Genomic DNA, 57671 nt, shown 5'->3' on the forward strand with positions numbered 1-57671 from the left:
TCGGCGGCGGTGTGCTCAAGGCGCACGCCACGGCCGAGCTGAAGGTCCTCGCAGAACTCACCGGAGCGCCCGTCACCACCACCCTGATGGCGCTCGGCGCATTCCCCGACAGCCACCCGCTGCACGTGGGAATGCCGGGCATGCACGGTGCGGTCACCGCCGTCACCGCGCTGCAGAAGGCCGACCTGATCGTCGCCCTCGGAACCCGCTTCGACGACCGCGTCACCGGCAAGCTGGACAGCTTCGCCCCGTTCGCGAAGATCGTCCACGCCGATATCGACCCGGCCGAGATCGGCAAGAACCGCGCCGCCGACGTGCCGATCGTCGGTGACGCCCGCGAGGTCATCGCCGACCTGGTCCAGGCCGTGCAGAAGGAGCACAGCGAGGGCCACAAGGGCGACTACAGCGCCTGGTGGAAGGACCTCAGCCGCTGGCGCGACACCTACCCGCTGGGCTACGACCAGCCCGAGGACGGCTCGCTCTCGCCGCAGAACGTCATCGAGCGGATCGGCCAGCTCGCGCCCGAGGGCACGATCTTCACCGCGGGCGTCGGCCAGCACCAGATGTGGGCCGCGCACTTCATCCAGTACGAGAAGCCCGCCACCTGGCTCAACTCCGGCGGCGCCGGAACGATGGGCTATTCGGTGCCCGCCGCGATGGGCGCGAAGGCCGGCATGCCGGACCACGCCGTCTGGGCGATCGACGGCGACGGCTGCTTCCAGATGACCAATCAGGAACTGACCACCTGCGCGCTCAACAACATCCCGATCAAGGTCGCCATCATCAACAACGGCGCCCTCGGCATGGTCCGCCAGTGGCAGACGCTGTTCTACAACCAGCGCTACTCCAACACCGTGCTCCACAGCGGCCCGGACGACGTCAAGGACAACAAGGGCACCCGCGTCCCCGACTTCGTCAAGCTGTCGGAGGCCATGGGCTGCTACGCCATCCGGTGTGAGCGCCCCGAGGATCTGGACAAGGTCATCGAAGAGGCCAACTCCATCAACGACCGCCCCGTCGTCGTCGACTTCATCGTCCACGAGGACGCCATGGTGTGGCCGATGGTCGCCGCCGGCACCTCCAACGACGAAGTCATGGCCGCCCGCGGGGTCCGCCCCGACTTCGGCGACAACGAAGACGACTGAGACCGAGAGCGAAAGAGAGACCAAGAGCCATGTCCAAGCACACGCTCTCCGTCCTGGTCGAGAACAAGCCAGGTGTCCTCGCCCGGATCACCGCACTGTTCTCCCGCCGCGGGTTCAACATCGACTCCCTGGCGGTCGGCGTCACCGAGCACCCCGACATCTCCCGCATCACCATCGTGGTGAACGTGATCGAGGCGCTGCCGCTCGAACAGGTCACGAAGCAGCTCAACAAGCTGGTCAACGTCCTGAAGATCGTCGAACTGGAGCAGGGCCACGCCGTCCAGCGCGAGCTCGTCCTCGCCAAGGTCCGCGCCGACAACGAGACGCGCTCGCAGATCGTCGAGATCGTCCAGCTGTTCCGCGCCAAGACCGTGGACGTCTCCCCCGAGGCCGTCACCATCGAGGCCACCGGCTCCAGCGACAAGCTGGAAGCGATGCTCAAGATGCTGGAACCCTTCGGCATCAAGGAGCTCGTCCAGTCGGGCACCATCGCGGTCGGCCGCGGCTCGCGCTCCATCACCGACCGGAGCCTGCGGGCGCTCGACCGCACGGCCTGAGCCCCCCAGGTGCTTTCGAGCGCCCTCTCGTATACCGAGACCCGAAAACTTCCCTCCGCAATCCCGCCGTACGGTGGGACGCACCACCTGCACACCAAGGAGAAAATCCAGTGGCCGAGCTGTTCTACGACGACGATGCCGACCTGTCCATCATCCAGGGCCGCAAGGTCGCGGTGATCGGTTACGGCAGCCAGGGCCACGCCCACGCGCTGTCGCTGCGTGACTCGGGTGTCGACGTCCGCGTCGGTCTGCACGAAGGCTCCAAGTCCAAGGCCAAGGCCGAGGAGCAGGGCCTGCGTGTGGTGACCGTGTCCGAGGCCGCCGCCGAGGCCGACGTCATCATGATCCTCGTCCCGGACCCGCTCCAGGCCCAGGTCTACGAGGAGTCCATCAAGGACAACCTCAAGGACGGCGACGCGCTGTTCTTCGGCCACGGCCTGAACATCCGCTACGGCTTCATCAAGCCCCCGGCCAACGTGGACGTGGCGATGGTCGCGCCCAAGGGCCCGGGTCACCTGGTGCGCCGCCAGTACGAAGAGGGCCGCGGCGTTCCGTGCATCGCGGCCGTCGAGCAGGACGCCACGGGCAAGGGCTTCGAGCTGGCCCTCTCCTACGCGAAGGGCATCGGCGGCACCCGCGCCGGCGTCATCAAGACGACCTTCACCGAGGAGACCGAGACCGACCTGTTCGGTGAGCAGGCCGTCCTGTGCGGTGGCACCGCCGCGCTGGTCAAGGCGGGCTTCGAGACGCTGACCGAGGCCGGCTACCAGCCGGAGATCGCGTACTTCGAGTGCCTCCACGAGCTGAAGCTCATCGTCGACCTCATGTACGAGGGCGGCCTGGAGAAGATGCGCTGGTCGATCTCCGAGACCGCCGAGTGGGGCGACTACGTCACCGGCCCGCGCATCATCACGGACGCCACCAAGGCCGAGATGAAGAAGGTCCTCGCCGAGATCCAGGACGGCACGTTCGCCAAGAACTGGATGGACGAGTACCACTCGGGCCTGAAGAAGTACAACGAGTACAAGACCCAGGACGAGAACCACCTCCTGGAGACCACCGGCAAGGAGCTCCGCAAGCTCATGAGCTGGGTGGACAACGACGAGGCGTAAGCCTTGCGACGAGGGGGCCGGGGCGAACGCCCCGGCCCCCTCGTCGAGGTGGACGGCCCGCGGCGCTCTCGTGTCAACGTGGTTGTCCACCCCGTCCAGCCACGGACGGGTGATCCTTCCACGGAGGCGCAAGACCACCTCCGAAGCGCCACTAGACTGCAGAACACATTCGCGTCGGGCCCACAGCGTCGTGCGTCTACCACGCGGCACAGCGACACCGAAGAAGTGCAAGCACGTCCCCACGCCGCCCGGCACGCACTCTCGCCGGACCGGCCAAAGGCACAAGTAGCCCTGCTACGAGAGCCTTCGTCCGGCACACCGAGAGCACGCACCGAACGACGCGGGAACGCACCCGCACTTCCCCGGTGCCGATGACACCCCTCCACCGCCTGCGGCCGTCGGGACGGCCGTCCGCAATGGGACTTGTGAGGACTCACGTGAGCACTGCTGCAACCGGCAAACCTGTCGTACTCATCGCGGAAGAGCTGTCTCCCGCGACCGTCGACGCTCTTGGCCCTGACTTCGAGATCCGCCAGTGCAACGGCGCCGACCGGGCCGAGCTGCTCCCGGCCATCGCCGACGTCGACGCGATCCTGATCCGTTCGGCCACCAAGGTCGACGCCGAGGCGATCGCCGCCGCGAAGAAGCTGAAGGTCGTCGCACGAGCCGGTGTCGGCCTCGACAACGTCGACGTCTCCGCCGCCACCAAGGCCGGCGTGATGGTCGTCAATGCCCCGACCTCCAACATCGTGACCGCCGCCGAGCTCGCCTGCGGCCTGCTCATCGCCACCGCGCGCAACATCCCGCAGGGCAGCCAGGCCCTCAAGGCCGGCGAGTGGAAGCGCTCCAAGTACACGGGCGTCGAGCTGGCCGAGAAGACCCTCGGCGTCGTCGGCCTCGGCCGCATCGGCGCGCTCGTCGCGCAGCGCATGTCGGCCTTCGGCATGAAGGTCGTCGCGTACGACCCGTACGTGCAGCCCGCGCGCGCCGCCCAGATGGGTGTCAAGGTCCTCACCCTCGACGAGCTGCTCGAGGTCTCCGACTTCATCACCGTGCACCTCCCCAAGACCCCCGAGACGGTCGGCCTCATCGGCGACGACGCGCTGCGCAAGGTCAAGCCGACCGTCCGCATCGTCAACGCCGCGCGCGGCGGGATCGTCGACGAGGCGGCGCTGTACTCGGCGCTCAAGGAGGGCCGCGTCGCCGGCGCCGGCCTCGACGTGTACGCGAAGGAGCCCTGCACGGACTCCCCGCTGTTCGAGTTCGACCAGGTCGTGGCCACCCCGCACCTCGGTGCCTCCACGGACGAGGCGCAGGAGAAGGCCGGTATCGCCGTCGCCCGCTCCGTGCGGCTCGCGCTCGCCGGTGAGCTCGTACCGGACGCGGTGAACGTCCAGGGCGGCGTCATCGCCGAGGACGTCAAGCCGGGCCTGCCGCTCGCCGAGAAGCTCGGCCGGATCTTCACCGCGCTCGCGGGCGAGGTCGCGGCCCGCCTCGACGTCGAGGTCTACGGCGAGATCACCCAGCACGACGTGAAGGTGCTCGAACTCTCCGCTCTGAAGGGCGTGTTCGAGGACGTCGTCGACGAGACGGTGTCGTACGTGAACGCTCCGCTGTTCGCGCAGGAGCGCGGCGTCGAGGTCCGCCTCACCACGAGCTCCGAGTCCCCGGACCACCGGAACGTCGTCACCGTGCGCGGCACGCTGACCGGCGGCGAGGAGATCTCGGTCTCCGGCACGCTCGCCGGCCCCAAGCACCTCCAGAAGATCGTCGCCGTCGGCGAGTACGACGTGGACCTCGCCCTGGCCGACCACATGGTCGTCCTGCGCTACGAGGACCGTCCCGGTGTCGTCGGCACCGTGGGCCGCGTGCTCGGCGAGGCGGGCATCAACATCGCCGGCATGCAGGTCGCCCGTGCGGACGTGGGCGGCGAGGCGCTGGCCGTCCTGACCGTCGACGACACGGTTCCCGCCGGGGTGCTCGGCGAGCTGGGTGATGAGATCGGCGCGACGTCGGCGCGCTCCGTGAACCTGACGGACTAGTTCTTGGTACGTGGTTGGGCCCGGGTCACCCTTTTGGTGGCCCGGGCCCTTCTTTTTTCTCCCCCTGACCCAAATGCCGGGCGGGCTGATATTCAGCCCGTCCGGCATTTGAGGACATTCGGGAAGGGGCGGGTCGGGGGAGAGGTCAGGCCGTCGCCCGCTCCGGCTCCCGCTGCTCTTCCCGCTGCGGCGCAGCCACCCCGCGCAGGCCCCGCAGAGCCAGTACCGCCGCCCCCAGCAGGACCGCCCCGCCGGCCAGCGCAGCGATGTGCATGCCGCTCGTGAACGCCTCCCGGGCTGACAGGAGGAGAGCGTCGCCCGCCCGGCCCGGCAGGTGCTGCGCCACCGCGAGCGCTCCGCCCAGCGTCTCCTTCGCCTCGGCCGGCGCGTCGCCGATCTCGTGGCGGTAGACCGCCGTACCGATCGAGCCCAGGACGGCCATGCCGAGGGCGCCGCCGAACTCCTGGCCCGTCTCGAGCAGGGACGACGCCGCGCCCGCCTTCTCCGCGGGGGCCGCGCCGAGCGCCAGGTCGGTCAGCTGCGAGCCCACGATCACCGCGCCGGAGGCGAGTACACCCGCTCCGGCCAGGACGGTCCACAGGGAGTCCGTACCGGTCAGTGTCAGGAGGCCGTAGCCGCAGGCGCTGGTCAGGAAGCCGGCCGTGACGACGGAGCCCCGGTGCACGCCCCGCTGCACGAGGACCGTCGCGATGGGGGCCGCGAGACCGATGAACACGGTCGGCGCGAGCGCCCACAGCGCCGCTTCGAGTGCGCTCTTGCCGAGGACGGCCTGGAGGTACTGCGTCGTGAAGTAGGCCGACCCCATCATCGCGAAGGCCGAGATGAGGTTGAGGGTGACGGCGGGGCCGAAGCCGCGGCCGCGGAAGAGGGCCGGCGAGATCATCGGTGACTCGACGGTGCGCTGACGGCGTACGAACAGGGCGCCGAAGACGAGGCCGACGACGATCGAGGCGACGTAGAGCGGCTCGAAGCCCTCGGAGGGGATCTCCTTGATGCCGTAGACGAGGGGGAGCACCGCGGCCATCGACAGCGGAACGCTCAGGAAGTCGAAGCGGCCCGGCTGCGGGTCCTTGAACTCGGGGAGCAGGACCGGGGCGAGCAGCAGGAGCAGGGCCATCGCGGGCAGGTTGACGAGGAAGACCGAGCCCCACCAGAAGTGCTCGACGAGGATGCCGCTCATCACCGAGCCGAGCGCGATGCCGCCGGTCATGACGCCGGACCAGATACCGATGGCCGTCGCGCGCTGCTTGTCGTCGCGGAACATGTTGCGCACCAGTGCCATCGTCGTGGGCATCAGGGTGGCGCCGCCGATGCCGAGGATCGCACGGGCCGCGATCAGCATTTCCGCGCTGTTCGCGTAGGCCGCGCAGACGGAGGCGGCGCCGAAGGCGGTGGCGCCGATCATCAGGAGCTTGCGACGGCCGATGCGGTCGCCGAGGGAGCCCATCGTCATCAGCAGGCCGGCGAGCACGAACGCGTAGATGTCGAAGATCCACAGCTGCTGGGTGCCGGTGGGCTCGAGGTCCGCGCTGATCGAGGGGATCGCGAAGTAGAGGACGGAGACGTCCATCGAGACGAGGAGCAGCGGAAGCATCAGGACCGCGAGAGCCGTCCATTCACGGTGCCCCGCACGGGAGTTGGTGCTCGGTGAGTTCGTCATGAGGAGGACTGTACGAGCGTCTTAAACGTTTGTCTAGTACGGCTGTATGGATCGGCTGTGTAAGACGTTGGTATGGGACGTATGTATGGGACGCCCGTATGGAACGGGGGTACGGTGGCCGCATGGGACATCGCGAGGATCTGCTCGAAGGCGCCAAGCGCTGCCTTCTGGAGAAGGGGTTCGTGCGCACGACGGCGCGCGACATCGTCAAGGAGTCGGGGACCAACCTGGCGTCGATCGGCTACCACTACGGCTCGAAGGACGCGCTGCTCGCGCAGGCGTACGTGGCACTGGCCGAGGGAGCCTCGGACGACTGGAGCGCGGTGGGCGAACTGCCTGGTGCGCCCGGCTCGTTGGAGCGGTTCCGTGCCGTGATGGCCGGGATCACCGGCAGCCTCGGAAAGCCCGGGTCCATCTGGCACCTGAGCATCGAGCTCGTGACGATGGGCGACAAGATGCCGGTCGTGCGCGAGCAGCTGGCGCAAGCTCAGCACGAGGCGGGGCGCGGCTTCATCGGCATGGTCATGGGGGAGGAGCCGCCGGCCGACGATCCGAGCGTGCACACGCTCGGGAAGCTCTTCTCGGTGCTGGTCCTCGGGCTCGTCGCCCAGCACACCTTCGACGCGGACTACTCGCCCAGCGCCGACGAACTCACCGAGGGCTTGCGGCTGTTGCTGGACGCGATGCGCGCGTCACAGGCGTGACGCCTTGAGCCCCATGTGCAGCAGCAGCCGGTCCTCGCCGTCGTCCAGGTCGAGCCCGGTGAGCTGCTCCACGCGGGACAGGCGGTAGTAGAGGGTCTGGCGGTGGATGCCCAGCTCCGCCGCCGTGCGGCCCGCCTGGCCCGCGCAGTCGAGGAACACCTCGGTGGTGCGGGCCAGTTGACGGTTGGCCGGCAGCAGGAGCGGGGCCAGGACCGGGTCGTGCGCCGTGTCCGGGGGCAGCGCGGTGAGCAGGCGGTACGGGCCGATCGCCGCCCAGTGCGCGTCCGGGCCGAGACGCGGCTCGGCGAGCGCCGCGCGCGCCGCGGCCGTCGCCTCCTGCCAGGCGGCCCCGAGGTCACCCAGTTCGCGCCGAGCGCCCCCGAACCCAGCCGCGACGACCGCCGTACCGGCGCGCTCCCGCAGCTTCGCCGTCGCCGCCATGGCCGGCCCGAGCGCGTCCGCCGCACGCAGCCGCACCAGGAGGGCCAGGGCCTGCCCGGCCGCGCCCCACGGCACCGTGCACAGCGCGTCGGCCGCGGGGATCGTACGGAAGGACGGCGCGTCGTCGGGGTCCGCCGAAGGCCACGGGGCGACGCACACCACTGCGTGTAGCCCGTCCGCGCGCGAGCCGAGCGCCGTGCGCAGGGCCGCCACCGCCATGTCCCGCTGCCAGCCGCGCTCGGCCGTGAGCACCTCTCGGAACTCGCGGGTCAGGTCGGCGCCCGCCTGCGCCTCGTCCGCGAGCAGCGCGCCGATGCGGCCCGCCACCTCCATCGCGGCGGTCAGCTGCTGCTCGGTCGGCCCCGGATCGTCGTCGAGCAGCCACACGTAGCCGAGGACGACACTCCGATGGCGTACGGGAAGGCAGATGCGGCCCCGGTAGACCCCGGCCTCCGGCGTCGGCGGGATGCGGACGGGCCCGGTGGCGCGGGCGATGCCGAAGCCCTCGAACCAGGTGCGCACCGCCGCGGTGGAGCGGCGGGTCAGGATCGAGCGGGTGCGGACGGGGTCCAGCGTCGATTCGTCGAAATCGCTGTCGCTGTCGTGCGCGCCGAACGCGATCAGCCCGAAATCCCGGTTCTCCAGCGTCGCGGGGGCGCTGAGCAGCGCCGAGATCTCGTCGACCAGTTCCTGGTAGTCGCCCTTCACCCCGCCATTCTCGCGCAACCCACCGAACTCTTCAGACAAATGTCTGAGGTGGCGGCCGCAGATGCGTGACAGCTGTCGATGGCACTGGATCGGAGGGATCCTTAGATTTCACGGTGGTTCTCCGTGCCGTACCGGTCTGTTGCGATTCAGTTCGTTTACGCCGATACCGCCACTCGTTTCGTACTCTCCGTGGAGGTGCCCCGTGCTGGGTCCCGTGATTCTCGCCGCGTCGCGCAGCGACAGGATGCGCCGTTTCATCTCGGCAGCCCCCGGCACGAAGCAGGTCGTCGACCGGTTCATCGCCGGTGAGGGCGTCGACGACGTCGTGCCGATCGTCGTGGACGCCTGCGACAAGGGCCTCGAAGTCACCCTCGACGTGGTCGGCGAGGACATCACCACCCCCGAGCAGGCCGCCGCCGCGCGCGACGCCTACCTCGAGCTGATCGTGCGCCTCAAGGACCTGGGCCTCGGCACCAAGGCCGAGATGTCCGTCAAGCTGTCGATGTTCGGCCAGGCGCTGGAGGGCGGCCACGAGCTGGCCCTCGCCAACGTCCGCCCGGTCGTCGAGGCCGCCGCCGCGATCGGCACCACGGTCACCCTCGACGCCGAGGACCACACCACCCTCGACTCGATGTTCGCCATCCACGAGGAGCTGCGGAAGGACTTCCCGCAGACCGGATGCGTCATCCAGGCCTACCTCTTCCGCACCGAGGACGATGCCCGCCGCCTGGCCGCCGCCGGCAGCCGCGTGCGCATCGTGAAGGGCGCATACAAGGAGCCCGCCTCCGTCGCGTACCAGGACAAGGGCGAGATCGACAAGGCGTACGTCCGCATCCTGAAGGTTCTGATGGAGGGCGACGGGTACCCGATGATCGGGTCCCACGACCCGCGCCTCATCTCCATCAGCCAGGAGCTCGCCCGCCGCGCCGGGCGCAAGCTGGACGAGTACGAGTTCCAGATGCTGTACGGGATCCGCAGCGACGAGCACGTCCGTCTCGCCGCCGAGGGCCACCGGATGCGCGTCTACACCGCGTACGGCACCGACTGGTACGGCTACTTCATGCGCCGCCTCGCGGAGAAGCCCGCCAACCTGCTGTTCTTCGCCCGCTCCATCCTCACCAAGGGCTGAGCCCCACCCCTCTCGAAGGAGTTCCGAGACTCGTGACTCCGCCCCTGGGGGCTTCTCACCGGACCGACGCCGCGGTCTCGTGAAGGTCAAGCCCTGACCACCAGACAACGTACGCGGTTTCAGATCCTCCCTGCTGAAGCCCGAGATTCACTCGGAAGAGGTAAGTCATGGACGCTGTAACCCAGGTCCCCGCTCCCGTCAACGAGCCGGTGCACGGCTACGCCCCCGGCTCCCCGGAGCGGGCGCGCCTCGAGGTCAAGCTCAAGGAGCTTGCCGAGAACCCGATCGAGCTGTCGATGACCATCGGCGGCGTCAAGCGCCTCGGTGGCGGTGACGAGTTCTCCGTCGTCCAGCCGCACAACCACAAGGCCGTCATCGGTACGGGCCGCGGCGCCACGCAGCAGGACGCGCAGGACGCGATCGACGCCGCGCTCGCCGCCGCCCCGGCCTGGCGCGCGATGTCCTTCGACGACCGCGCCGCGATCATCCTGCGCGCCGCCGAGCTGCTGTCCACGACGTGGCGCGAGACGCTCGCCGCGTCCACGATGCTCGGCCAGTCGAAGACCGCGCAGCAGGCCGAGATCGACACCCCCTGTGAGCTCGTCGACTTCTGGCGCTTCAACGTGCACTACGCGCGCCAGATCCTCGCCGAGCAGCCCCCGGCGAACTCCACCGGCGTGTGGAACCGCATGGACCACCGCCCGCTCGAGGGCTTCGTCTACGCGATCACGCCCTTCAACTTCACCGCCATCGCGGGCAACCTCCCCACCGCCCCCGCCCTCATGGGCAACGTGGTGGTCTGGAAGCCGTCCCCGACGCAGACCCACGCCGCCGTGCTGCTCATGCAGCTCCTCGAAGAGGCCGGTCTGCCCAAGGGCGTCATCAACCTCGTCACCGGTGACGGCATCGCGGTCTCCGAGGTCGCCCTCAACCACCGCGACCTGGCCGGCATCCACTTCACCGGCTCGACCCCGACCTTCCAGCACCTGTGGAAGACGGTCGGCGAGAACATCGCGAAGTACCGCACCTACCCGCGTCTCGTCGGCGAGACCGGCGGCAAGGACTTCGTCGTCGCCCACCCGAGCGCCGACCGCGCCGTCCTCAAGACGGCCCTGACCCGCGGCTCCTTCGAGTTCCAGGGCCAGAAGTGCTCCGCGAGCTCGCGCGCCTACGTCCCGGCCTCCATCTGGAACTCCGGCTTCAAGGAGGAGTTCGCGGCCGAGGTCGACGGCATCAAGATGGGTGACGTCACCGACCTGTCGAACTTCATCGGCGCCGTCATCGACGACCGCGCGTTCGCCAAGAACAAGGCGGCCATCGACCGCGCCAAGGCCGACGACTCCTGCACCATCGTCGCGGGCGGCACCTACGACGACTCGGTCGGCTACTTCGTGCGCCCGACCGTCGTCGAGTGCGCGGACCCGGAGAACGAGGTCTTCAAGACCGAGTACTTCGGCCCGTTCCTCGCCGTCCACGTCTACGAGGACGACAAGTACGACGACATGCTGACCCAGATGGAGTCGGCGTCGGACTACGCCCTGACGGGCTCGGTCATCTCCAACGACCGCGCCGCGGCCGCCTACACGATGGAGAAGCTCCGCTACGCCGCGGGCAACTTCTACATCAACGACAAGTCGACCGGCGCCGTCGTCGGCCAGCAGCCCTTCGGCGGCGGCCGCGCCTCCGGCACCAACGACAAGGCCGGCGCCCCGCAGAACCTCCAGCGCTGGACCCTGACCCGCGCCATCAAGGAGACGCTGGTCCCGCCGACCGAGTACGGCTACCCGCACATGGGCTGACGCCCACCCCGGGCGGCCCGCACGGGCCGCCCCCACCCGCCCCCGCCTCCGACCAGGGCCCCACCCCGGTCGGAGGCGGTGTCGTGTCCGGGGTCAGAGCAGTGCGTCCACGGCGACGCGCGTGATGTCGGCGGCGATCCGGTCCTGGCCCGGGGTGTCCGGGTCGAGCCGGGTCGTGTACACGGAGACGACCAGGGGAGCCCCGCCGCCCGGCGGCCAGGCCACGGCCACGTCGTTGACCCCGCCGTAGGCAGGCGACCCGGTCTTGTCGCCGACCCGCCAGCCCGGCGGGAGCCCCGCGCGGATCCGCTTGTCGCCGGTGGTGTTCTCCACCAGCCACCGGGTCAGCTGGCCCCGGTCGAGCGGGTGGAGGGCGTCGCCGAGGACCAGCGCGCGCAGGTCCTCGGTCATGGCGGCGGGCGTCGTGGTGTCCCGCCGGTCGCCGGGGAGGTTCGTGTTGAGGTCGGTCTCCCACCGGTCGAGCCGGGTCACGGAGTCGCCGAGCGAGCGGGCGAACGTGGTGACGCCGGCGGGGCCGCCGATCCGGCGCATCAGCAGATTGGCCGCGGTGTTGTCGCTGTACGTGATGGCGGCGTCGCACAACTCCCGCACCGTCATGCCGGTTTCGAGGTGCAGCTCGGTGCGGGGCGAGGCGGCCACGAGGTCGTCGCGTCCGTAGCGGATCAGTACGTCGAGCAGTCCCGGCTCCTGCTCGCGCGCCCTGTGCAGGACCGCCGAGGCGGCGAGCACCTTGAACGTCGAAGCGATCGCGAAGCGCTCGTGCGCGCGGTAGGCGAGAAAGGCGCCGGTTCCGGTGTGCAGGGCGTGCACCCCGATGCGGCCGGGGTAGCCCGCCTCCAGCTCGCGCAGCCGGTGCCGGGCGTCGCCGCCGGCCTCGGGGGCGGGCGCCGCGCTCGCGGTGCCGGGCACGGAGAGGAGGACGGGCGCCAGGGCCGCTGCGCCGAGGAGGGTCCTGCGGGAGGGAGGTAAATTCATGATCTCGAAGGTACGTGAGCGGGGTCGGGGATGCCGGTGTCATCGCCTGGTTCGTGGCGCCGCGCGGCCCGCTGTGACCGGCCGCGTCAGCTCCAGCCCGCCACGACGAGGGAGAGACCGGCCGCGAAGCCGCCGCACAGCAGGCCCAGGTAGAGCCCGTAGAGCCTGCGCAGCCGGTGCACCAGGAAGCCGAACGCGCCGAACGCGAGCCCCACGGTGAGCGTGCGCGAACCGCGGGCGCGCGCCGACTCGGACAGCCAGTCCGTGACGGGGACGTCCGCGTGGCCCGCCTCCTTCACGTAGACCTTGAAGGGGATGCCGTTCCAGGGCTGGTGGCGTACCGCCGACGCGCCCTCGACGGACAGTTCGTGAGGGACCTCCGCCCGCATCCGGTCCGTCGTCAGGGGTGCGGGCAACGACACGCCCACGGAGGCCAGTTGGAGCCCGAGCAGGCAGCCCGCGAGGCTGCCCGCGAGCGCGGTGACGGACAACTTCAGGGCCCGGCGCGGCACCGCCACGCACGCCACCGCGAGGAACAGCTCCGGCATCAGTGGCCAGCTCAGCGCCTCCGCGCACGCCCACGCGAAGGCCAGGAGCAGCCCGAGCCGTGCGTTGATCACGCGGGCGAGGACCTTGCGGACGCGGGAGTCCCGCAGCGGCTCCGCGACCGTACGGTCATGCAGCGCCGCGACCGCCTTACGGGCCTCCTCCGGAGTCGCCGTGTGCGGGAGCGGCTCGCCGATCCGCACCCGGACCAGGGACGGACGCAGCCTGCCGTGCTTGGGCAGCAGCCGGTCCGTGCCCGCGATCCCGACCGGCACGACCGGCACGCGCGCGTGCTCCGCCAGGACCAGCGCGCCCCGGTGGAACGACCCCAGCTCACCCGCACGCGCGCGTGTGCCCTCGGGGAAGAGAACCACTGCGCGGCCCGCGCGCAGCGTGTCCGCCATGCCGAGCAGATCGTCCATGCCCCCGCCGGAGCGACGCACCGGGAACCCGGCGGCGAGGCGGCTGCAGAGCCGGCTGCGCCAGGGCGAGGCGAACCAGTAGTCGGCCGCCGCACCGATCGCCGGCGCGTGCGACGCGTCGAGCGCGGCGAGCAGCGCCGCGGTGTCGGCGTGCGAGCTGTGGTTGGCGACCACGACACAGCCGCCGTGCGGGAGCCGGCCCCGGCGCTCCACACCGCCGGTGAGAGTGAGGACGAGCCACCACAGGGCGTGGCGGAGCCGGGCGGCCGCACGGGACGGGCGCACACGGGCCGCAGCGGTCACGGTCGTCGTCACAGGGTCACCACCATCACGAGGAGCAGGGCCGCGAGGAGTGAGTCGATACGGTCGAGGAGCCCGCCGAAGCCCGGCAGCCAGCTGCCCGCGTCCTTCACTCCCGCCTCGCGCTTCACCATCGACTCGACGAGATCGCCGAGGACGCAGCCGGCCAGGACGGCCGCCCACAGGACCGGCGTGAACGCGCCGACTGCCGCGAGCGCGGCGGCAGTTGCCGCAGCGGCGCCGCCCACACCCGCCCACGTCTTGTTGGGGGACAGCGGCGAGAGGCGCCGCGCGAGCGGCCCCCGCCGGCCGAGCGCCGTACCGCCGCACCACGCGCCCACGTCACCGAGGGCCACCGCGACCCCCACCGCGAGCGCCGTGTCTCCGAGCAGCACCAGGCCGCTGAGCGACACCGGGATCCATAGGAGACCGAAGAGCGTGCGCGACGCGCGCGTGAAGCCCTGCTCGGTGTCGCCCGCGCAGACCGCCGCGAGGACGGCGAGTACGAGAAGTGCTCCCGTCGTGCGGGGGTCGGGCCCCGCAAGTGCCGCTCCAGGTACGGCGATTGCCGCGGAGACCAGTACGGCCCGCTCGGCGCGGGGCAGGACCGCCATCCGTGCGTACTCGCCCACGGCGACCACGCCGAGCCCGGCCGCGAGCGCGAACGCGCCCGCGCGGCCCACGAAGAAGGCCCCGATGAACAGCGGCGCGGACAGCGCCCAGGTCCGCCACCGCCTGCGCAGCTCGGCGCGCATCCGTACCCGGGACGGCAGCGAGGCGACGGCGACACCGCCGGCTCCGAGGAGCCCGGCCACGACCGGCACGGCCCGCCCGGCCACCTCGCCGGCGACGAACACGGCGCTCATCGGGTGCCCCGCGGCTGCGTGCCGCGGTCCGCGGGGGACCGCGGGCGGGTGTGCGTGATGCCGCCGGACACCTCGCCGGGGTCGAGAGGGAGGCTCCGAGCGTGCTCAGAGGGAAGGGAGCTGAGCGTGGGGGAGGAGGACGGGGACGGGCGGCGACGGCTGGTCGGGGACGCGGGCTCCGCCACCCGCACCACAGGCTTCTCGCTCGCCACAGCCCTCTCTGTAGCCACAGTCCTCTCCGTAAGCACAGCCCGTTCTGTAGCCGCAGCAGCCCCAGCCGTCTCAGGCTTCCCCAGCGCCCTCCATACCCACACCGCCCGCACCACCGCTGTCAGTGCGGATCCCGCCGCGACGACCGCGAGCACCGGTACCGCCCAGCCCGAGGCCGCGGCCACGACCGCCAGGAGGCAGCGCTCCGTCTTGCCGACCGGGCCGCCGTTGCGCCGGGGCGCACCCGCCGCCGCGCCCGCCAGCGAGACCCACGAAGGGAGCGTCGCCGCGAAGGCCGCCGCGGCCACCAGCCACAGCGGGGCCAGCGGCAGGAAACCCGTGATGACGAGCAGGTCGGCCGCGCGGTCACCCAGCTCGTTCAGGAGCGCGCCGCGCCGCGTCGTGCGGCCGGTGTCTCGGGCGAGCGCGCCGTCCAGGTTCGCGAAGGCGAGCCGCCCCGCGAGCAGCACCGCCACCGGAAGCGCGGCCAGTGGCGCCGGCAGCCACGCGAGCGCCGCCGCCGCGCCCGCGGCGCACACGACACCGGCCGCCGTCAGGGTGTCGGGCGAGACCTGCCGGTCGGCGAGCGCGCGGCGCAGGCCGGAGAGCCGGTCCGCGTACCAGGGCTTGAGAGCGTAGAGGCCGTTCATGAGGACGACTGTGCCGCCGCGGACGCGGCGTGAAATCGGCACGCGTACTCAAATAGCGCGTGAGTACGGTGTCCCGGTGACCACGCTGAGCACCGCACACACCGCCGACCTCACCCGAGCCGAACTCCTGGCCGTGCGAGCCCTGTTGGACGACGCCTTCAAGGGTGGCTTCAGCGACGACGACTGGGACCACACCGTCGGCGGCGTGCACGCTCTCGTGCGCGACAGCGCCGGTGACCTCGTCGCGCACGGCTCCGTGGTGCAGCGCAGGGTCGCGCATGCGGGCCGTTCGCTGCGCACCGGCTACGTCGAGGGCGTCGCCGTCCGCGCCGACGCGCGCAGGAGCGGTCTGGGCGGGGTCGTCATGGCGGCCCTGGAGCGGGTGATCGACGCCGCCTACGAACTGGGCGCGCTGTCGGCGTCGCCCGACGGGGCCGGGCTCTACCGGGCGCGCGGCTGGGAACAGTGGCAGGGCGCTTTCGCCGCGTACGGCCCCGACGGGCCGGTGCCGCTGCCGGACGACGAGAGCGCGCCGTACCTGCGCCGCGTCACCGCCGCACTCGACCCGGCCCACGCGCTCCTCTTCGAGTGGCGGGGCGGCGACATTCTCTGAGCGCGGAGCGCCGGCTGACCCCGACGCGGAGTCACCCGTCGCCGTGACTGCCGTCTCAGATAGTAGGAAGTCCGAGTAATTGTGGAGACAGAAGCAGGCTCCTCGCTTAGCTTTGTAGGAGCCGAACGTCTCGCTCGATCCAGCGAATGGCGGTCGTGAGCTGAGCAGAAAGCAGGCAACCCCTGCGGCTCCAGGCTCCCCGCCTCTTCCGGCGCCTCGAAATCCCAAGTGATCTCAAGGAGTCGATCTCTCATGGCCACAGCGACGCCCGTCCGCCGCCGAGTCCGTCACACATCGCCGTCCGATTCAGACCGTAAGAACGCTGCCGCTGCCCTGCAGCGAGCCCTCGACCGCAGGGACAACGGCGGCGAGACGGGGCACGAAACCCGTTAGGGCCCCCGCCCCTACGGCTGTGTGCCGCGCCTGATCTCGAAGTAGTCGATGCGCTCGCCGCTCTCGGCCAGTGCGGAGACCTTCAGTGTCGGTGCCACGCCCGCCCCGCCGGTCTCCGCCTCCACCGCGAGGAACGAGAAGCCGGTGTACCGCACCCGGGACCACTCCACGGCGTCCGGGTCCGGCAGGCGTGACTTCGTCCAGTGGAACGTCACGATCGACTCGCGGTCGTGGACATGGCCCTCGTAGCTGTCCCCGACCCCGATGCCGAACCCGTAGAGGTCCTTGCCGGCGCCGCCCGCGGTGACGTACACGATGCCGTCGCGCGTCGGATCGGTCGACGCGCCGACCGGCACCGGCTTGCCCACCTCTCCGTCCTTGATGGCGTCCGTGCGCTCGTACACGTGGTTGTGCCCGTTGATCACCAGGTCCACCTGGTGCTCGGCGAACAGCGGCAGCCACGCGGCGCGCACCCCGCCGTCGGAGGCGTGCGTCGACGTCGAGTACGCGCAGTGGTGGAAGAAGACCACCACGAAGTCGATGTCCTTGCGCGCGCGCAGCTCACCGAGCCGCTCGGCCAGCCACGCGGTCTGCTTCCCGTCCGTGTACCCCTTGTTGGCGGGGATCTCGTACGAGACGTCGTTCGCGTCGAGCGCGACGACGCCCACGTTCCCGTACACGAAGGAGTAGACGCCCGGCGCGTTCCGCGGGTCCGGGCCGTTGTCCGGCAGGGTCCAGCGGGCCGACTGCCCGCCGTACCCGTTGGGGGAGTACCAGGCCTCCATGTCGTGGTTGCCGGTCGTCACCATCCACGGCACCGACTTCGCGACCGACTCCGTCTGCGCGAGGAACTGGTCCCACACCCGCGCGTCGTACGTGTCCGACTCCTTGCCGTGCCCGCTGCTGTCGGCGTAGCAGATGTCGCCCGCATGCAGATGGAACGACGGGTTCTGGCCCAGGATCAACTGGTCGTTGGCGAGCGCGTCATAGCTGACGCCCTGGTCGCCGAAGGCCGTGAAGACGAACTTCTCCGCCTTCGCCGGAGCCGTGCGGAACGAGCCGATCGTCGCGATGCGCTCCGCGGACGCCGGGTCGAAACCGTCGTGGCCCACTCCGTAGTAGTACGTCGTCCCGGGCGTCAGGCGGTCCAGGGCCGCGTGCAGATAGTGCTGCTCGACCGCCGGGAGCTTCTTCGACAGGCTCGGCGTGTGCAGCGCGCGCACCTCCGCCTCGATCTTCCGGCTGAGGTCCCAGGGCTTGAGGCCCACCCGTACGAACGGCTTGCGCACCGCGAACGGCACCTGCCAGGAGATCCGCATCTGCGTCTTCGGGTCGGCGCCGAAGGCGAGATGGCGGGCGAAGGGTGCGACGAAGGAGCCGTCGACCTGCACGGCTGCCGAGCGGACGGGCGCGGCGGGCGAGGTGGCAGCGGAAGGCGCCGCGGAGGCCGAGCCGCCCAGGAGAGTCAGGCCGCCCACGCTCGCCGCGGTCCCGGTCAGCGCGCGCCGCCTGCTGAACCGGGCCCGCAGGTACTCGTGCTGCTCCGGCATGCTCAGGCGGCGGGCCAGCTGCTCGGGAATACCGACGTTCGGTGTGTCCATGAGAAGAAAACTTCCCAGTAACAACCGACAAGGGCCATACCTGCGGGTGAACAGAAATCGACCGCACGGCGGCCCGTACGGCGGACCCGGCGAACGGCCCGCACGAGATCTGTCCGAATGGTGGACTGCGAGTGTCATCCCATGGGACGCCGAAGTAGGGTGCCCGTATGTCGGCTAGCTCTCGCATCCTCAATCTCGCAGTGATCCCCGGTGACGGCATCGGCCAGGAGGTCGTGGCCCAGGGGCTCAAGGTCCTCGGCGCCGTCCTCCCGCAGGATGTGAAGCTGGAGACCAAGGAATACGACTTCGGCGCCAGGCGCTACCACGCGACCGGTGAGACCCTCACCGACGCCGATGTCGAGGCGCTCAAGCAGCACGACGCCATCCTGCTCGGCGCGATCGGTGACCCCTCGGTCCCGTCCGGCGTCCTCGAGCGCGGCTTCCTGCTCAAGCTCCGCTTCCTCTTCGACCACCACGTCAACCTCCGCCCGAGCAAGCTGCTCCCGGGTGTGGCGACGCCCCTCAAGGGCCAGCCGGAGATCGACTTCATCGTGGTCCGTGAGGGCACCGAGGGCCCGTACACGGGCAACGGCGGCTCGATCCGCACCGGCACCCCGCACGAGGTCGCCACCGAGGTCTCCGTCAACACGGCGTTCGGTGTCGAGCGCGTGGTCCGTGACGCCTTCGCCCGCGCCCAGGCCCGCCCCCGTAAGAAGCTCACGCTGGTCCACAAGAACAACGTGCTGTCCTTCGCGGGCCACCTCTGGACGAACATCTTCAACAAGGTGGCCGCGGAGTTCCCCGAGGTCACCACGGACTACCTGCACGTGGACGCGGCGACGATCTTCCTCGTCACCGACCCCGAGCGGTTCGACGTGATCGTCACCGACAACCTCTTCGGCGACATCATCACCGACCTCGCCGCCGCCGTCTCCGGCGGTATCGGCGTCGCGGCCTCCGGGAACATCAACCCGTCCCGCGAGTTCCCGTCGATGTTCGAGCCGGTCCACGGCTCGGCCCCCGACATCGCCGGCCAGGCCAAGGCCGACCCCACGGCCACGGTCCTGTCCGTGGCGCTCCTGCTGCGTCACCTCGGTTACGAGGCCGAGGCCGCCCGCATCGAGGACGCCGTCTCCGCCGACCTGGCCGAGCGCGGCACCAGCGCCCGGTCGACCGACGAGATCGGCGACGCGCTCGCCGGACGAGTAGCCGGCTGACCCGCCGCTCTTAATGCACTTAAGCAGCCGCCGGGTCGCATCCGCACCCGGCGGCTTCACCTTTGCGGTCCCCGGGTGCCACCATCAACCCCAGGGCCGCACCTCACGCAGGACCCGTACGGGCTGTTTTCGTCCATCGGACCCCACGAGCGATAATCGGACGTGGGGCCGCGGTGAACGCAAAAGCTCGGACGACCGAGTAGTTGGGGAGTTCATGCTTCCAGCTGCGAGCGAGAAGAGCGGTCCGTCACACACAACCGGTGAAGGACACGCAACCATGACGACGCCCACGATCGAGCTCAAGCCCTCCTCGACCCCGCTGTCCGGCGCGGAGCGCGAGGCGATCCTGGCCAACCCGGGATTCGGCCGCCACTTCACCGACCACATGGTGACGATCCGGTGGACCGAGGGCCGCGGCTGGCACGACGGGCAGCTCGTGCCCTACGGACCGCTCTCCCTCGACCCGGCGACGAACGTCCTGCACTACGCGCAGGAGATCTTCGAGGGCCTCAAGGCCTACCGCCAGCCCGACGGCACCGTCGCCACCTTCCGCCCCGAGATGAACGCCAAGCGCTTCCAGGCCTCGGCGCGCCGCCTGGCCATGCCCGAGCTGCCGGTCGAGACGTTCATCGAGGCGTGCGACGCGCTGGTCCGGCAGGACATCGCGTGGGTCCCGGCGCACGGCGGCGAGGAGTCCCTCTACCTGCGCCCCTTCATGATCGCGACCGAGGTCGGCCTGGGCGTGAAGCCCGCCAACGAGTACCTCTTCATCGTGATCGCCTCGCCCGCCGGCGCCTACTTCGCCGGTGGCGTCAAGCCGGTGTCGATCTGGCTGTCCGAGGACCGCGTGCGCGCCGTCCCCGGCGGCATGGGCGACGCCAAGACCGGCGGCAACTACGCGGCGTCCCTCCTCGCCCAGGCCGAGGCCGCCGCCGAGGGCTGCGACCAGGTCGCCTACCTCGACGCCGTCGAGCACAAGTGGGTCGAGGAACTGGGCGGCATGAACCTGTACTTCGTGTACGGGGACAAGATCGTCACCCCCGAGCTGACCGGCTCGCTCCTCGCGGGTGTCACCCGTGACTCGCTCCTGTCGGTCGCCCGCGACCTGGGCTACGAGTCCGTCGAGGGCCGTGTCTCCATCGACCAGTGGCAGGCCGACTCCGAGAACGGCACGCTCACCGAGGTCTTCGCCTGCGGCACCGCGGCGGTCATCACGCCCGTCGGCACCGTCAAGCGCGCCGGCGCTCAGTGGGCCCAGTCGGGCGGCGAGCCCGGCGAGGTCACGGTGAAGCTGCGCGAGGCGCTGCTCGACATCCAGCGCGGCACGACCGCGGACAAGCACGGCTGGATGCACCAGCTCGGCTAGGGCCTCTCGTTCGGATCATGCCGGGCTCGCGGGGTCTGGTGCCGCACCTCGCGGCGTTGTCGTCGGTCGCCGACTCCCCCGAGCTCTCGGCTGCGCTCGAGTAGGGGGGACCCCCATCGCGTCGACTCCCTCCTCCGCCTTGCGATGCACAGCACCAGACCCTCGCTCCCTGATCCGGCCTGACCCAGACGAAAGACCCTAGAACCGGCTCGCGCTCAGCCTTCACCGCTCGTGACCAGGGCCGCCTCGGACTTCTTGTCCGCGGCGGCCCTGACGCGTACCGAGCGCACCTCACGTGCCGTCAGCGCCAGGTACGCAGCGCCGCCGACCAGGCCCGACAGCAGGAAGCTGCAGTCCACGCCGCCCGTCAGGGAGAGCAGCGGGCCCTCGTACGACGGCAGGGACACCGAGAGCAGGCCGACGAACGCGCCCAGGGCCCAGGAGGCGGTGGCGCGCGGGTTCCAGCCGTTGCGGTACCAGTAGACGCCGCCGCGCGAGCGCCGGTTGAAGACCTGGAGCGCGTCCGCGTCGTAGACGCCGCGGCAGCGCACGAAGCCGATCAGGGTGATCACGGCCCAGGGGGTGCCGATCGCGGTGAGGAGCAGGACGAACGACGTCATGGCGTCCTGCGCGGCCCACGCGAAGTGGCCGACGAAGACGCAGACCGTGGCGACGCCGGCGACCGTGTAGGTCGCGGCCGTGCGGGAGGCGCGGGGCAGGATCGCGTCCAGGTCGAGGCCCATGGAGTAGAGCATCAGGCCCGCGTTGCCGACCGAGCCCGCGGAGGCGGCGAGCAGCAGCGGGATCAGGTACCAGGTGGGTGAGGCGGAGACGAGCGAGCCCGCGTAGTCGACGGCGGCTCGGGCCGCGTACGCGGTGAATGTGCCGAACAGCTGGGGCGTGAGCAGGCCGACGATCAGGCCGAGCCAGGTGGCGCGCAGGACGCTGCGATGGGAGTGGCGGGCCGGGGACACGTAGCGCGTGTAGTCGCCGAGGAGCGTGATGAAGGCGATGGGGCCCGACAGGCCGGCCGCGACGAGGGCGAGCAGCCAGGTCGGCCAGAACGAGCCGAGGAGGTAGCCGCCCGCGCCCGGCAGCGGCGCCGTCGTGAAGTGCGGGGCGTACGCGGCGACGCCGAGCGCCAGGAGCGCGGTCATGCCCACGGCCAGGACGCGCGAGAGGCGCAGCAGGACGCGGTAGCCGTAGACCGCGCCGATCACGGTGGCGGCGGCCAGGAGCGCGTAGACGACGCCGTAGGTGAGGCCCGACTCGGGCACGCCGAACAGGCGGTGCAGGACGCCCGTCATCGCGTCGCCGCCGATCCACACGGTCAGCGCCGTGTAGCCGAGCGACAGGAGCAGGCCGACGACCGAGCCGACGAGCCGGCCGCGGACGCCGAACTGGGCGCCGGACGACGTCGACAGGTTCGTGCCGGTGCGCAGGGAGACCAGGGCGAGCGGGGCGGTGAGCGCGGTGCCGAGGAGCGTGCCCGCGATCACGGAGGTGACCGAGGCCCACCAGCCGAGTCCGAACGACACGGGCAGCCAGCCGAAGACGATCACTCCGAGGCAGAGGTTCGAGCCTAGGAGGATCGAGACGATGTCCCGGGGACCGCTGGTGCGTTCCTCATCGGGGATGGTGTCTACACCGCGCTGTTCTATCGCCATGGGGGGACCCCTGATCTTTGCGTCGTTGCATCGGTCACGTCGGGTACTTTAGAGCAGCGTTCAATGTGACTCATCACAAGCTGACACGTCAATGTTTCCGAGTTGTGAATCATATGGTTAGAGTGAAGTTCTAAACCTGTACGGGAGGTGTGGTGGCGTGCGTCTGACCCCCACGGAACGCGATCGGCTACTGCTGTTCGGGGCCGCCGAGCTGGCCAGGGCCCGGAAGGCTCGGGGCCTGCGGCTCAATGTCCCCGAGGCGACGGCCCTGATCGCGGACACGGTGTGCGAGGCGGCCAGGGACGGCCGGCGGCTCGCCGAGGCCATCGAGGCGGCGCGCTCCGTCCTCGGCCCCGACGATGTGCTCCCCGGCGTCTCCGACGTCGTGACGGAGGTGCACGTCGAGGCCGTCTTCGACGACGGGTCGCGGCTCGCCGTGGTCAGCGACCCGATCGGCTCGTCGCTGGGCGACGAGGCACCGGGCGCGCTGCTCCCGGGCCCCGAGCACAGCGACCCGCCGGCCACGGTGACGCTCACGGCGACCAACACGTCGAGCGTCCCCGTCTCCGTCACCTCCCACTTCCACTTCTTCGAGGCCAACCCGCGGCTCGACTTCGACCGCGCGGCCGCGTACGGCATGCGGCTCGCCGTCCCCGCCGGGTCGTCGGTGCGGTTCGGGCCGGGGGAGAGCGCCGAGGTGGGCCTCGTGCCCATCGGCGGCGCGCGCGTCGCGATCGGCTTCGCCGGGCTCGTCGACGGCCCGCTGGACGCGCCGGGCGCCAAGGAGGAGGCCCTGCGCAGGGCAGCCGCCTGCGGATATCTCGGAGTGAAGGGAACGGGCGCATGAGCAGGCCCACCAAGCACAGCGACCACTGCGCGCCGGGCAGCCGGCACATCGACCCGCACGCGTACGCCGCCACGCACGGCCCGCGCGCCGGTGACCGCGTCCGCCTCGGCGACTCGGGCCTGACCGTCCGCGTCGAGTCCGACGCGCAGGCGTACGGCGACGAGTTCCTCGCCGGGTTCGGCAAGACGGCCCGCGACGGACTGCACCTCAAGGCCGCCGCCGTCCGCGAGACCTGCGACGTCGTGATCAGCAACGTCCTGGTGATCGACGCCGTGCAGGGGATCAGGAAGGTCTCCATCGGCATCCGCGAGGGACGGATCCACGCCATAGGGCGCGCCGGCAACCCGGACACCCTCGACGGGGTCGACGTCGTCGTCGGCACCGGCACGTCCATCGTGTCCGGCGAGGGCCTCATCGCCACCGCGGGCGCCGTCGACACCCACGTACACCTGCTGTCGCCGCGCATCATGGAGGCCTCGCTCGCCTCCGGCGTGACCACGATCATCGGCCAGGAGTTCGGGCCCGTGTGGGGTGTGGGCGTCAACTCGCCCTGGGCGCTGCGCCACGCCTTCAACGCCTTCGACGCCTGGCCCGTCAACATCGGCTTCCTCGGCCGGGGTTCGTCCTCGCACGACGCCCCGCTGATCGAGGCGCTCGCCGAGGGCGGCGCGTCCGGCTTCAAGGTCCACGAGGACATGGGCGCCCACACCCGCGCCCTCGACACCGCGCTGCGCGTCGCCGAGGAGCACGACGTCCAGGTCGCCCTGCACAGCGACGGCCTGAACGAGTGCCTGTCCGTCGAGGACACCCTCAGGGTCCTCGACGGCCGCACCATCCACGCCTTCCACATCGAGGGCTGCGGCGGCGGGCACGTACCGAACGTGCTGAAGATGGCCGGCGTCCCGAACGTCATCGGGTCGTCCACCAACCCCACGCTGCCCTTCGGCCGCGACGCCGTCGCCGAGCACTACGGCATGATCGTCTCGGTCCACGACCTGAAGACCGACCTGCCGGGCGACGCCGCCATGGCCCGCGACCGGATCCGCGCCGGGACGATGGGCGCCGAGGACGTCCTGCACGACCTGGGCGCCATCGGCATCACGTCGTCCGACGCGCAGGGCATGGGCCGCGCCGGTGAGACCGTGCGCCGCACGTTCGCCATGGCCGGGAAGATGAAGGGCGAGCTCGGGCCCCTTCTTCCCCGGAACGGGGAGGCCGGCGACGGCGCGCACGACGACAACGCGCGCGTCCTGCGCTACATGGCCAAGCTCACCATCAACCCCGCCATCGCGCACGGCCTCTCCCCCGAGGTCGGCTCCATCGAGGCCGGCAAGCTCGCCGACATCGTGCTGTGGCGCCCCGAGTTCTTCGGTGCGAAGCCGCAGCTCGTCCTGAAGTCCGGCTTCCCCGCGTACGGCGTCGTCGGCGACCCGAACGCGGCCACCGACACCTGCGAACCCCTCGTCCTGGGGCCGCAGTTCGGGGCGCACGGGGCGACCGCGGCGGACATCTCCGTCGCCTTCGTCGCCCGGGCCGCCCTCGACCAGGGCAACGACAAGATGCCCACCCGCCGCCGCCGCGTCGCGGTCCGCGGCACCCGGGGCATCGGCCCCGCCGACCTGCGGCTCAACTCGCGCACCGGCTCCATCGACGTCGACCAGGCCACCGGACTCGTCACGCTCGACGGCGACCCGGTCCGCTCGGAACCGGCCGACTCCGTCTCCCTGAACCGTCTCTACTTCCTGTGAGGACCCGCTCATGAGCAGCTTCCACATGCCCCCCGAGTGGGCCCCGCACGAGCGCACCTGGATGGCCTGGCCGAGTCCCAACCCGACCTTCACCAACGACGAGGAACTGGCCGAGGCGCGCAAGGCCTGGGCGTCCGTCGCCCGCGCCGTACGCCGCTTCGAGCCGGTGACCGTGATCGTCGCCCCGGGCCAGAGCGACTCGGCCCGCGCGCTCCTCGGCGACGACATCGACCTCGTCGAGCGTGACCTCGACGACGCGTGGATGCGCGACATCGGCCCCACGTTCGTCGTCGGAGACGGCCAGCTCGCCGCCGTGGACTGGACGTTCAACGGCTGGGGCGCCCAGGACTGGGCCGTCTGGGAGCACGACGCGAAGATAGCCCGCCACATCGCGGACCTCGCCGGCGTCCCCGTCCACTCCTCCTCCCTGGTCAACGAGGGAGGAGGCATCCACGTCGACGGCGAGGGCACCGTGCTCCTCACCGAGACCGTGCAGCTCGACCCCGACCGCAACCCGGGGCGCACCAGGACCGAGGTCGAGCAGGAGATCCACGCCAGGATCGGCACCACCAAGGCGATCTGGCTGCCGCGCGGCCTCACCGGCGACTACGGCGTCTACGGCACCCGCGGCCACGTCGACATCGTCGCCGCGTTCGCCGCGCCCGGCGTCGTCCTGGTCCACTCGCAGCAGGACCCCGCCCACCCCGACCACGAGCTGAGCAAGCAGATCGTCGCCCAGCTCAAGGGCGAGACGGACGCCAAGGGCCGGCCCCTGGAGGTCGTCGAGGTCCCCGCGCCGACCGTCCTCAAGGACGACGAGGGCTGGGTCGACTACTCGTACATCAACCACTACCTGTGCAACGACGGCGTCGTCCTGTGCTCCTTCGACGACCCGAACGACGAGGTCGCGGCCGGGATCTTCCGCCGGCTTTTCCCGGGCAGGACCGTCCAGCTCGTGGACGCCCGTACGATCTTCGCCGGGGGCGGTGGCATCCACTGCATCACCCAGCAGCAACCCGAGATCACGCCCGCACACTGAAAGACCCGCAGGAGTCCCCGTGGCCCAGGCCCGCCGGAAGAACGCCCCTCCGCGCGAAGAGGTCCTCGCCGCCGCCATGGAGATGATCGCCGAGCGCGGCCTGGAGAAGCTCACCATGGCCGCGCTCGGCCGCGAGGTCGGCATGAGCAGCGGCCACCTCCTCTACTACTTCGGCTCGAAGGACGAGCTGCTCCTGCGGACCCTGGAGTGGAGCGAGGGCCGTCTCGGCGCGGAGCGGGCCCGGCTGCTCTCCGGCGGCGGCACGGTCCGCGAGCGTCTCGACGCGTACGTCGACCTGTATGTCCCCGACGCCCAGGGCGACCCGCACTGGACGCTGTGGCTGGAGGTCTGGAACCGCTCGCAGAACGCCGAGGCCGACGGCGACGCGCGCGAGCGGCAGGCCGCGATCGAGCTGGCCTGGCACCGCGACCTCGTCGCGCTGCTCGCCGAGGGCATCTCGCGCGGCGAACTCCCGCCGCTCGACCCCGACCGATTCGCGTCCCGGCTGCGGGCGCTGCTCGACGGCTTCTCCATCCATGTCGCGATCGGCCTGCGCGGCACGGACCGGGCCCAGATCCTGTCCCACGTACGGGAGTTCCTGGACGAGGCACTGGCCAAGAAATCCGCGTAGCCCTTCGTACGCGCCGCATCCGCTGACGTTCCATGAACACTATGAACGCAAGTACGCATGATCGTTGCGCGTTACACCCTTGTCATGGAGCGAAGCATTCCGGCACCGTGGCCGCCCATGGGACGAGAGCAATGGAAGAAGATCCTGGTCGGGTCGGCCGGGAACATGGTCGAGTGGTTCGACTGGTTCGTGTACGCGAGCTTCGCCACGTACTTCGCGGGGGCCTTCTTCCCCGACGGGAACCCCACGGCACAGCTGATGAACACGGCCGGCATCTTCGCCGTCGGCTTCTTCATGCGGCCCGTGGGTGGCTGGCTGCTGGGCAGGGTGGGTGACCGCAAGGGCCGTAAGGCGGCGCTCACCCTGACCGTCACGCTGATGTCGGCGTCCGCCGTCCTCATCGCGATCGCGCCCACCTACGCGGTCGCCGGGTACGGCGGCGCCGTCGTCCTGCTCATCGCCCGTCTCCTGCAGGGCCTCTCGGTCGGCGGCGAGTACGCGGCCAGCGCCACCTATCTCACCGAGGCGTCCGACCCGAGCCGCCGCGGCTTCGCGTCCAGCTTCCAGTACGTCTCCATGACCGCGGGTCAGATCGTGGGCCTCGGCCTCCAGATCGTCCTCCAGCGCACGCTGTCCGACGACGCGCTGCACAGCTGGGGCTGGCGCATCCCGTTCGTCATCGGCGCGCTCGGCGCCGCGGTCATCTTCTATCTGCGGCGCAACATGCTGGAGACCGACGTCTACGAGGAGTCCGCCGACGACGCGGGCGCCGACAGCAAGGGCACCCTCACGGCTCTGTGGGCGTACAGGCGCGAGGCGTTCCTCGTGATGGCCCTGACGATGGGCGGCACCGTCGCGTACTACACGTACACGACGTACCTCACCAAGTACCTCTCCAACTCCGCCGGTCTGAGCAAGGAGACCGCGACGCTCGTCTCGTTCTGCGCGCTGATCGTCTTCGCCTGCATCCAGCCGCTCGCGGGCCGGCTCTCGGACCGGATCGGCCGCCGCCCGCTCCTGATCACCTTCGCGGTCGGCTCCACCTTCCTGACCGTGCCGATCATGACGATGCTGAAGCACGCGGGCTCGTTCTGGCCGGCCCTCGGCCTCGCCCTGCTCGCCCTCGTCATCGTCACCGGCTACACGTCGATCAACGCGTGCGTGAAGGCCGAGCTGTTCCCGACCGGTATCCGCGCCCTCGGCGTCGCCCTCCCGTACGCCATCGCCAACGCGCTCTTCGGCGGCACGGCGGAGTACGTGGCCCTGTGGTTCAAGGACGCGGGCCTGGAGTCGGGCTTCTACTGGTACGTCGCCGGGTGCGCCGCCGTGTCGCTGATCGTCTATCTGACGATGCGCGAGACGAGGGACATCGACCTGAACCGGGTCGCGGCCGCCGCGCCCGCGACCACGCAGCGCGCGGCCGAAGCGCTCTGAGCCCACATCGTGAGACCACGGTCCGGGCCACGCCCGGGCTGTGGCAGACTGCCGACGTGCTCTCGTTCGCCATGATTATTGGCAGCAGGCGCGCCGGTCCGCAGTGACCGCCACGTACGACCACGTACGGGCGGACACCGTCGTCTCGACCCGCGCGCAGACCTCTCGCACCCGCGAGGGGTTTTTTCGTTTCCTGGCCCACCACAAGCCAGGGTCGGAGCGCGAGGGATCATAGGGGGACGGTGGAGCCGGTCATTCCGGTAGACCGAGATCCGACACAGGAGCCAGATCAGCATGACGGACGCAACCGACGACCATTACCCCGCTTCCCGCGTCGACGACGACTTCCACGTCTTCGACACCACGCTGCGCGACGGCGCTCAGCGTGAGGGCATCAATCTGACCGTCGCGGACAAGCTGACCATCGCCCGGCACCTGGACGACTTCGGCGTGGGCTTCATCGAGGGCGGCTGGCCCGGCGCCAACCCCCGCGACACCGAGTTCTTCGCCCGCGCCCGGCAGGAGATCGACTTCAAGCACGCGGAGCTCGTCGCGTTCGGCGCCACCCGCCGCGCCGGTGCCAAGGCCGCCGAGGACCCGCAGGTCAAGGCGCTCGTGGAGTCCGGCGCCCCGGTCGTGACGCTGGTCGCCAAGTCGCACGACCGTCATGTCGAACTGGCCCTGCGGACCACCCTCGAGGAGAACCTGGAGATGGTCCGCGACACCGTCTCCTACCTGCGCGCGCAGGGCCGCCGCGTCTTCGTCGACTGCGAGCACTTCTTCGACGGCTACCGCGCCAACCCCACGTACGCCAAGGCCGTCGTCACGACCGCGCACGAGGCGGGCGCCGACGTGGTCGTCCTGTGCGACACGAACGGCGGCATGCTGCCCGCCCAGGTCCAGGCGATCACCGCCACGGTCCTCGCCGACACGGGGGCCCGCCTCGGCATCCACGCCCAGGACGACACCGGCTGCGCCGTCGCCAACACCCTCGCCGCCGTCGACGCGGGCGCGACCCACGTGCAGTGCACGGCCAACGGCTACGGCGAGCGCGTCGGCAACTCCAACCTCTTCCCGGTCGTCGCCGCCCTGGAGCTGAAGTACGGCAAGAAGGTCCTCCCCGAGGGCGCGCTGCGCGAGATGACCCGCATCTCCCACGCCATCGCCGAGGTCGTCAACCTCACGCCCTCCACGCATCAGCCGTACGTGGGTGTTTCCGCGTTCGCCCACAAGGCGGGTCTGCACGCCTCGGCGATCAAGGTCGATCCGGACCTCTACCAGCACATCGACCCGGACCTGGTCGGCAACCGCATCCGCATGCTCGTGTCCGACATGGCGGGCCGCGCGTCCATCGAGCTCAAGGGCAAGGAGCTCGGCGTCGACATCTCCGACGACCGCGAGCTCGTCGGCCGCGTCGTGGAGCGTGTCAAGGAGCGCGAGCTCAAGGGCTACACGTACGAGGCGGCCGACGCCTCCTTCGAACTCCTCCTGCGCGAGGAGGCCGAGGGCCGCGCCCGGCGCTACTTCCGCGTCGAGTCGTGGCGGGCCATCGTCGAGGACCGCCCCGACGGCAGCCATGCCAACGAGGCGACCGTGAAGCTGTGGGCCAAGGGCGAGCGCATCGTCGCCACGGCCGAGGGCAACGGCCCGGTCAACGCCCTCGACCGCGCCCTGCGCGTCGGCCTGGAGCGGATCTACCCGCAGCTCGCCAAGCTGGAGCTCGTCGACTACAAGGTCCGCATCCTGGAGGGCAAGCACGGCACGTCCTCCACGACCCGCGTCCTGATCTCCACGAGCGACGGCACGGGCGAGTGGTCCACCGTCGGCGTCGCCGAGAACGTCATCGCCGCGTCGTGGGGCGCCCTCGAGGACGCCTACACGTACGGGCTTCTGCGGGCCGGGGTCGAGCCGGTCGAGTAGAGACAGCACCTGCGCGGACGCCGGAGGGGCCGTGTCGGCCCCTCCGGCTCTCCGTTGCCTCGGCTACCGGTCTGCTACCAGGTGAAGGTCGCCGAGGTCTTCGCGGGCAGCGAGTAAGTGGCGTGCTGCCCACCCCAGTTGACGGTCACCGTCTTCGCGGATGTGCCGCCGTTGTACGCGATGAGCGCCTTCGAGCCGTCCGGGTTGCGCCAGGCGACGTTCGGCACGGCCGAGCTGCCGGTCGACGCGATGCGCTGGGCGCCCGGCCGGACGAACTTCGTCAGATGGCCCATCGTGTAGTACTCGACGGTGTAGTCCACCTGTCCGCTGCGCCCGTCACCGTTGTGCACGGTCACGAGCCCCGTGCAGGTGCCGCAGCCGCCGTTGTGCGGGCCCATGTTCTGGTCCACGGCGAGCGACCACTTGGTCACCGACTTCGCCCAGTTGCGGGTGTAGTCGACGATGTTGAGCATGTCCTCGCGCTGCTGGTCGGCGATCCACGTGCCGCCCGAATGCTCGGTCCCGAAGGCGTCGAGCTGCGGGTAGCGGTCGTGGAGGGCGCTCTGCTCGGCGACGTCGCCGCCGTAGCCGTGCCACGCGATCCCGCCGAAGTTCGGGTGCGCGCGCACCGCCGCGTCGTCCACGGTCTGCGCCGCGTAGCCGTCGTAGGTGTCCCAGTTCCAGTCGTGCGCGAGGACCTTGGTGGTCAGGCCGGCGGCCGCCAGCTTCGGCAGCAGCTCGCTCTTGGTGAAGTAGGCGAGCCCCGAAGCGTTCCAGCTCATCGAGGGGTAGCCCCCGCAGCACGTCGGCTCGTTCTGCGCGCTGACGTAGTCGACCGGGACGCCCTGGTCCCGGTACGCCTGGAGGTACTTCACGAAGTACGAGGCGTAGGTGCCGTAGTCCTCTGCTTTCAGCCAGCCGCCGTTGAGCTGTCCGCTGTCCTTCATCCATGCGGGCGCGGTCCACGGGGAGGCCATCACGGTGACCTTCGGGTTGAGCTGGCGGGCCTGCTTCGTGAGGGGCAGGACGTCCGCGAGGTCGTGGGCGACGGAGAACTCGGAGAGGTCGGGATCGGTCTGCCCGGCGGGCACGTCGTCGAACGTGTAGCCGTAACGCGCCAGGTCGGAGCCGCCCATCGGGTTGCGCAGGAACGACAGGCCGATGCCGTCGGTCGGGGAGAACAGCTTGCGCATCGTGGCGTCGCGCGTGGCCGGTGACAGGGCGCCGCTGCTGTTCATCAGCCAGGCCGCGGTGTCTGTGAACGAGGCGCCGCCGCCGGTGAAGGTCTGGTAGCGGGTGTTCTCGTCGACGGTGATGTTCTCGCCACCGCCGCCCGTGCCCGCCTGGAAGGCGAACGGGGCCTGCTGTTCGAGACCGCGGACGACATGGCGTCCGCCGGCGTCGTCCGTCGTGGTCAGCCAGGCCGTGACCGGCTCGCCCGCGGCCTGCGCGGGGGAGGCCACGAGCCCGGTCAGTCCCGCGGTCGTGAGCAGCCCTGCGGCGAGCAGCCGGGCCGCCCGGGGCGGGCCCGAACGGAGTCGTCTGGGGGTTCTCATGGTGCGCCGCCCTTCTGTGGGGGGTGAGGAGATGGGGCGTGCGAGGCGTGAGTAAATGACGGCTGCGAACGGGAGTCAAGGGGGTGCGCGTTCAGAAACTGAATGCTCAACTGCCCTTGTGAGCGACGGGAATTGGCTGTGCACCGGTTCTGACGTGAAGTCTTGACGGGTTCACGGGGCACCAGTTAACTCACGGCGTGAGCTAAGTCATGAGCTTCACCAGGGACTCCCGTCACCCCCAGAGGTTGCGGGCGCGTACCCGAACCGGCCGAAGGGAAGTCCATGCGAAGAACCGCCCTGCTCGTCTCCGCAGCCCTGCTCACGGGGCTGCTCCCGCTCGCCTCCGCGGGCGCGGCGACCGGCGCCGAGGAACCGCCGCCGGTGCCCGTCGACCGCTTCGAGGGCGAGGTCCCCTTCGCCTCCCAGCCCGCGGAGGGCATCTTCACCTGGGGCGGCGACAGCGACGACCCGCCCAAGCTGGAGCTCGCGGCGCGCGACGACGCCCCCGAGGGCGACAAGGTCCTCTCCGGGACGTACGACATCAGCGGCTACGGCGGCTTCACCCACGACTTCGCCGCGAACGAGCCCGGCCACGACTGGTCCGCGCACAAGGGCATCCGCTTCTGGTGGGACGGGAAGAACACCGGCAAGCGGGTCAACTTCGAGATCAAGGACGGCGGTGCGAACGGCGAGGCGTCCGAGCTGTGGACGACCTCGTTCACCGACGAGTCGACCGGCTGGCACCAGGTCGAGATCCCCTTCACCGACTTCGCCTACCGCACCGACTACCAGCCCGTCGGCGGCATCGACCAGAACCTCGGCCTCACCGAGATGTGGGGTTACGCGCTCACCCTGCCCACCGGCACGCCCGGCACCTTCGCCATGGACGGCGTGGAGCTGTACGGCAAGGCCGACCCCGCCCTGACCACGAAGGTCCTGACCGGCTCCTCCGTCTACCCGGTGAAGGAGGGCGGCACGGCAGGCGTGCGGATCTCCGTCGCTACGACCGGCTCCGCCCCGCTCGCCGAGCCGGTCACGGTCGCGTACGAGAGCGCGGGCGGCAGCGCCGGCGCGGGCACGGACTACACGCCGGTCAAGGGCGAGTTCACCTTCCCGGCCGGTACCGCTTCGGGCGCCACGCACACCGTGTCCGTACCGACCCTCAAGGACAAGGCGGCCGAGCCCGCCGAGACGATCCCCCTGAAGCTGACGGTCACCGGCGCCAAGGCGCCCGCCGAGACCCCGCAGGTGGTGATCGACGCCCACGGCCTGCCCTACCTCGACACCAAGCTCCCGGTGAAGCGGCGCGTCGCCGACCTGCTCTCCCGGATGTCGCTGGAGGAGAAGGCCGGCCAGATGACGCAGGCCGAGCGCAACGCGGTCGGCACGGGCGGCGACATCGCAGCGTACGACCTCGGCTCGCTGCTCTCCGGCGGCGGCTCGACGCCGACGCCGAACACGGCCGCGGCCTGGGCGAAGATGATCGACGGCTTCCAGCTCCGGGCGCAGGCGACGCGGTTCCAGATCCCGCTGATCTACGGCGTGGACGCGGTGCACGGCCACAACAACCTGGTCGGCGCCACGGTCCTGCCGCACAACATCGGCCTCGGCGCGACCCGAGACCCGGGGACGGCCGAGAAGGCGGGGGCGGTCACGGCCGCCGAGGTCCGCGCCACCGGCATCCCCTGGGACTTCGCGCCCTGCCTGTGCGTCACCCGCGACGAACGCTGGGGCCGGTCGTACGAGTCCTTCGGCGAGGACCCCGCCCTCGTGAAGCAGATGGAGACGGTCGTCCAGGGGCTCCAAGGGGCACGCGACGGCAAGGACCTCGACCGGGACGACAAGGTCCTCGCCACCGCCAAGCACTTCGTGGGCGACGGCGGCACCGAGTACGGCTCGTCGACCACCGGCTCGTACACCATCGACCAGGGCGTCACCAAGGTCACGCGGCAGGAGCTGGAGGCGGTGCACCTCGCGCCGTTCCAGGAGGCCGTGGACCGTGGGATCGGCACGGTCATGCCCTCGTACTCGTCGCTCGACATCATCGGCGACGACGAGGGCCCGGTGAAGATGCACGCCGACGCCGCCATGATCAACGGAGTCCTGAAGGACCGCATGGGCTTCGACGGCTTCGTCATCAGCGACTGGCAGGCCATCGACCAGCTCCCCGGCGACTACGCGTCCGACGTCCGTACGTCGGTCAACGCGGGCCTCGACATGATCATGGTCCCGTCCGCGTACAAGGACTTCCGGACGACGCTGATCGACGAGGTGAAGGCCGGCCGGATCAGCGAGAAGCGGATCGACGACGCGGTCTCGCGGATCCTGACCCAGAAGTTCAAACTGGGCCTCTTCGAGAAGCCGTACGCCGACACGAGCGGGGCCGCCGCCATCGGCTCGGCCGGACACCGCGCCGTCGCCCGCACCGCCGCCGCCGAATCCCAGGTCCTCCTGAAGAACGCGGGCGGCGTGCTCCCCCTCAAGAAGAGCCAGAAGGTGTACGTCGCCGGGTCCAACGCCGACGACATCGGCAACCAGACCGGCGGCTGGACCGTCACCTGGCAGGGCTCGTCCGGGAAGATCACCGACGGCACGACGGTCCTCGAGGGCATGAAGAAGGCCGCGCCCGGGGCCACCATCTCCTACTCCAAGGACGCCTCCGCGCCCACGGACGGCTATGACGTGGGCGTCGTCGTGGTCGGCGAGACCCCGTACGCGGAAGGGATCGGCGACGTCGGCAACGGCAACGACCTGGAGCTCACGCCCGCCGACCAGGCCGCCGTGGACAAGGTGTGCGGCGCCATGAAGTGCGCGGTGCTCATCGTCTCCGGCCGCCCGCAGCTCATCGGCGACCGGCTCGGCGACATCGACGCGCTCGTCGCGTCCTGGCTGCCCGGCACGGAGGGCGACGGCGTCGCGGACGTCCTGTACGGGGCGAAGCCCTTCACCGGGCAGCTCCCCGTGACCTGGCCCAAGTCGCAGGCCCAGCTGCCGATCAACGTCGGGGACACGGCGTACGACCCGCAGTTCCCCTTCGGCTGGGGACTGACGACGCTGCGTACCCCGCCGGGCGGCGGCACGCTCACCCTCAAGGCCCTCGCCCTCGCGGCCGCCGCGGCGCAGAAGGCCGGGTCGGCGGAGGCCGGCCGCGCGGTGGTGGGCAAGGCGCGGCTGCTCGTCCAGCAGAAGGTGGGGCAGGACATCACGCCGGCGGTGGCCAAGCCGTTCGCCGACGCGGACCATCTGCTCCTGTCCGGGCGCTACGCGGACGCGGTCGCGAAGCTGACCGAGGCATACCGCGCCGCGTGAGACGGCGCGGGGAGGGGCCCACCGCGGAGCCGGTGGGCCCCTCCTTGCAGTACATACGGCATACGGGTCCCTCGTGGGTTAGCGTCGAGGTATGAGGCCCACCCGTCGGGCATCGCGCCTGATATCCGTTCTGTCCGGTTCACTTCTCGCCCTGGGGGCCATGACGGCGGTGACACCGGGGGCCCAGGCGGCTGCCTCCGACGTCTCGACGGTGGCCGACGCCCTGAAGAAGAGCCCCGTGTACGTCGACCCGGCCGCCTCCGCGCAGCTGTCCGCCGGGGACGCCGACGCCCTCACCAAGAAGATCAAGGACGCGGACAAGCCCGTCATGGTGGCGGTGCTGCCCGCGAACTACCCCACCCAGGACCTCTTCACCGACCTGCGCACCAAGACCGGCATCACCGGCGTCTACGCGGTCCGCCTCGGCCAGAAGTTCGACGCCAGGGCCGACAGCCGGGTCATGTCCCAGGACGCGGTCAGAAACCTGACGACCAGCGTCCAGGGTGAGAACGTCACCACCCAGCTCAACGACTTCGTCGACACGGCCGTCCGTAACGCGCGCGGCTCTGCGCCCTCCGCGTGGGGCGCGGGCGGCGGTGACACCGGCGCCCCGGTCGGCGCCCTGATCGGCATCGGCGCGGTCGTCGTCGCGGGCGGCGCCGCCGCGTACGCCGTGTCCCGCAGGCGCCGCCGGCAGCGCGAGGACGAGCAGCGGGCCGCCCTGGAGCAGCTCCGCGTGGTCGTCGACGAGGACATCACGGCGTTCGGCGAGGAGCTGGACCGCCTCGACTTCCACCCCGCCGAGCCCGGCGCCGACGACACGATGCGCGCCGACTACGAGCGGGCGCTCGACTCGTACGAGAAGGCGAAACAGTTCATGGCCGCCGCCCAGCGCCCCGAGGAGGTGCGCGGGGTGACGCAGGCCCTGGACGGCGGGCGGTTCTCGCTCGCCATGCTGGCCGCGCGCCGCGAGGGTCGGCCGCTGCCCGAGCGCCGGGTGCCCTGCTTCTTCGACCCGCGGCACGGGCCCTCCGTGACGGACGCGCTGTGGTCGCCCCCGTCCGGCGCCGAGCGCGAGGTCCCCGTCTGCGCGGCCGACGCGACCCGCCTCAAGGACGGCGCCGACCCCATGGTCCGCACGGTCGACACGGGGTACGGCGAGCGGCGCCCCTACTACGACGCGGGCCCGGCCTACGGCCCCTGGGCGGGAGGCTACTTCGGCGGCGGCATCCTGCCCGGACTCCTCCTCGGCACACTGCTCGGCTCGATGATGTCGAGCCCCGCCTACGCCGCCGACTACGGCTCCGGATACGGCGACTTCGGCGCGGGAGCCGGATACGACGGCGGGGACTACTCGGGGGCGGACTTCGACTCGAACGACTTCGGGGACTTCGGAGGCGGCGGGGACTTCGGGGGTGGAGGCGACTTCGGGGGAGGCGGGGACTTCGGCGGCGGGTTCTGAGCCCCCGCGGTCCGAAAACGGGCGGCGCGAGGGCCGGCGCCCCGGCTAGTCTGGGCGCACTCTTACGAACCGCTTCCCCAGAAGTACGCCGCAGACGGGAAGCAAGCCGGCACGTACGCACCGTGCGCGGTCCCGGAGGGGCGGCAGCGAGATTCCGCACGCCCCCTTCCGAAGGAGCTCCACCCCATGCGTACCGCGCGCATCCCCCGTATCGGCCTCGGCCTGCCCGTCGACGACCCCGCCGTCCTGCTCGACTGGGCCCGTCGCGCCGACACGGCCCCCTTCTCCACGCTCGGCCTCCTCGACCGGCTCGTGTACGACAACCCCGAGCCCCTGATCACCCTCGCCGCCCTCGCCGGAGCCACCTCCCGCGTCCGCGTCCAGACCGAGGTCCTGCTGGCCCCGCACCACGGCACCGCCCTGCTCGCCAAGCAGACCGCCACCCTCGACCGGATGTCCGGCGGCCGCTTCACGCTCGGCATCGGCGTCGGCGGCCGTGAGGACGACTGCCGTGCAGCGGGCATCGACATCCGCCGCCGCGGCCGCCGCCTCGACGAGCAGATGGAGACCCTGCGCCGCACCTGGGCGGGCCACTCTTACAGCGACGCCGAGGGCGTCGGCCCGATCGGCCCCGCCCCCGTCACCCCCGGCGGCCCCGAGGTCCTGTTCGGGGGCTTCGCACCGGCGGCCCTCGCCCGTGTGGCCCGCTTCGGCGACGGCTTCCTCGGCGCCGCGCTGCCCCCGCAGTGGATGGCCCCGATGTTCCGCGACGTGGAGCGGCTCTGGGACGAGCACGGCCGACAGGGCCGCCCGCGCCTGGTCGCCCAGGTCAATGTGGCGCTCGGCCCGGACGACCTGACAGCCCGCGCCCGCGACGCCATCACCGCGTACTACGGCTTCGACCCGCGCGCCGCGGGATCCGCCGAGCGGATGCTCGCCACGCCCGCGCAGATCCGCGAGGCCGTCGCCGGCTTCACGGACATCGGCGCGGACGAGGTGATGCTCTACTGCTGGGGCACCGACCCCGACCAGGTCGACCGCCTGGCCGACGCCGTGTTCTGACGCCACTTGCCCGTCTCACGGGTGCTCGCGCTGCGCCTCCTCGTACTCCCGGGCGGTCGGTTTCGGCACCTGCGCGCCCTCTCCGTGGAGGGCGCGCGAGAGGCGCACCCGGAGCCGCTCGGACCGGGGTATGCGCCGCTGCACGCCGTTCGCGTCGGTCTCCGGCCCGCTCTCCAGGGCCGGGGGCTGCTCGTGCGCGGTCAGGGTGTGCAGCTCTGCCTGGGTGAGCGGCTCGTGGATCTCGACGTACTCGCCGTGCGGCAGGCGCTTGATTCGGCCCGACTCCCTTCCGTGCAGCACCAGTTCGCGGTCCCGGTGCTGGAGCCCGAGGCAGATCCGCCGGGTGACGACAAAGGTGATCACCGGGCCCACGACGAGCGCGACGCGCACGAACCAGGTGACCGCGTTCAGCGACACATGGAAGCGCGTGGCCCAGATGTCGTTGCCGCCGCCCACCAGAGCCACGAGGAAGAACGTCAGCCAGGCCACCCCGAGCCCCGTGCGCACCGGCCGGTTGCGCGGCCGGTCCAGGAGATGGTGCTCGCGCCGGTCGCCCGTGACCCAGGCCTCCACGAACGGATACACGCCGATCACGACGAGCACCGCGGGGAAGACGACCAGCGGGACGAGGACGCCGAGGGCCAGTGTGTGCCCCCACAGCGTGATCTCCCAGCCCGGCATCACCCGCAGCAGCCCCTCCGCGAACCCCAGATACCAGTCGGGCTGCGCCCCCGTGGACACCTGGTCGACGCGGTAAGGCCCGTAGTTCCAGACGGGGTTGATGGACGCGACGGCCGCGAGGAACGCGACGACGCCGAACACCAGGAAGAAGAAGCCGCCGGCCTTGGCGAGGTAGACGGGGAAGAACGGCGCCCCCACGACATTGCGCTCGGTCTTCCCCGGGCCCGGGAACTGCGTGTGCTTGTGGTACACGACCAGGATCAGATGGGTCACCACGAGCGCCGCCATGATGCCGGGGAACAGCAGCACGTGCACGGAGTAGAACCGCCCCACGATGTCGTGCCCGGGGAACTCCCCGCCGAAGAGGAACATCGACAGATACGTCCCGACGACGGGCACCGACAGGATCGCCCCGTCGAGGAAGCGCATACCCGTACCGGAGAGCAGGTCGTCCGGCAGCGAGTACCCCAACAGGCCCTCGAACAGGCCGAGCAGGAGCAGTGTCCAGCCGAACACCCAGTTCAGCTCGCGCGGTTTGCGGAACGAGCCCGTGAAGAAGTGCCGCATCATGTGGAGGAGCATCGCCGCGACGAAGATCAGCGCCGCCCAGTGGTGGATCTGCCGGATCAGCAGTCCGCCCCGGACGTCGAAGCTGATGTCGAGCGTGGAGGCGTACGCCTCGGACATCCGGATCCCGTTCAGCGGGACGTAACTGCCGTGGTACTCCACCTCGTTCATCGAGGGGTGGAAGAACAGGGTGAGATAGACCCCGGTCAGGACCAGGATCACGAACGTGTAGAGGCAGACCTCGCCGAGCAGGAAGGACCAGTGGTCCGGGAAGACCTTGCGCAGGTACTTCCTGGACAGGGTGTGCAGGCCGAGGCGGCCGTCCGCCCAGTCCGCGAGCCGCTCACCGGCCGGTGCCGGCCCTCTCTCCCGCGCCGTCCCCGTGCTGCCTTCCGCGGCCCTCTCGGACATCAGGCTCGCTCCTCCCCTGGGCGCTCACCACATGGGTGCTCGCCACTTGGACGGAAGAGACGGGCCGGAATGTGACACCACGGAGGTGCCGGGTGACTCACGTCACATCCGCGTAGGCCAGGTCAGCCCAGAAGCTTCGACTGCCAGCGCGTGAAGATCTCCTCCGGGACGCCGTGGCACGACCACGGGACGCGGGTCGCCTGTCCGTCGAGAAGCCGGAAGAGATGCGCGGCCTCGCCGGTCAGGTCGGCATAACAGGACGCGTGCGCAAGGGTGTTGAGATCCGCGATGTCCTGCGCGTACGTGTACTGCCGCTGCGCGATCCACAGGTGCCAGGTGCGCCGGGCCTGCGACGCGCTGTTCTCGTTGTTCCAGAACTGGAGCAGGCCGATCGCCTGGGAGCCCTCCCGCTCGACGCGGTAGCGGTACTCCTCGATCCGGGCCATCTGCGGCAGCACGGCGAGGGGCGACCCGGGCGGGAGGGTCGCCGTCACGTCCTGGGCGAAGTTGTACATGACGCCGTGCGAGCCGTGCCAGCGCGCCGAAAGATGGCGCAGCACCTGGTGGTTGCCCTCGCGGTTGTCCGGGTCACGCTGGTGCAGCTCCTTCCACCAGTGCTCCATGGACGGGTGCCCGCCGGGAAACAGGCGGGCGATCGTCAGGAGCGAGACCCAGGGCACCGGATCCGCGGGAAACGCCTCCGCCGCCCGCAGCGCGGTGCGCACGGCCCGCTCCAGCTGGTCCGGGTCGACCGCGTTCCCCGGGCCGGCCGCCATCGCCAGGTTGAACGCCCGCATCACCTCGGTCTCGGCCCGCAGGACCAGCGCGTCGGCGTTCCGCGGCTGCGACTCGTGCCAGGACTCGGCGACGGACGTGCCCGCGGTGGCCTGGGCGAGCAGGCGCATCCGGAACGTCCGCCGGTCCCAGTCGGAGCCGGCCGCCGCGCACAGCTCGGGCAGTCCTTGCCAGCGACCGATCGTGATGTCCGCGCGGGCCTCCGCCAGGGCCCGGTCGCCGTTCGTGGGATCGAAACGGACGGTCATCGGCGTCCTCGCCAGTCAGTAGTCGGTGATGGTCCTGGGTACGGTCGGTCGGTCCCCGGCAGTTGTGGGTGCTGCTCAGAAGTCGGTGGACAGGGTGTCGCCGGACGATGCCGCGTACACCGGCGCCTGGTGCCCGTACTCGGCGTGCACCTGCTCCGAGCGCGCCGCGTCCAGGCGGGCGGGGCGGTAGTAGGCGGAACCCTTGGCGCGGTACCAGAGCATCGGGACGAGACCCACGGCGATGCCGCCGACGCCGATCGAGACGGCCGTGCCCGACAGGCTGCCGAGGGACTCGACGAACACCCAGATCATGAAGAGCGAGCCGGTCAGCGGCCACAGACCGCCGAAGAAGAAATTGGCCGCCGATCTGAACAGCAGCTTGCGGTACGCCACGACGACGGCGAGGCCCGCGAGGCCGTAGTAGACCGCGATCTGCAGTCCGATCGCGGCGACGGCGTCCTCCAGGACGGCCGAGACCGAGCCGAGCGCGGTCGACGCCACGAAGAGGGCGAGGGCAACGACACCGACGACGACGATCGCGACCCACGGCGTCTGCCGGCGAGGGTGCGACCTGCCGAGGGCGGAGGGCAGCGTACGGTCGCGGCCCATGGAGAAGAGGGAGCGCGTCACCTGGATCAGGGTGGTCTCCAGGGTGGCGATGGTGGACAGCATCACCGCCACGATCAGCAACTCGCCGCCGGGGCCCGGCAGTACGCGCTCGCCGAGCAGCCCCATGATGTTGTCGCTGGTCGCGATCTCCTTGGGCGTGAGCAGCATGTTGGTGGTGATCGTGAAGACCTCGAAGAGGACGAACACGATGCCGACGCCGATCAGCCCGGCGAGCCCCGAGGTCTTCCGGCTGTTACGGGTCTCCTCGCTGAGGTTGCTGGTGACGTCCCAGCCCCAGTAGTAGAACGCGGCGATCAGCGCGCCCGCCGCGAACCCGGACGCCCCGTCGAAGTGCCCGAACCCCAGCCAGGACCAGGAGAATTCGTTGACCCGCTTGTCGCTGAACACCGCGGCGGCGGCCACCGCGAGCAGGATGACCAGCTCGATCCCGGACATCAGGAGCTGGGCGTGGACGGTCAGTTTGGCGCCCATGAGCACGACGACCAGCATGGCCAGGAACCAGACCGCGCCCACGGCCGCGGCGAGCGCGGTGTTGTCGGCGTGGGCGGGGGCGACGAGTTCGAGCGTCATGGCGCCGGCCGGGAGGGAGCCCGCGACCATGAAGATGGTCGCCGAGACCACCAGGGACCAGCCGCTGATGAAGCCGAGGAAGGGGTGCAGGGCGCGGCCGACCCAGGAGTAGCTGGCGCCTGCGTTCACGTCGAGGCGGCCCAGGTAGTTGAAGGCCCAGGCGATGCCGAGCATGGGTATCGCGCAGTAGAGGAGCGCGGCCGGTGCGGCGAGGCCCACCGTGCCGATCAGCACGGCGGTGGTGGCGGCGATCGAGTAGGCCGGCGCGCTGCCGGCCACGGCCATCACGATGCTGTCGGAGGTGCCGAGGGCGTTGGCCTGAAGCCCTCTGTTCGTGCTCATGGGAACGGTGGCGCCTTTCGGGGAACGGCAGAAGGCCTGCCCTGCGGCGCCACCGGGGCGCGACGGGGAGGGGGAGACCTCTGGGGGCGAGCGGAGCCGATTCGAGCGGAGTCGATCGCTCGGCAGTCGCACGCAGCGTAGCGCCGTGTGATGCCCAAGTGAAGGGAGAGTAATGAGTCGTCTCAAGTGACGGGATTACCGGAAGGTAGCCTTCAATTTCCTTTGCTGCGGCCCGTGTTGTCGCTCCCGCAGACCCCCGGATACGACGAGAGCCCGCCCTTCGTCCGCGGGGGACGGGAAGGACGGGCGTGCTCGTGGTGCGGGGAGCCGTGAGGGGCGGGCTCGCGGCAGCGGTGTCAGGCGGCGTTCTTGATCGCCGAGATGTCGAAGGTCAGCTTGATCTTGTCCGAGACGAGGACGCCGCCGGTCTCCAGGGCCGCGTTCCAGGTCAGGCCCCACTCGGAGCGCAGGATCTCGCTCTTGCCCTCGAAGCCGACGCGCTCGTTGCCGAACGGGTCCGTCGCCGAGCCGTTGAACTCCAGGTCGATCGTGAGCGGCTTGGTGGTGCCGAGGATCGTCAGGTCACCGGTGATCCGGTAGTCGTCGCCCAGGGCCTCGGCGGAGGTGGAGCGGAACGTCATCGTCGGGAACTCGTCCGTCTTGAAGAAGTCGGAGCTCTTCAGGTGGGTGTCGCGGTCGGAGTTGCCGGTGTCGATGCTGTTCATCGTGACGTCGATCGACGCGGTCGACTTCGACGGGTCCGAGCCGTCCAGGTGCAGGGTGCCCGACGACTCGGTGAAGGAGCCCTTGACGTTGGTGACCATGGCGTGGCGGGCCACGAAACCGATCGTGGTGTGCGCGGGGTCGATGGTGTAGTCGCCGGTCAGGGCGGCGAGGTCGGGGTTGACCGCGCCGGTGGCGGCGGGGGTGGCGTCGTCGTTCTTGCGGCCGAAGAGACCCATGACTGCTCCTTGGGGACGGGGCGTGGCGGGGGAGTCGGTTGAATGTTTAACGTTCAACGAGAACGACTGTAGCGCCGTTCTGTTCAACTTTCAACATCAAACAGCTCGTGTCATCTCGATTACACCGCGTCGTCATTCGACGCGCTCTGGCGGACGCGCGTAGAACTCGGGCACTATCTCCTTGCTCCACCTGCACAGCCGTCTCACAGCCAGCACGGTCACCAGCAGGAAGGACCCCCTCCCCATGAGAATCCGCTCGGTCGTGAGCGCCCTCGCGCTCGTACTCGGCGCCCTCTTCGCCCCCGGCTTCGGTGTGTTCAGCTCCGCCACCGACGCCCAGGCCGCCACCAAGATCAGCCACGCCACCGCGACCTCGATGTTCAGCCAGGTAGGCATCACCTGGTCGTCCTCCGGCGGCTGCTCCAACCGCAACAACTCCACCTGTACGTCCTTCGACCAGCTCAACCTCGCCACCGCCCAGGGCGCCCAGACCCTCAAGCGCGCCACCGGCTGCGCGCTGAACATCACCGGCGGCACCGAGACCGGCCACGCGAGCGGCACCTACTCGCACTGGAACGGCTACAAGCTCGACTACGGCAAGAACACCTGCGTCACGAACTACATCAAGAACACGTTCGCGTACATCGGCCTGCGCGGCGACGGAGCCCCGCAGTACCAGTCGGGTTCCGGCAACATCTACGCCGACGAGGGCAACCACTGGGATGTCCTCTACTACAACTGCGGCGGCTGCTGACCGAACCGGCGCCCGCGCGCGCTGACTTGGACTTCCGGGCGGTGGTTGTTGGACTGCTGCCGCCCGGAAGTGCCGAGTCCGTTGACCGGCCGCGCCCGCGCCGATACCCAGTCCCCTATGTCACGAAGATCTCGCGCCGCCTGCGCCGTGGCGGTCGCCGCCGCATCGTCCGCCGTGTTCGCCCTCACGGGCCCCGTACTGCCGGCCGCCGCCGACCCCGCGCCCGCCGTGGCGCAGGCCGTCATCGGATCCGCGCAGCTGTCCGTCGCCGTCGCCGACGACTTCCCGCGTGTCCTCGCGTACACCGACCGCGCCTCCGGTGCCGAGCTCCTCGGCAGTACGAATCCGGTGGACAAGGTCACCCTGAACGGCAAGGCGTACGCGGTCGCCGTGAAGGGCGCCCCGGTCCTCACCGGGTCCAAGGCCTCGTACACGCTGACCTTCCCGGACCTCGCCGACGTCGAGATCGACGCCTCGCTGAGCGTCAGCGGGCGCGCGACGACCTTCAAGGTGACCGCCGTGCGCGACACCGCGGCCTTCCGGGTCGGCACGATCGACATACCCGGGCACGACCTCGTCTCCGTGGGCAGTGCGGACGGCGGCGCCGAGACCGCGTTCACGACGCTGGACAACGACTCGACGCGGACCGCCGACGTCTTCGGCAAGGTCGCGGCGGACACCCCGGCCGACGCCTCGCCGATCGGCGCCTCGTACGCCATCGTCAACACGGGGCGGCTCGCCGCCGCCGTCGAGTCCAACTCCACGTACGACAGACCGAGCGGCAAGACCGGCGGCGACGACGCCCGGTTCTGGCACCAGGCGCGCAAGTCGGCCGACGGCTCCACCCGCGTCGGTGTCTGGTCGGGCCAGTGGACCTACCGCGGCGAAGGAGCCCCGGCGCCGGACAAGGACCTGCCGTGGGCGAAGGTCGTCGTCACGCCCGACGCGAACGGCGACGGCAAGGTCGACTGGCAGGACGGTGCGGTCGCCTTCCATTCGATCGGCGTGAAGGCGAAGGGCAGCGACGGCACCCCCGGCCGGGTCATCACGCACATCCCGTTCAACTTCGCCAGCCAGGCCACGCACCCCTTCCTGCGCACGCTCGACGACGTCAAGCGGATCTCGCTCGCGACCGACAACCTCGGCCAGTTCGCCCTGCTCAAGGGCTACGCCTCCGAGGGCCACGACTCCGCGCACCCCGACTACGGCGGCAACATCAACAAGCGTGCCGGGGGCCTGAAGGACCTCAACAAGCTGCTCAAGGGCGGCAAGAAGTTCGGCACCAGCTTCGGCGTGCACGTGAACGCCACCGAGGCGTACCCCGTCGCCCAGCACTTCACCGGCGACCTCGTCGACCCCAAGGCCCCTGGCTGGAACTGGCTCGACCAGAGCTACTACATCGACCAGCGCCGCGACATCAACAGCGGAGACCTCGCCGCCCGGTTCAAGCAGCTGCGCGAGGAGACCGACCCGAACCTCACGACGATCTACATCGACGTCTACTACACGCACGGCTGGATCGCCGAGAAGACCGCCGAGGCCGTCCGCGCCCAGGGCTGGAACCTGGCCTCCGAGTGGGCCGACAAGTTCGAGCGCGAGTCGCTGTGGTCGCACTGGGCCAACGACCTCGACTACGGGCCCAAGACCGACAAGGGCCTCAACTCGAAGATCATCCGCTTCATCCGCAACGGCGAGAAGGACGTCTGGAACAGCGACCCGGTCCTCGGCCAGAGCGCCATCGACGAGTTCGAGGGCTGGACCGGCGAGAACGACTGGAACGCCTTCTACGACAACGTCTGGCAGCGCGACCTGCCCGCCAAGTTCCTCCAGCACCAGCAGATCACCCGCTGGAACGGCAACGACATCACCTTCACCGGCGGGCTCCGCGGCACCGTCGAGGACGGCCGGCGCACCTTCTACGACCACGGCAGGAAGGTCCTCGACGGGACGGCCTATCTGCTCCCGTGGGACGGCGGCAAGAAGCTGTACCACTACAACAAGGACGGCGGTACGACGAGCTGGGCCGTGCCCGGATCCTCGTACACCGTCTACAGGCTCACCGACAACGGCCGCGTGAAGACCGGCACCGTGCGGGCCTCCGGCGGCAAGGTCACGCTGAAGGCCGATGCCGGGCAGCCGTACGTGCTCTACCCCGCGGACGAGGCGCCGCACGCGGTCGACCCGGCCTGGGGCGAGGGCACGCACGTCAAGGACCCCGGTTTCAACGACGCCCGCCTCGCCGCCTGGGACAAGGACGGCACGGTCGGGCGCGACACCGACGACCACGGCCGCAACAGCGCCGCCCTGAGCGGGACCGGCACCGCCGCGATCGAGCAGCGCGTGAGCGGCCTCGACGCGGGCAAGCGCTACACCGCCTCCGCCTGGGTCGAGGTCGAACCCGGCACGTCCCGCCGTACGACGCTCAGCGCGGGCGGGAAGTCTGTCGCGGTCGAGCGCTCCACGCTGCAGAACGGCGTCTCCTCCAGCGACTGGGGCGGCACCTACATGCAGCGCGTGAAGGCCACCTTCACGGCGCCCGCGAACGGCCGCACCACGCTGCGGATCGAGGCCGCCAAGGGCTCGTCCGCGAAGGTCCGCATCGACGACGTACGCCTCGTGAGCAACGCTCCGTCGACGAAGCCCGGCACCGTCGTGCACGAGGACTTCGAGGACGTCGACCAGGGCTGGGGCCCCTTCGACAAGGGTGACGCCGGCGGCGTCACGGACCCGCGCACACACATCGCGCAGAAGAACGCCCCGTACACCCAGGCCGGCTGGAACGGAAAGCTCGTCGACGACGTCATCGGCGGCGGCGAGTCCCTGAAGTCCCACGAGGAGAACACCGGCGTCGTCTACCGCACCTCCCCGGCCGACGTGCCGATGGCGGACGGGCACGCCTACAAGGTCGCGTTCGACTACCAGTCCAGCCACGCGGGCGCCTACCAGTGGGTGAGCGGCTACGACCGGATCGCCGCCGACGGCACCCCCGACCAGGTCGAGACCGCGAGCACCCCGATCGGGCAGCAGCGCACCACGGGCCACTACGAGGGCACCGTCACGGCGGGCTGCGGCGACGCCTGGACCGGCCTGCGCAAGCTCGAAGGGGCCCCGGACGGCGCCGACTTCGTGCTCGACGACTTCACCGTCACCGACCTCGGCCCGGCCGAGGAGAAGGCGGCCTGCGGCACCCTCGCCCTGAAGTCGGACGAGACGCTGGAGCCCGGCCGGAAGAACAAGGTCGAGGCCACCTTCACCAACTACGAGGCGAGCGAGGTCAAGGGCGCGTCCCTCTCGCTCGGCCTGCCCGAGGGCTGGCAGGCCGAGCCCGCGGGCCCCGTCGCGCTCGACCCGGTCGCGCCCGGCGCCAAGGCGACGGCCACCTGGCAGGTCACCCCGCCGGTCGACGCCAAGTACCAGCCGTACCAGCTGAGTTCGAAGGCGACGTACACCGTCGGGGGCAGCGCACGGACGCTGACCGCGGGCGCCACCGTGCGCACGCTCCCGCCGCCGCCCACCGCGGACACGTACGCCAGTGACCTGGACTGGACGGCCATGGACAACGGCTGGGGTCCCGCAGAGAGGGACATGGAGAACGGCGAGACCGGCGCCGGTGACGGCAAGCCGCTGACCGTCAACGGCACCGTCTACGCCAAGGGCCTCGGTACCGCGTCCCCCGGGAAGATCCGCTACTACCTGGGCGGCCGCTGCACCTCGTTCACCGCCGAGGTCGGCCAGGACGACTCGCAGGGGACGCGCGGCAGCGTGCAGTTCTCCGTCGAGGCGGACGGCACCCAGAAGGTCCGGTCGCCGGTCCTCAAGGCCGCCGACAGCGCCTGGTCGCTGACCGCGGACGTGACCGGCGCCAAGTACGTCGACCTGATCACGGGCGACGGCGGCGACGGTCCGGGCAACGACCACGCCGACTGGGGCAACGCCCGCTTCCACTGCGGTAGTTGATCCCACCGCGTCCCGGGGCCCCGCTCTCAGCGGCGGGGCCCCTTCCGCGCACACCGTAGACAGCGCTTTCTACGACTGATTAGGTGCAACCCCATGACACCCACGCGCCGCACGTTCCTCATCGCGTCAACTCTCCTGACTGGTACGGCACTTGCCACGCCCGCCCATGCCGCCGACGCTTCGGACGCTTCCGGCGACGAGTTCGACACCCTGCGCAAGCGATGGCTGGAGATCTCCCTCGGCACCGGCTATGACGCCACCGCCGAGCCCTATGCCTCTCGCCTGAAGGAACTCGGAGGACTCGCCCGCGGCTTCAGAGAGACGATGGCCCCGACCGCCACGTCCCTCTGGCCCGGCTACCCCTTCGACCCGCCGGCCGGCATCACTCAGGCGTACAACCGCCTGTGGACGATGACCCAGGCCTACGCCCAGGAGGGCACGGGATCCACCGGCGACGCGGGCCTCCTCGCCGACATCGTCAAGGGACTCGACCACCTCGCCGCGACCGTCTACAACGCGACCACCACGCGATACGGGAACTGGTGGGAGTGGCAGATCGGCAGCCCCCGCCTCCTGATGGACATCGTCGCCGTCCTCTACGAGCACCTCACGCAGGGCCGACGCGACGCCGCCTTCGCCGCCGTCGACCACTTCGTCCCCGACGCGGTCCTGCACGACTACTCGGGCACCTCCACCGGCGCCAACCGCGTCGACCTGTGCCGCTCGGTCGCCCTGCGCGGCATCCTCGGCAGGAACGCCGACAAGACGGCCCTGGCCCGCGACGCCCTCTCGCCCGTCTTCCCCTACGTCACCAAGGGGGACGGCCTCTACGCCGACGGCTCGTTCGTCCAGCACACGTACATCGCCTACTCGGGCACCTACGGACAGGTCATGCTCGACGGGCTCGGCCGGCTCTTCGCGCTGCTCGCCGGGTCCACGTGGGCCGTCACCGACCCGAACCGGCAGATCATCCTCGACAGCGTCGAGCACGCCTACGCCCCGCTCCTCTTCGACGGTCTGATGATGGACAGCGTCAACGGCCGTGCCATCAGCCGCGGTTACCTCAACAGCGACGACCTCAAGGTCATGCGCAGCGACCACTTCCACGGCCAGGGCCTGATCGCCGCCATGGCGCAGCTCGCCGCCGGTGCGAGCGCGGCCGAGCGCGAGCGCTGGCACGGGAGGATCAAGGGCTGGATCGAGCGGGACACGGTCACGCCCCTGCTGACCGCCAGGCAGTTCGGGGTCGCCGACCTGTCCCGGCTGCACGCCGTCGCGGACTCCGCCGTCGCGGCCGCGCCCGAGCCCGTCGGACACCAGCTGTTCGCCGCCATGGACCGCGCGGTGCACAAGCGCCCCGGCTTCGCCGCGAACATCTCCATGTCCTCGGACCGGATCGCGTACTACGAGTGCGGCAACGGCGAGAACCCGCGCGGCTGGCACACGGGCGCCGGCATGCTCTCCTGGTGGGCCGCCGGGAAGCGCGGCGATCGGTCCGACCAGTACACGGACTGGTTCTGGCCGACCGTCGACTTCTACCGGCTGCCCGGCACGACCGTCTCCACCAAGCGCCTCGCCGACAAGGCCGGCGGCGAGTGGGGTGCGGCCCGGCCCGACGTGAAGTGGGTCGGCGGCGCCACTGACGGCGAGTTCGCCGCGGTCGGACAGCACGTCAAGGGCCTCGGCTCGACGCTCCAGGCCCGCAAGTCGTGGTTCTGCCTCGCCGACACCGTCGTGTGCCTGGGCGCGGGGATCACGGCGGCCGACGGTGTCCCCGTGGAGACCGTCGTCGACAACCGCAACCTCGGCGAGGGCGGCACCCAGGCCTTCACCGTCGACGGCGCCGCCCGCGCCCGCTGGGCCCACCTGGAGGGCCACGGCGGCTGGGTCTTCCCCGGCGGCGCCCCGCTGCGCCACCTGCGCGAGGACCGCACCGGCGCCTGGTCCGACATCAACACCACCAGCTCCACCGAGCGCCGCACCCGTCGCTGGCAGACGCTCTGGCTCGACCACGGCACGGACCCCACCGACGCCGCGTACGCCTATCTGCTGATGCCGGGCGCCTCGAAGCACGACCTCGAGCGGCGCGCGGGCGACCGCCACTGGCTTTCGGTCCTCGCCAACACGGCCGCCGCCCAGGCCGTCGCCGTGCCCTCCCTCGGCGTGAGCGCGGCGAACTTCTGGCAGGCCGGGAGCGTGGGGGAGCTCACGGTGTCGGCTCCCGCAAGCGTCCTCTTGCGCAGGCAGGGGCGCACCGCGACGCTGACCATCAGTGAACCGCCGCGCACGGGGGAGCCCGTGGACATCACCTGGGACCGGCCCGTGCGCCGCGTCGTCAGCCACGACCCCTCGGTCGAAGTGGTCGCCACGGGCCGTAGGCTGCGGCTGCGCGTCACTCCGGAGGCGGCATGTGTGAGCCATCGGTGTGAGGTGACTCTCAGCTGAGCCATTTGTGTGACCCCTACAAGACAGCGGGGCCCTGAGCAGTCACTTCGCCTGCATGGCGACGGCGTTCTGTTCGGGGGTACCAGGAAAACGGGCCGGAGACTGTACGGAGTCGACGGCCCGTTTTGCTTGGTCGTCTTCGTAAGGTCGCTACATGACCGTTTTGGACGACACCGCCTCAGCCGGTTCCGCCGGGGATGAGCCCACCGACGCGCGCGGACGCGTCGCCGAGCTGCACGCGATCCGTGAGGAGGCGCTGCGCGGGCCCAGTGACAAGGCGACCGAGGCTCAGCACGCGAAGGGCAAGCTGACCGCACGCGAGCGGATCGAGCTGCTGCTCGACGCGGGATCGTTCAACGAGGTCGAGCAGCTGCGCCGGCACCGGGCGACCGGCTTCGGTCTGGAGGCCAAGAAGCCCTACACCGACGGTGTCATCACCGGCTGGGGCACGGTCGAGGGCCGCACGGTCTTCGTCTACGCGCACGACTTCCGCATCTTCGGCGGCGCCCTGGGCGAGGCCCACGCCACCAAGATCCACAAGATCATGGACATGGCCATCGCGGCCGGTGCCCCGCTGGTCTCCCTGAACGACGGCGCGGGCGCCCGTATCCAGGAGGGCGTCTCCGCGCTCGCCGGCTACGGCGGCATCTTCCAGCGCAACACCAAGGCGTCCGGCGTCATCCCGCAGATCAGCGTGATGCTCGGCCCGTGCGCCGGCGGCGCGGCCTACAGCCCCGCCCTCACCGACTTCGTCTTCATGGTCCGCGAGACCTCGCAGATGTTCATCACCGGACCGGACGTCGTCAAGGCGGTCACCGGCGAGGAGATCACCCAGAACGGCCTCGGCGGCGCGGACGTGCACGCCGAGACCTCGGGCGTCTGCCACTTCGCGTACGACGACGAGGAGACCTGCATCGCCGAGGTCCGCTACCTCATCTCGATGCTGCCCTCCAACAACCGCGAGAACCCGCCGACCGTGGCCTCCGAGGACCCCGCCGAGCGCCGCTCGGACGTCCTGCTCGACCTGGTTCCGGCCGACGGCAACCGCCCGTACGACATGACCAAGGTCATCGAGGAGCTCGTCGACGACGGCGACTACCTCGAGATCCACGAGCGCTGGGCGCGCAACATCATCTGCGCCCTGGCCCGCCTGGACGGTCAGGTCGTCGGCATCGTCGCCAACCAGCCCTCGTCCCTCGCGGGCGTCCTGGACATCGAGGCCAGCGAAAAAGCTGCCCGCTTCGTCCAGATGTGCGACGCTTTCAATATTCCCATCGTGACGCTCCTGGACGTCCCCGGCTTCCTGCCCGGTGTCGACCAGGAGCACGGCGGGATCATCCGGCACGGCGCCAAGCTGCTGTACGCGTACTGCAACGCCACCGTGCCGCGGATCTCGCTCATCCTGCGCAAGGCGTACGGAGGTGCCTACATCGTCATGGACTCGCAGTCGATCGGTGCCGACCTCACCTACGCCTGGCCCACCAACGAGATCGCCGTGATGGGCGCCGAGGGCGCCGCCAACGTCATCTTCCGCCGTCAGATCGCCGAGGCCGAGGACCCCGAGGCCATGCGCACCCGCATGGTGAAGGAGTACAAGGCCGAGCTGATGCACCCGTACTACGCGGCCGAGCGGGGCCTGGTCGACGACGTCATCGACCCCGCCGAGACCCGCGAGGTGCTCATCCGCTCCCTCGCGATGCTGCGCACGAAGCACGCCGACCTGCCTTCGCGCAAGCACGGCAACCCCCCGCAGTAACCCCACAAGGAGATCACTGCACATGTCTGCACACGACATCCGCGTTGAGAAGGGCCACGCCGAGCCCGAGGAGGTCGCGGCCCTGACCGCGATCCTGCTGGCACGCGCCGCAGCCGCACCGACCGACAGCCCCGCCCTGCGCGGCCGCGACAAGGCCGGCTGGCGCCGCCTGGAGCGCCAGCACGGCTTCCGCGCCCCGCACAGCTGGCAGGGCTAGGCAGCGGGCGCATCCGGCCCCGCTCCGGCCCGGCCGACCCGTCCGGCCTCGCAGGACGAGCCCTCAGCGCGAAGAAGCCCCCGGGACCCAAAGGGTCCCGGGGGCTTCTTCATGACCGGAGGCGCCGGAGGCTAGCGGAGGCGGGCCATCAGCGCGTGTTCCACGAGCGTGATGAGCGCCGACTTCGCATCCGCACGGTGGCGGGCGTCGGTCGTGATGATCGGGGTGTCCGGGCCGATCTGCAGCGCCTCACGGACCTCGTCCGGCTGGTACGGCTGGCTGCCGTCGAAGCCGTTGAGGGCGACGACGAAGGGCAGCCCGGAGTTCTCGAAGTAGTCGACGGCCGGGAAGCAGTCGGCGAGGCGGCGGGTGTCGACGAGGACGATCGCGCCGATCGCGCCGCGGACCAGGTCGTCCCACATGAACCAGAAGCGGTCCTGACCGGGCGTACCGAAGAGGTAAAGGATCAGGTCCTGGTCGAGCGTGATGCGGCCGAAGTCCATGGCGACGGTGGTCGTCGTCTTGTCCCCGGTGTGGGTGAGGTCGTCGATGCCCGCGGACGCGGACGTCATGACGGCCTCGGTGCGCAGAGGGTTGATCTCCGAGACGGCGCCCACGAAGGTCGTCTTGCCGACGCCGAAGCCGCCCGCCACCACGATCTTCGCGGACGTGGTGGAGCGGGAAGGCCCTCCGCTAGAGCTTGCGAAGTCCACTGAGCACCCTTTCGAGCAAAGTCACGTCTGGCTGGCCGCCGGCGTTCTCTTCGCCGCCGGGCTGATGAATGGCGACCAGGCCCGCCTCCGCCAAGTCGGCGACGAGGATCCTGGCCACACCGAGGGGGATGCTGAGCAGGGCCGAGACTTCGGCCACTGACTTGATCTCTCGGCAGAGCGTGCAGATCCGCTGGTGCTCGGGCAACTGGCCCTGCAACTGGTGCGGCTGCGCGGTGGTGTGCACCAGCGCCTCGATGGCGAGCTGGTAGCGCGGCCTGGTGCGGCCACCCGTCATGGCGTAGGGACGCACCAGGGGGTTGTTGGCAGCCGGCGCAGGGGTGTCGGGACGCCGCTGCGGCTGCACGGGCTGGATGCGAGGTGCCGACGGCTGGTCGTACGGCCCCGGCTGCCGCGGCTGCGGCGGGTGCGGGGGCGCGTACGGCTGTCGCCGGTGGCTCGGCGCGGAGGGGAAGTTGTACCGGTTCGGCGCGTCACCCTGCCCCTGGCCCTGGCCAGGCCCGTAGGACCAGTTCGCCGATGAACCGCTCGGGGGTGTTGCAGAACCAGCCACGCTTTCCTCCTCCAACTGTGCCGGGCACCATCACCGTGGAGCCGCGTCCCGAAACCTTACGGCCACAGGACGCGAAATCGCACCGCTTGTCTGTCAGTTGAGAAGGCTCCCCTGAAGCTCGGCCCGCAGGTCGGGAGTGAGAACCGTACCCGCGCGGTCGACAAGAAGTGCCATCTCGTACCCGACGAGGCCAATGTCCGCCTCCGGGTGTGCGAGGACAGCGAGAGAAGAACCGTCGGAGATGGACATAAGGAAGAGGAATCCTCGCTCCATCTCCACAACTGTCTGATTCACGCTGCCGCCCTCGAAGATGCGGGACGCGCCCGCAGTCAGCGAGGTAAGACCCGACGCGACGGCAGCCAGTTGGTCGGCACGGTCACGCGGGAACCCTTCGGACATCGCCAGAAGGAGTCCGTCGGCGGAGACCACCACCGTGTGGGACACCCCAGGGGTGTTGTCCACGAAGTTGGTGATCAACCAGTTCAGGTTCTGTGCCGCCTGGCTCATCGGGCTCACACTAACGCTCCTGGTTGTAGGTGCTGTCAGGACCACTGTGCTGATTCGTGGCCTGGCCGTTCGTGTCACTTCCTGCTTCGCGCCCCCGCTGCACGCCACGGCGCAGGTTGCTCAGCCTGCCCCTGACGTCCTCTGGCGCACGGGAGACCTGGGGGCCGCCCTGCGGGGTCGATTCCGCCGTGCCCTCGACCAGGTTGGCCTTGGGCACCCGGCGCGGCAGACCGGAGGAGGTGACTCCGCCGGCCTTGGGCTTCCGGAGCTGCTCCGCGCGGACCCAGCGCTCGTCGTTGGACGAACGCCAGTCGTCGGAGCTGCTGCCGTCGCTGCTGCCGCTGCCGTTGTGCTGGGTGGTGTTGTCGGCACGGTCGGGCGCCGGCGTCGCCGCCGGGGCCTGGCGCTGCTGCCCACTCGAACCGCGCATCGGAAGACCGGCGTCGGTGAGCGAACGGGCGGCGGACGGGGTGGGCCCGGCCGGGGCCGCGGGACCGTGCGGGTCGAAGCCTACGCGCTCCTGCCGACCGGCGTCAGCGCGCTGCGCGGATTCCGCTTGAGCAGTGCGCTCGGACCGGTAGGACTCCTGGTAGCCGTCCTGGGCCTGCCAGTCGCCCGGCTGCGAGCCGCGCATCGGCCTCTCGCCGAAGGCCGAGTACGTCTCCTGGACAGGTTCCGTATAGGCGTCCTGCGACGCGTAGCCGTCCTGCGGCGCGAAGAACGAGTCGTTGTAGGCGCCGTTCTGAGGCTGCTCGTCGTACGTCTGCTGGCCCTGCGCGTAGACGGACGAGGGGTCCTCGTACGTCTGCTGCTGACGGTCGTCGTACGCGGGCTGCGCGGGAGCATAGGTGGTCTGCTGCTCCTCGTACGGGTCCTGCCCTTGTGCCGCCGTGATCTCGTCGCGGAACAGGGGGCGGTCGTCACCGGTGTGCGCCTGGGCCTCCAGGGCCGCGCGGCGCTCCTCGCGCATCAGCGAACGGCCGACCGGGTCGAGGTCGTGCAGGTCGTCCGGGACCTCGCCGTAGCGGCTGTCGTCGAAGCCGAGCTCCGCGGCGGTGCGCAGCGGGGCGGGCTCGTACGCGGACTGCGACGGGATCATCGACGAGACGGTGAACTCGGACTCGGGCAGGTGCTCGCCGCTGCCACCGTGGGTGATGACGTCGGGCAGCATGACGAGCGACGTCGTGCCGGCCTGCTCGCCCGAGGGGCGCAGCTGGACGCGGATGCCGTGCCGGTCGGACAGACGGCCGACCACGAACAGGCCCATGCGCTGCGAGATCGCGGCGTCCACCGTCGGAGGGTTGGCCAACTTGTGGTTGATGTCCGCGAAGTCCTCGGCGGTGAGGCCGATGCCCTTGTCGTGGATCTCGACCATGACGCGGCCGTCGGGGAGACGGGTCGCGGTGACGCGGACCTTGGTCTGCGGCGAGGAGAACGTGGTGGCGTTCTCCAGGAGCTCGGCGAGCAGGTGCACGAGGTCGGTCACCGAACGGCCGTGGATCTCGGCCTCCGGCACACCCGACAGCTCGATGCGCTCGTACTGCTCCACCTCGGAGGAGGCGGCGCGCAGGACGTCGACCAGCGGGACCGGCTGGTCCCAGCGGCGGCCCGGCTCCTCGCCGGCGAGGACGAGGAGGTTCTCGCCGTTGCGGCGCATACGGGTCGCGAGGTGGTCCAGGCGGAAAAGGTTCTCCAGCTGGTCCGGCTCGGCCTCGTTGTTCTCCAGGTCCGTGATGAGGGTCAGCTGGCCCTCGATCAGGGACTGGTTGCGGCGCGACAGGTTGGTGAAGATCGCGTTGATGTTGCCACGGAGCAGGGCCTGCTCGGCGGCGAGGCGGACGGCCTCGCGGTGCACCTGGTCGAAGGCGCGGGCGACCTCGCCGATCTCGTCCGTGGAGTTGATCGGGATGGGCTGCACACGGGTGTCGACGCGGCCCGGGTCGGTGCGCGAGAGCTGGTCGACGAGCATCGGCAGGCGCTGCTCGGCGACGTCGAAGGCGGCGGTGCGCAGTCGGCGCATCGAGCGGCTCATCTGGCGTGCCATCATCCCGGCCAGCGCGAACGCGACGAGCAGGGCGACCAGGACGACCGCACCGGTGATGAACGTGGACTGCTTGGCGTCGTCGGCGATGCCGGCGGCCTCGTTCACGGCCTTGTCGGCGAGGTCGGACTCGATGGTGCGGTACGCGTTGAACTTGGCGGTGTTGACCGCCCACCAGTTCTTCTCGCTGACGCCGCCCTGCGCGATGGCGAAGCGGGCGCTCGGCTGCGTGGTGGGCAGTGTGGCGATGGCGGACACCATGGCCGTGGAGCCGCCGGTCGGCGGCGGGACGTAGGTCTTGCCCTGCGCCTTCGCGGCCGCGACCGCCTGCTTGGCCTGCTTCGCGCCGTCGATCGTCAGCTGCTTCTGGGCTGCGTCGAGCTTGTCGACGTCGGCCTGCGTGCCGCCGCCCTTGTACTCCTCGACGGCGATGCCCTCGAGGTAGGCGTAGGAGGAGAGCGCGATCTTCTGCTTGCCGAAGGTCTCGGCCGTCGGGCCCGGCTCGACCAGCAGGTGCATACCGATGGACCGCTCGAGGGAGAGCGCGGCCTTGGACAGCGAGATGGCGTAGACCGTGCGGCCGTAGCTCGTGATGTTTCCGGTGCCGAGGCCGAGCTCGTTGGCGAACTCCATCAGCGGGTGCTGGATGCCGACGTAGTTCTCTTCGGTCTGCACGGCGGGGAGCTTGCTCGTGTACGCGGCGGCCCGCAGCTTCTCCAGGCCGGGCTCGACCTGACGGAACTGCGCGAGGCGGCGCTCCAGGCCTTCCTTGGCCGGCATGTTCTTCGCGGCGGCGTCGAAGGCGTCGGCGGCCTCGTTCGTCGTCTCGCGGGCCTTGACGACCTCCGGGTCGTTCTTGTGGCCGCGCAAGAGAGGAGCCGCGGAGATGTCGCGCTCCTCGATCAGGCTGTTGGCGTACGTCAGGGACGCCTGCACCAGACGCGCGGTGTTCTCCGCGTCCTCGGCCTCGTTCCAGGTGTCGATCGAGCCCTTCACCTGGAAGCCACCCATGATCAGACCCACGAGCACGGGTATGAGCAGGATCGCGTTCAGCTTGGTGGGCACACGCCAGTTGCGCGGCGACATCCGGCCGCCGGACGGCGCCGGGGGCGCCTCGGCCCGTGGCACATGCGCGGCCGGCGCCGCTGCACGCGGCGGCGGGGTGAAGTTGCCCCGTGCCGACGACGGCTCGGGACTGCTCTTGCTTCGCCTCACTCGACCAACAACCTCTCGGCGTCGGCACCTACGCTGTGCCGCTGTCTCCAGGCCCTTACCTACTGGGCAGTTCAGCGCATTCCAGCACGTCAGGCGGTTCTCTTCCAAACACCGGGAACCGGAACCTCTGAGTGACGGATGCCCTAGATAAAACGGTCATAAAGAGCGAGCCCCGCCAAAAGGCGGGGCTCTTGTGCGCACAGTGGAACCGGGTGTGCGCGACGTGTGTCTAAGGCACTGGAATTCTCTGTCGAAACGTTATGAACACGGAGGCCGACCGTGTCAAAGGACACAGCGGCCTCCGGGCGCACTACGACAACTGCCGTATGCATCTGGCCACTTGGTGGCCGGTTTTCCGGCGGTTGAGCTACTTAAGGCGGGCCATCAGGGCGTGCTCGACCAGCGTGATCAGGCCACTCTTTGCATCCGCACGGTGGCGGGCGTCCGTGGTGATGATCGGGGTGTCCGGGCCGATCTGGAGCGCCTCGCGCACCTCGTCGGGCGTGTAGGGCTGGTGCCCCTCGAAGCCGTTGAGGGCGACGACGAAGGGCAGCCCGGAGTTCTCGAAGTAGTCGACGGCCGGGAAGCAGTCGGCGAGGCGGCGGGTGTCGACGAGGACGATCGCGCCGATCGCGCCGCGGACCAGGTCGTCCCACATGAACCAGAAGCGGTCCTGACCGGGCGTACCGAAGAGGTAAAGGATCAGGTCCTGGTCGAGCGTGATGCGGCCGAAGTCCATCGCCACCGTGGTGGTGGTCTTGTCCCCGGTGTGGGTGAGGTCGTCGATGCCCGCGGACGCGGACGTCATGACGGCCTCGGTGCGCAACGGGTTGATCTCGGAGACGGCGCCCACGAACGTGGTTTTGCCGACGCCGAAGCCGCCTGCCACCACGATCTTCGCGGACGTGGTGGAACGGCCGCCTCCGCCGTTAGAGCTTGCGAAGTCCACTGAGCACCCTTTCGAGCAGTGTCACGTCAGGCTGGCCGCCGGCGTTCTCGTCGCCACCGGGCTGGTGGATGGCCACCATTCCCGCTTCCGCCAGGTCCGCGACGAGGATCCGGGCCACACCGAGAGGCATCGACAGCAGGGCCGACACCTCCGCCACCGACTTGACC

42 protein-coding genes and 1 pseudogene (2 of these 43 only partly in view) are annotated in these 57671 nt (G+C 70.4%); 24 read left to right on the plus strand and 19 right to left on the minus strand.

Features of this window, described 5'->3' with window-relative positions:
* The 4 genes from ACWFR4_RS22115 to serA form a co-directional block, all read left to right on the plus strand.
* On the plus strand, nucleotides 1-1145 hold the 3' portion of the coding sequence (locus tag ACWFR4_RS22115) for an acetolactate synthase large subunit (RefSeq protein WP_453463897.1). 697 nt of this gene lie to the left of the window's left edge; the window shows 1145 of its 1842 coding nt (coding positions 698-1842); its start codon lies off the left edge, out of view; its stop codon occupies nucleotides 1143-1145.
* Between the two features lie 29 nt (nucleotides 1146-1174).
* Nucleotides 1175-1702 (plus strand): acetolactate synthase small subunit, encoded by a 528-nt coding sequence (gene ilvN, locus ACWFR4_RS22120; protein WP_326711023.1) that lies wholly within the window; start codon nucleotides 1175-1177, stop codon nucleotides 1700-1702.
* Between the two features lie 110 nt (nucleotides 1703-1812).
* Nucleotides 1813-2814: a ketol-acid reductoisomerase gene (ilvC, locus tag ACWFR4_RS22125; protein WP_326711022.1), complete on the plus strand. Its 1002-nt coding sequence runs from the start codon at nucleotides 1813-1815 to the stop codon at nucleotides 2812-2814.
* 416 nt (nucleotides 2815-3230) lie between these two features.
* Entirely contained in the window at nucleotides 3231-4856 is a 1626-nt protein-coding gene (gene serA, locus ACWFR4_RS22130) for a phosphoglycerate dehydrogenase (protein ID WP_389700673.1), read from the plus strand.
* A 145-nt stretch (nucleotides 4857-5001) separates the two neighbouring features.
* Here the strand turns inward: serA and ACWFR4_RS22135 are convergent, their stop codons facing one another.
* Complete coding sequence (locus ACWFR4_RS22135) at nucleotides 5002-6537, minus strand: MFS transporter (protein ID WP_453654113.1); 1536 nt, start codon at nucleotides 6535-6537, stop codon at nucleotides 5002-5004.
* Nucleotides 6538-6659: 122 nt separating this feature from the next.
* Here ACWFR4_RS22135 and ACWFR4_RS22140 point away from each other — a divergent pair, with 122 nt between their 5' ends.
* Nucleotides 6660-7241: a TetR/AcrR family transcriptional regulator gene (locus ACWFR4_RS22140; protein ID WP_453654115.1), complete on the plus strand. Its 582-nt coding sequence runs from the start codon at nucleotides 6660-6662 to the stop codon at nucleotides 7239-7241.
* Here the strand turns inward: ACWFR4_RS22140 and ACWFR4_RS22145 are convergent.
* Nucleotides 7230-8390, minus strand: coding sequence for a PucR family transcriptional regulator (locus tag ACWFR4_RS22145; protein ID WP_453468436.1), 1161 nt, complete (start codon nucleotides 8388-8390; stop codon nucleotides 7230-7232). The two genes, ACWFR4_RS22140 and ACWFR4_RS22145, sit on opposite strands and share 12 nt — an antisense overlap.
* A 202-nt stretch (nucleotides 8391-8592) precedes the next feature.
* Between ACWFR4_RS22145 and ACWFR4_RS22150 the strand changes: the two genes are divergently transcribed.
* On the plus strand, nucleotides 8593-9519 hold the full coding sequence (locus ACWFR4_RS22150) for a proline dehydrogenase family protein (protein WP_453468434.1): 927 nt from the start codon (nucleotides 8593-8595) through the stop codon (nucleotides 9517-9519).
* 167 nt (nucleotides 9520-9686) lie between these two features.
* The gene (pruA, locus tag ACWFR4_RS22155; RefSeq protein WP_453468433.1) at nucleotides 9687-11318 is read left to right on the plus strand and encodes an L-glutamate gamma-semialdehyde dehydrogenase; all 1632 of its coding nucleotides are present in this window, start codon (nucleotides 9687-9689) and stop codon (nucleotides 11316-11318) included.
* Between the two features lie 93 nt (nucleotides 11319-11411).
* Here the strand turns inward: pruA and bla are convergent, their stop codons facing one another.
* The 4 genes from bla to ACWFR4_RS22175 all read right to left on the minus strand — a co-directional run bounded on the left by bla (nucleotide 11412) and on the right by ACWFR4_RS22175 (nucleotide 15308).
* Entirely contained in the window at nucleotides 11412-12314 is a 903-nt protein-coding gene (gene bla, locus ACWFR4_RS22160; RefSeq protein WP_453654117.1) for a class A beta-lactamase, read from the minus strand.
* Nucleotides 12315-12400: 86 nt separating this feature from the next.
* The gene (locus ACWFR4_RS22165; RefSeq protein WP_453654119.1) at nucleotides 12401-13597 is read right to left on the minus strand and encodes a lysophospholipid acyltransferase family protein; all 1197 of its coding nucleotides are present in this window, start codon (nucleotides 13595-13597) and stop codon (nucleotides 12401-12403) included.
* Complete coding sequence (locus ACWFR4_RS22170; RefSeq protein WP_453654121.1) at nucleotides 13594-14448, minus strand: phosphatidate cytidylyltransferase; 855 nt, start codon at nucleotides 14446-14448, stop codon at nucleotides 13594-13596. Before ACWFR4_RS22170 ends, ACWFR4_RS22165 begins: the two co-directional genes overlap by 4 nt.
* Nucleotides 14445-15308 (minus strand): hypothetical protein, encoded by an 864-nt coding sequence (locus tag ACWFR4_RS22175; protein ID WP_453654123.1) that lies wholly within the window; start codon nucleotides 15306-15308, stop codon nucleotides 14445-14447. The genes ACWFR4_RS22170 and ACWFR4_RS22175 overlap by 4 nt, the downstream gene beginning before the upstream one ends.
* 76 nt (nucleotides 15309-15384) lie before the next feature.
* Between ACWFR4_RS22175 and ACWFR4_RS22180 the strand changes: the two genes are divergently transcribed.
* Nucleotides 15385-15921 carry a GNAT family N-acetyltransferase gene (locus ACWFR4_RS22180; protein ID WP_453465981.1) on the plus strand — a complete coding sequence of 179 codons (537 nt, stop codon included), beginning with the start codon at nucleotides 15385-15387 and terminating at the stop codon, nucleotides 15919-15921.
* A gap of 404 nt (nucleotides 15922-16325) precedes the next feature.
* Here the strand turns inward: ACWFR4_RS22180 and ACWFR4_RS22185 are convergent, their stop codons facing one another.
* A complete protein-coding gene (locus tag ACWFR4_RS22185) occupies nucleotides 16326-17915 on the minus strand; it encodes a purple acid phosphatase family protein (protein WP_453654125.1) in 1590 nt (529 codons plus the stop codon).
* Nucleotides 17916-18082: 167 nt separating this feature from the next.
* Between ACWFR4_RS22185 and ACWFR4_RS22190 the strand changes: the two genes are divergently transcribed.
* Both ACWFR4_RS22190 and ACWFR4_RS22195 read left to right on the plus strand, forming a co-directional pair.
* Complete coding sequence (locus ACWFR4_RS22190; protein WP_453465977.1) at nucleotides 18083-19132, plus strand: 3-isopropylmalate dehydrogenase; 1050 nt, start codon at nucleotides 18083-18085, stop codon at nucleotides 19130-19132.
* A gap of 277 nt (nucleotides 19133-19409) precedes the next feature.
* A complete protein-coding gene (locus tag ACWFR4_RS22195) occupies nucleotides 19410-20498 on the plus strand; it encodes a branched-chain amino acid aminotransferase (RefSeq protein WP_453465975.1) in 1089 nt (362 codons plus the stop codon).
* Nucleotides 20499-20713: 215 nt separating this feature from the next.
* Here the strand turns inward: ACWFR4_RS22195 and ACWFR4_RS22200 are convergent, their stop codons facing one another.
* Nucleotides 20714-22165: a cytosine permease gene (locus ACWFR4_RS22200; RefSeq protein WP_453654127.1), complete on the minus strand. Its 1452-nt coding sequence runs from the start codon at nucleotides 22163-22165 to the stop codon at nucleotides 20714-20716.
* Nucleotides 22166-22322: 157 nt separating this feature from the next.
* Here ACWFR4_RS22200 and ureA point away from each other — a divergent pair, with 157 nt between their 5' ends.
* The 6 genes from ureA to cimA all read left to right on the plus strand — a co-directional run bounded on the left by ureA (nucleotide 22323) and on the right by cimA (nucleotide 29784).
* Complete coding sequence (gene ureA, locus ACWFR4_RS22205; RefSeq protein ID WP_326711006.1) at nucleotides 22323-23012, plus strand: urease subunit gamma; 690 nt, start codon at nucleotides 22323-22325, stop codon at nucleotides 23010-23012.
* The gene (locus tag ACWFR4_RS22210; RefSeq protein WP_453654129.1) at nucleotides 23009-24760 is read left to right on the plus strand and encodes an urease subunit alpha; all 1752 of its coding nucleotides are present in this window, start codon (nucleotides 23009-23011) and stop codon (nucleotides 24758-24760) included. Before ureA ends, ACWFR4_RS22210 begins: the two co-directional genes overlap by 4 nt.
* Before the next feature lie 10 nt (nucleotides 24761-24770).
* Nucleotides 24771-25799 carry an agmatine deiminase family protein gene (locus ACWFR4_RS22215; protein ID WP_453465969.1) on the plus strand — a complete coding sequence of 343 codons (1029 nt, stop codon included), beginning with the start codon at nucleotides 24771-24773 and terminating at the stop codon, nucleotides 25797-25799.
* Nucleotides 25800-25875: 76 nt separating this feature from the next.
* The gene (locus ACWFR4_RS22220; protein WP_453465990.1) at nucleotides 25876-26430 is read left to right on the plus strand and encodes a TetR/AcrR family transcriptional regulator; all 555 of its coding nucleotides are present in this window, start codon (nucleotides 25876-25878) and stop codon (nucleotides 26428-26430) included.
* Between the two features lie 117 nt (nucleotides 26431-26547).
* Nucleotides 26548-27864, plus strand: coding sequence for an MFS transporter (locus tag ACWFR4_RS22225; protein ID WP_453465967.1), 1317 nt, complete (start codon nucleotides 26548-26550; stop codon nucleotides 27862-27864).
* Between the two features lie 294 nt (nucleotides 27865-28158).
* Nucleotides 28159-29784, plus strand: a complete 1626-nt coding sequence (cimA, locus tag ACWFR4_RS22230) for a citramalate synthase (RefSeq protein ID WP_453654131.1) — start codon at nucleotides 28159-28161, stop codon at nucleotides 29782-29784.
* A gap of 77 nt (nucleotides 29785-29861) precedes the next feature.
* On the opposite strand, the pseudogene ACWFR4_RS22235 reads toward cimA, so the two are convergent.
* Nucleotides 29862-31419 (minus strand): annotated as a pseudogene (locus ACWFR4_RS22235) (glycoside hydrolase family 30 protein); the annotation flags it as partial.
* Between the two features lie 203 nt (nucleotides 31420-31622).
* Between ACWFR4_RS22235 and ACWFR4_RS22240 the strand changes: the two are divergent.
* The 3 genes from ACWFR4_RS22240 to ACWFR4_RS22250 all read left to right on the plus strand — a co-directional run bounded on the left by ACWFR4_RS22240 (nucleotide 31623) and on the right by ACWFR4_RS22250 (nucleotide 37173).
* Nucleotides 31623-34649: a glycoside hydrolase family 3 protein gene (locus tag ACWFR4_RS22240; RefSeq protein WP_453468991.1), complete on the plus strand. Its 3027-nt coding sequence runs from the start codon at nucleotides 31623-31625 to the stop codon at nucleotides 34647-34649.
* 91 nt (nucleotides 34650-34740) lie between these two features.
* Nucleotides 34741-36111: a hypothetical protein gene (locus ACWFR4_RS22245; protein WP_453654133.1), complete on the plus strand. Its 1371-nt coding sequence runs from the start codon at nucleotides 34741-34743 to the stop codon at nucleotides 36109-36111.
* A gap of 186 nt (nucleotides 36112-36297) precedes the next feature.
* The gene (locus ACWFR4_RS22250) at nucleotides 36298-37173 is read left to right on the plus strand and encodes an LLM class flavin-dependent oxidoreductase (protein WP_453654135.1); all 876 of its coding nucleotides are present in this window, start codon (nucleotides 36298-36300) and stop codon (nucleotides 37171-37173) included.
* Nucleotides 37174-37188: 15 nt separating this feature from the next.
* Here ACWFR4_RS22250 and qcrB read toward each other — a convergent pair whose 3' ends face one another.
* From qcrB to ACWFR4_RS22270, 4 genes are all read right to left on the minus strand, one after another.
* Complete coding sequence (gene qcrB, locus ACWFR4_RS22255; protein ID WP_453654137.1) at nucleotides 37189-38832, minus strand: cytochrome bc1 complex cytochrome b subunit; 1644 nt, start codon at nucleotides 38830-38832, stop codon at nucleotides 37189-37191.
* 122 nt (nucleotides 38833-38954) lie between these two features.
* Nucleotides 38955-39875, minus strand: coding sequence for a hypothetical protein (locus ACWFR4_RS22260; RefSeq protein ID WP_453654139.1), 921 nt, complete (start codon nucleotides 39873-39875; stop codon nucleotides 38955-38957).
* A 75-nt stretch (nucleotides 39876-39950) separates the two neighbouring features.
* A complete protein-coding gene (locus tag ACWFR4_RS22265; RefSeq protein ID WP_453466681.1) occupies nucleotides 39951-41417 on the minus strand; it encodes an APC family permease in 1467 nt (488 codons plus the stop codon).
* Nucleotides 41418-41773: 356 nt separating this feature from the next.
* Entirely contained in the window at nucleotides 41774-42379 is a 606-nt protein-coding gene (locus tag ACWFR4_RS22270; protein ID WP_453466679.1) for a YceI family protein, read from the minus strand.
* A gap of 244 nt (nucleotides 42380-42623) precedes the next feature.
* Here ACWFR4_RS22270 and ACWFR4_RS22275 point away from each other — a divergent pair, with 244 nt between their 5' ends.
* From ACWFR4_RS22275 to ACWFR4_RS22295, 5 genes are all read left to right on the plus strand, one after another.
* Nucleotides 42624-43133: a hypothetical protein gene (locus tag ACWFR4_RS22275; RefSeq protein ID WP_453466677.1), complete on the plus strand. Its 510-nt coding sequence runs from the start codon at nucleotides 42624-42626 to the stop codon at nucleotides 43131-43133.
* Nucleotides 43134-43250: 117 nt separating this feature from the next.
* Nucleotides 43251-47090, plus strand: a complete 3840-nt coding sequence (locus tag ACWFR4_RS22280; RefSeq protein WP_453654141.1) for an endo-alpha-N-acetylgalactosaminidase family protein — start codon at nucleotides 43251-43253, stop codon at nucleotides 47088-47090.
* Between the two features lie 93 nt (nucleotides 47091-47183).
* Nucleotides 47184-49535 carry a polysaccharide lyase 8 family protein gene (locus tag ACWFR4_RS22285; RefSeq protein ID WP_453654143.1) on the plus strand — a complete coding sequence of 784 codons (2352 nt, stop codon included), beginning with the start codon at nucleotides 47184-47186 and terminating at the stop codon, nucleotides 49533-49535.
* Between the two features lie 154 nt (nucleotides 49536-49689).
* Nucleotides 49690-51291 carry an acyl-CoA carboxylase subunit beta gene (locus tag ACWFR4_RS22290; RefSeq protein WP_116509487.1) on the plus strand — a complete coding sequence of 534 codons (1602 nt, stop codon included), beginning with the start codon at nucleotides 49690-49692 and terminating at the stop codon, nucleotides 51289-51291.
* Between the two features lie 22 nt (nucleotides 51292-51313).
* Nucleotides 51314-51508, plus strand: coding sequence for an acyl-CoA carboxylase epsilon subunit (locus ACWFR4_RS22295; RefSeq protein WP_116509484.1), 195 nt, complete (start codon nucleotides 51314-51316; stop codon nucleotides 51506-51508).
* Nucleotides 51509-51639: 131 nt separating this feature from the next.
* Here ACWFR4_RS22295 and ACWFR4_RS22300 read toward each other — a convergent pair whose 3' ends face one another.
* The 6 genes from ACWFR4_RS22300 to ACWFR4_RS22325 all read right to left on the minus strand — a co-directional run.
* The gene (locus tag ACWFR4_RS22300; protein ID WP_054239772.1) at nucleotides 51640-52221 is read right to left on the minus strand and encodes a GTP-binding protein; all 582 of its coding nucleotides are present in this window, start codon (nucleotides 52219-52221) and stop codon (nucleotides 51640-51642) included.
* Nucleotides 52202-52792 carry a DUF742 domain-containing protein gene (locus ACWFR4_RS22305; protein ID WP_326710984.1) on the minus strand — a complete coding sequence of 197 codons (591 nt, stop codon included), beginning with the start codon at nucleotides 52790-52792 and terminating at the stop codon, nucleotides 52202-52204. The genes ACWFR4_RS22300 and ACWFR4_RS22305 overlap by 20 nt, the downstream gene beginning before the upstream one ends.
* 93 nt (nucleotides 52793-52885) lie before the next feature.
* Nucleotides 52886-53299 carry a roadblock/LC7 domain-containing protein gene (locus ACWFR4_RS22310; RefSeq protein WP_100595178.1) on the minus strand — a complete coding sequence of 138 codons (414 nt, stop codon included), beginning with the start codon at nucleotides 53297-53299 and terminating at the stop codon, nucleotides 52886-52888.
* A 10-nt stretch (nucleotides 53300-53309) separates the two neighbouring features.
* Nucleotides 53310-56555, minus strand: a complete 3246-nt coding sequence (locus ACWFR4_RS22315; protein WP_453654145.1) for a sensor histidine kinase — start codon at nucleotides 56553-56555, stop codon at nucleotides 53310-53312.
* A 367-nt stretch (nucleotides 56556-56922) separates the two neighbouring features.
* On the minus strand, nucleotides 56923-57504 hold the full coding sequence (locus ACWFR4_RS22320) for a GTP-binding protein (protein ID WP_100595019.1): 582 nt from the start codon (nucleotides 57502-57504) through the stop codon (nucleotides 56923-56925).
* A protein-coding gene (locus tag ACWFR4_RS22325) for a DUF742 domain-containing protein (RefSeq protein WP_100595020.1) crosses the window boundary here: on the minus strand, nucleotides 57485-57671 show its 3' portion. 224 nt of this gene lie beyond the right edge of the window; the window shows 187 of its 411 coding nt (coding positions 225-411); the start codon falls outside the window, past its right edge; its stop codon occupies nucleotides 57485-57487. Before ACWFR4_RS22325 ends, ACWFR4_RS22320 begins: the two co-directional genes overlap by 20 nt.

Source organism: Streptomyces sp. NPDC055140 (assembly GCF_053607285.1).

Coding starts and splice junctions, on each gene's coding strand:
- ACWFR4_RS22240 (WP_453468991.1), top strand. CDS start 31,623: ATGCGAAGAACCGCCCTGCTCGTCTCCGCAGCCCTGCTCACGGGGCTG.
- pruA (WP_453468433.1), top strand. CDS start 9,687: ATGGACGCTGTAACCCAGGTCCCCGCTCCCGTCAACGAGCCGGTGCAC.
- ACWFR4_RS22265 (WP_453466681.1), bottom strand. CDS start 41,417: ATGAGCACGAACAGAGGGCTTCAGGCCAACGCCCTCGGCACCTCCGAC.
- ACWFR4_RS22210 (WP_453654129.1), top strand. CDS start 23,009: ATGAGCAGGCCCACCAAGCACAGCGACCACTGCGCGCCGGGCAGCCGG.
- ACWFR4_RS22170 (WP_453654121.1), bottom strand. CDS start 14,448: ATGAGCGCCGTGTTCGTCGCCGGCGAGGTGGCCGGGCGGGCCGTGCCG.
- ACWFR4_RS22190 (WP_453465977.1), top strand. CDS start 18,083: ATGTCGGCTAGCTCTCGCATCCTCAATCTCGCAGTGATCCCCGGTGAC.
- ACWFR4_RS22280 (WP_453654141.1), top strand. CDS start 43,251: ATGTCACGAAGATCTCGCGCCGCCTGCGCCGTGGCGGTCGCCGCCGCA.
- ACWFR4_RS22140 (WP_453654115.1), top strand. CDS start 6,660: ATGGGACATCGCGAGGATCTGCTCGAAGGCGCCAAGCGCTGCCTTCTG.
- cimA (WP_453654131.1), top strand. CDS start 28,159: ATGACGGACGCAACCGACGACCATTACCCCGCTTCCCGCGTCGACGAC.
- ACWFR4_RS22310 (WP_100595178.1), bottom strand. CDS start 53,299: ATGAGCCAGGCGGCACAGAACCTGAACTGGTTGATCACCAACTTCGTG.
- ACWFR4_RS22290 (WP_116509487.1), top strand. CDS start 49,690: ATGACCGTTTTGGACGACACCGCCTCAGCCGGTTCCGCCGGGGATGAG.
- ilvN (WP_326711023.1), top strand. CDS start 1,175: ATGTCCAAGCACACGCTCTCCGTCCTGGTCGAGAACAAGCCAGGTGTC.
- ACWFR4_RS22295 (WP_116509484.1), top strand. CDS start 51,314: ATGTCTGCACACGACATCCGCGTTGAGAAGGGCCACGCCGAGCCCGAG.
- ACWFR4_RS22225 (WP_453465967.1), top strand. CDS start 26,548: ATGGGACGAGAGCAATGGAAGAAGATCCTGGTCGGGTCGGCCGGGAAC.
- ACWFR4_RS22275 (WP_453466677.1), top strand. CDS start 42,624: ATGAGAATCCGCTCGGTCGTGAGCGCCCTCGCGCTCGTACTCGGCGCC.
- ACWFR4_RS22220 (WP_453465990.1), top strand. CDS start 25,876: ATGGAGATGATCGCCGAGCGCGGCCTGGAGAAGCTCACCATGGCCGCG.
- serA (WP_389700673.1), top strand. CDS start 3,231: ATGGGACTTGTGAGGACTCACGTGAGCACTGCTGCAACCGGCAAACCT.
- ACWFR4_RS22135 (WP_453654113.1), bottom strand. CDS start 6,537: ATGACGAACTCACCGAGCACCAACTCCCGTGCGGGGCACCGTGAATGG.
- ACWFR4_RS22200 (WP_453654127.1), bottom strand. CDS start 22,165: ATGGCGATAGAACAGCGCGGTGTAGACACCATCCCCGATGAGGAACGC.
- ACWFR4_RS22195 (WP_453465975.1), top strand. CDS start 19,410: ATGACGACGCCCACGATCGAGCTCAAGCCCTCCTCGACCCCGCTGTCC.
- qcrB (WP_453654137.1), bottom strand. CDS start 38,832: ATGTCCGAGAGGGCCGCGGAAGGCAGCACGGGGACGGCGCGGGAGAGA.
- bla (WP_453654117.1), bottom strand. CDS start 12,314: ATGAATTTACCTCCCTCCCGCAGGACCCTCCTCGGCGCAGCGGCCCTG.
- ACWFR4_RS22245 (WP_453654133.1), top strand. CDS start 34,741: ATGAGGCCCACCCGTCGGGCATCGCGCCTGATATCCGTTCTGTCCGGT.
- ACWFR4_RS22185 (WP_453654125.1), bottom strand. CDS start 17,915: ATGGACACACCGAACGTCGGTATTCCCGAGCAGCTGGCCCGCCGCCTG.
- ACWFR4_RS22175 (WP_453654123.1), bottom strand. CDS start 15,308: ATGAACGGCCTCTACGCTCTCAAGCCCTGGTACGCGGACCGGCTCTCC.
- ACWFR4_RS22250 (WP_453654135.1), top strand. CDS start 36,298: ATGCGTACCGCGCGCATCCCCCGTATCGGCCTCGGCCTGCCCGTCGAC.
- ACWFR4_RS22270 (WP_453466679.1), bottom strand. CDS start 42,379: ATGGGTCTCTTCGGCCGCAAGAACGACGACGCCACCCCCGCCGCCACC.
- ACWFR4_RS22285 (WP_453654143.1), top strand. CDS start 47,184: ATGACACCCACGCGCCGCACGTTCCTCATCGCGTCAACTCTCCTGACT.
- ACWFR4_RS22260 (WP_453654139.1), bottom strand. CDS start 39,875: ATGACCGTCCGTTTCGATCCCACGAACGGCGACCGGGCCCTGGCGGAG.
- ACWFR4_RS22215 (WP_453465969.1), top strand. CDS start 24,771: ATGAGCAGCTTCCACATGCCCCCCGAGTGGGCCCCGCACGAGCGCACC.